The 57,671-nt window shown below is 48.5% G+C and carries 50 protein-coding genes (1 of these 50 running past the window's edge); 11 read left to right on the top strand and 39 right to left on the bottom strand.

What is annotated here, in order from left to right; genetic code table 11:
• From Q4488_RS14045 to Q4488_RS14010, 8 genes are all read right to left on the bottom strand, one after another.
• Nucleotides 1-15, bottom strand: the 5' portion of a protein-coding gene (locus Q4488_RS14045; protein ID WP_303581110.1) for a multidrug efflux SMR transporter. It extends 300 nt beyond the left edge of the window; the window shows 15 of its 315 coding nt (coding positions 1-15); its start codon is at nucleotides 13-15; the stop codon falls past the left edge of the window.
• A gap of 108 nt (nucleotides 16-123) precedes the next feature.
• Nucleotides 124-1,143: a DUF3445 domain-containing protein gene (locus Q4488_RS14040; protein WP_303581109.1), complete on the bottom strand. Its 1,020-nt coding sequence runs from the start codon at nucleotides 1,141-1,143 to the stop codon at nucleotides 124-126.
• A gap of 12 nt (nucleotides 1,144-1,155) precedes the next feature.
• Nucleotides 1,156-2,109 (bottom strand): PDR/VanB family oxidoreductase, encoded by a 954-nt coding sequence (locus tag Q4488_RS14035; protein ID WP_303581108.1) that lies wholly within the window; start codon nucleotides 2,107-2,109, stop codon nucleotides 1,156-1,158.
• Entirely contained in the window at nucleotides 2,109-2,630 is a 522-nt protein-coding gene (locus Q4488_RS14030; RefSeq protein ID WP_303581107.1) for a dimethylamine monooxygenase subunit DmmA family protein, read from the bottom strand. Before Q4488_RS14030 ends, Q4488_RS14035 begins: the two co-directional genes overlap by 1 nt.
• Before the next feature lie 267 nt (nucleotides 2,631-2,897).
• Nucleotides 2,898-4,115 (bottom strand): organoarsenical effux MFS transporter ArsJ, encoded by a 1,218-nt coding sequence (arsJ, locus tag Q4488_RS14025; protein ID WP_303581117.1) that lies wholly within the window; start codon nucleotides 4,113-4,115, stop codon nucleotides 2,898-2,900.
• Between the two features lie 10 nt (nucleotides 4,116-4,125).
• A complete protein-coding gene (locus tag Q4488_RS14020) occupies nucleotides 4,126-5,139 on the bottom strand; it encodes an ArsJ-associated glyceraldehyde-3-phosphate dehydrogenase (RefSeq protein ID WP_303581106.1) in 1,014 nt (337 codons plus the stop codon).
• 64 nt (nucleotides 5,140-5,203) lie between these two features.
• Entirely contained in the window at nucleotides 5,204-5,440 is a 237-nt protein-coding gene (locus tag Q4488_RS14015; RefSeq protein ID WP_303581105.1) for a thioredoxin family protein, read from the bottom strand.
• 15 nt (nucleotides 5,441-5,455) lie between these two features.
• Entirely contained in the window at nucleotides 5,456-6,445 is a 990-nt protein-coding gene (locus Q4488_RS14010; protein ID WP_303581104.1) for a permease, read from the bottom strand.
• A gap of 260 nt (nucleotides 6,446-6,705) precedes the next feature.
• Between Q4488_RS14010 and Q4488_RS14005 the strand changes: the two genes are divergently transcribed.
• Entirely contained in the window at nucleotides 6,706-7,404 is a 699-nt protein-coding gene (locus tag Q4488_RS14005; protein ID WP_303581103.1) for a TatD family nuclease-associated radical SAM protein, read from the top strand.
• 34 nt (nucleotides 7,405-7,438) lie between these two features.
• On the opposite strand, the gene Q4488_RS14000 is transcribed toward Q4488_RS14005, so the two are convergent.
• The 4 genes from Q4488_RS14000 to Q4488_RS13985 form a co-directional block, all read right to left on the bottom strand.
• Nucleotides 7,439-9,067 carry a bifunctional diguanylate cyclase/phosphodiesterase gene (locus Q4488_RS14000; RefSeq protein ID WP_303581102.1) on the bottom strand — a complete coding sequence of 543 codons (1,629 nt, stop codon included), beginning with the start codon at nucleotides 9,065-9,067 and terminating at the stop codon, nucleotides 7,439-7,441.
• Nucleotides 9,068-9,450: 383 nt separating this feature from the next.
• Entirely contained in the window at nucleotides 9,451-13,074 is a 3,624-nt protein-coding gene (gene putA, locus Q4488_RS13995) for a bifunctional proline dehydrogenase/L-glutamate gamma-semialdehyde dehydrogenase PutA (RefSeq protein WP_303581101.1), read from the bottom strand.
• A gap of 321 nt (nucleotides 13,075-13,395) precedes the next feature.
• Complete coding sequence (gene putP / locus Q4488_RS13990) at nucleotides 13,396-14,865, bottom strand: sodium/proline symporter PutP (protein WP_303581100.1); 1,470 nt, start codon at nucleotides 14,863-14,865, stop codon at nucleotides 13,396-13,398.
• Nucleotides 14,866-15,239: 374 nt separating this feature from the next.
• Nucleotides 15,240-20,033 (bottom strand): NAD-glutamate dehydrogenase, encoded by a 4,794-nt coding sequence (locus Q4488_RS13985; protein WP_303581099.1) that lies wholly within the window; start codon nucleotides 20,031-20,033, stop codon nucleotides 15,240-15,242.
• A gap of 283 nt (nucleotides 20,034-20,316) precedes the next feature.
• Between Q4488_RS13985 and Q4488_RS13980 the strand changes: the two genes are divergently transcribed.
• Nucleotides 20,317-20,778: an Lrp/AsnC family transcriptional regulator gene (locus Q4488_RS13980; protein WP_303581098.1), complete on the top strand. Its 462-nt coding sequence runs from the start codon at nucleotides 20,317-20,319 to the stop codon at nucleotides 20,776-20,778.
• Between the two features lie 34 nt (nucleotides 20,779-20,812).
• Complete coding sequence (locus Q4488_RS13975) at nucleotides 20,813-21,697, top strand: DMT family transporter (protein ID WP_303581097.1); 885 nt, start codon at nucleotides 20,813-20,815, stop codon at nucleotides 21,695-21,697.
• Here the strand turns inward: Q4488_RS13975 and Q4488_RS13970 are convergent.
• The 16 genes from Q4488_RS13970 to Q4488_RS13895 form a co-directional block, all read right to left on the bottom strand.
• Nucleotides 21,686-23,848 carry a hypothetical protein gene (locus tag Q4488_RS13970; RefSeq protein ID WP_303581096.1) on the bottom strand — a complete coding sequence of 721 codons (2,163 nt, stop codon included), beginning with the start codon at nucleotides 23,846-23,848 and terminating at the stop codon, nucleotides 21,686-21,688. The genes Q4488_RS13975 and Q4488_RS13970 overlap by 12 nt on opposite strands.
• A 92-nt stretch (nucleotides 23,849-23,940) precedes the next feature.
• Nucleotides 23,941-24,285 (bottom strand): hypothetical protein, encoded by a 345-nt coding sequence (locus tag Q4488_RS13965; protein WP_303581095.1) that lies wholly within the window; start codon nucleotides 24,283-24,285, stop codon nucleotides 23,941-23,943.
• An 18-nt stretch (nucleotides 24,286-24,303) separates the two neighbouring features.
• A complete protein-coding gene (locus Q4488_RS13960; RefSeq protein WP_303581094.1) occupies nucleotides 24,304-24,879 on the bottom strand; it encodes a PASTA domain-containing protein in 576 nt (191 codons plus the stop codon).
• A 17-nt stretch (nucleotides 24,880-24,896) separates the two neighbouring features.
• Nucleotides 24,897-26,177, bottom strand: a complete 1,281-nt coding sequence (locus Q4488_RS13955; RefSeq protein WP_303581093.1) for a PASTA domain-containing protein — start codon at nucleotides 26,175-26,177, stop codon at nucleotides 24,897-24,899.
• 6 nt (nucleotides 26,178-26,183) lie between these two features.
• A complete protein-coding gene (locus tag Q4488_RS13950) occupies nucleotides 26,184-26,846 on the bottom strand; it encodes a hypothetical protein (protein WP_303581092.1) in 663 nt (220 codons plus the stop codon).
• A gap of 21 nt (nucleotides 26,847-26,867) precedes the next feature.
• Nucleotides 26,868-27,785 carry a hypothetical protein gene (locus Q4488_RS13945; RefSeq protein ID WP_303581091.1) on the bottom strand — a complete coding sequence of 306 codons (918 nt, stop codon included), beginning with the start codon at nucleotides 27,783-27,785 and terminating at the stop codon, nucleotides 26,868-26,870.
• Nucleotides 27,786-27,822: 37 nt separating this feature from the next.
• Nucleotides 27,823-28,380, bottom strand: coding sequence for a hypothetical protein (locus tag Q4488_RS13940; RefSeq protein WP_303581090.1), 558 nt, complete (start codon nucleotides 28,378-28,380; stop codon nucleotides 27,823-27,825).
• Between the two features lie 25 nt (nucleotides 28,381-28,405).
• Nucleotides 28,406-28,966, bottom strand: a complete 561-nt coding sequence (locus tag Q4488_RS13935) for a hypothetical protein (protein ID WP_303581089.1) — start codon at nucleotides 28,964-28,966, stop codon at nucleotides 28,406-28,408.
• A 42-nt stretch (nucleotides 28,967-29,008) separates the two neighbouring features.
• Nucleotides 29,009-29,497 carry a hypothetical protein gene (locus tag Q4488_RS13930; RefSeq protein ID WP_303581088.1) on the bottom strand — a complete coding sequence of 163 codons (489 nt, stop codon included), beginning with the start codon at nucleotides 29,495-29,497 and terminating at the stop codon, nucleotides 29,009-29,011.
• Nucleotides 29,498-29,511: 14 nt separating this feature from the next.
• Nucleotides 29,512-30,129, bottom strand: a complete 618-nt coding sequence (locus Q4488_RS13925) for a hypothetical protein (protein ID WP_303581087.1) — start codon at nucleotides 30,127-30,129, stop codon at nucleotides 29,512-29,514.
• 18 nt (nucleotides 30,130-30,147) lie between these two features.
• Nucleotides 30,148-30,678 (bottom strand): hypothetical protein, encoded by a 531-nt coding sequence (locus tag Q4488_RS13920; protein ID WP_303581086.1) that lies wholly within the window; start codon nucleotides 30,676-30,678, stop codon nucleotides 30,148-30,150.
• A complete protein-coding gene (locus Q4488_RS13915; RefSeq protein WP_303581085.1) occupies nucleotides 30,671-31,798 on the bottom strand; it encodes a hypothetical protein in 1,128 nt (375 codons plus the stop codon). Before Q4488_RS13915 ends, Q4488_RS13920 begins: the two co-directional genes overlap by 8 nt.
• 333 nt (nucleotides 31,799-32,131) lie before the next feature.
• Nucleotides 32,132-32,368: a hypothetical protein gene (locus tag Q4488_RS13910; RefSeq protein WP_303581084.1), complete on the bottom strand. Its 237-nt coding sequence runs from the start codon at nucleotides 32,366-32,368 to the stop codon at nucleotides 32,132-32,134.
• A 106-nt stretch (nucleotides 32,369-32,474) separates the two neighbouring features.
• Nucleotides 32,475-32,936 (bottom strand): flavodoxin family protein, encoded by a 462-nt coding sequence (locus tag Q4488_RS13905; RefSeq protein ID WP_303581083.1) that lies wholly within the window; start codon nucleotides 32,934-32,936, stop codon nucleotides 32,475-32,477.
• Nucleotides 32,937-33,032: 96 nt separating this feature from the next.
• On the bottom strand, nucleotides 33,033-34,274 hold the full coding sequence (locus tag Q4488_RS13900; RefSeq protein WP_303581082.1) for an FAD-binding oxidoreductase: 1,242 nt from the start codon (nucleotides 34,272-34,274) through the stop codon (nucleotides 33,033-33,035).
• Between the two features lie 110 nt (nucleotides 34,275-34,384).
• Nucleotides 34,385-35,362 carry an ornithine cyclodeaminase family protein gene (locus tag Q4488_RS13895; protein WP_303581081.1) on the bottom strand — a complete coding sequence of 326 codons (978 nt, stop codon included), beginning with the start codon at nucleotides 35,360-35,362 and terminating at the stop codon, nucleotides 34,385-34,387.
• Between the two features lie 126 nt (nucleotides 35,363-35,488).
• On the opposite strand from Q4488_RS13895, the gene Q4488_RS13890 reads away from it, so the two are divergent.
• Nucleotides 35,489-36,286 (top strand): AraC family transcriptional regulator, encoded by a 798-nt coding sequence (locus Q4488_RS13890; protein ID WP_303581080.1) that lies wholly within the window; start codon nucleotides 35,489-35,491, stop codon nucleotides 36,284-36,286.
• 39 nt (nucleotides 36,287-36,325) lie between these two features.
• On the opposite strand, the gene Q4488_RS13885 is transcribed toward Q4488_RS13890, so the two are convergent.
• Together Q4488_RS13885 and Q4488_RS13880 are read right to left on the bottom strand one after the other, a co-directional pair.
• Complete coding sequence (locus Q4488_RS13885; RefSeq protein ID WP_303581079.1) at nucleotides 36,326-37,171, bottom strand: hypothetical protein; 846 nt, start codon at nucleotides 37,169-37,171, stop codon at nucleotides 36,326-36,328.
• A 6-nt stretch (nucleotides 37,172-37,177) separates the two neighbouring features.
• A complete protein-coding gene (locus Q4488_RS13880; protein WP_303581078.1) occupies nucleotides 37,178-37,819 on the bottom strand; it encodes a cupin domain-containing protein in 642 nt (213 codons plus the stop codon).
• A 277-nt stretch (nucleotides 37,820-38,096) separates the two neighbouring features.
• On the opposite strand from Q4488_RS13880, the gene Q4488_RS13875 reads away from it, so the two are divergent.
• The 3 genes from Q4488_RS13875 (at nucleotide 38,097) to Q4488_RS13865 (ending at nucleotide 41,070) form a co-directional block, all read left to right on the top strand.
• Nucleotides 38,097-39,689 (top strand): HD domain-containing phosphohydrolase, encoded by a 1,593-nt coding sequence (locus tag Q4488_RS13875; protein ID WP_303581077.1) that lies wholly within the window; start codon nucleotides 38,097-38,099, stop codon nucleotides 39,687-39,689.
• Nucleotides 39,690-39,908: 219 nt separating this feature from the next.
• Nucleotides 39,909-40,670, top strand: coding sequence for a 3',5'-cyclic-nucleotide phosphodiesterase (locus Q4488_RS13870; RefSeq protein ID WP_303581076.1), 762 nt, complete (start codon nucleotides 39,909-39,911; stop codon nucleotides 40,668-40,670).
• Nucleotides 40,671-40,866: 196 nt separating this feature from the next.
• Nucleotides 40,867-41,070: a DUF1289 domain-containing protein gene (locus tag Q4488_RS13865; RefSeq protein ID WP_303581075.1), complete on the top strand. Its 204-nt coding sequence runs from the start codon at nucleotides 40,867-40,869 to the stop codon at nucleotides 41,068-41,070.
• Here Q4488_RS13865 and Q4488_RS13860 read toward each other — a convergent pair.
• The 3 genes from Q4488_RS13860 to Q4488_RS13850 all read right to left on the bottom strand — a co-directional run bounded on the left by Q4488_RS13860 (nucleotide 41,059) and on the right by Q4488_RS13850 (nucleotide 46,180).
• Complete coding sequence (locus tag Q4488_RS13860) at nucleotides 41,059-42,999, bottom strand: ATP-dependent DNA helicase RecQ (RefSeq protein WP_303581074.1); 1,941 nt, start codon at nucleotides 42,997-42,999, stop codon at nucleotides 41,059-41,061. The two genes, Q4488_RS13865 and Q4488_RS13860, sit on opposite strands and share 12 nt — an antisense overlap.
• 341 nt (nucleotides 43,000-43,340) lie before the next feature.
• Nucleotides 43,341-44,693 (bottom strand): aminotransferase, encoded by a 1,353-nt coding sequence (locus Q4488_RS13855; RefSeq protein WP_303581073.1) that lies wholly within the window; start codon nucleotides 44,691-44,693, stop codon nucleotides 43,341-43,343.
• 23 nt (nucleotides 44,694-44,716) lie between these two features.
• Nucleotides 44,717-46,180 (bottom strand): NAD-dependent succinate-semialdehyde dehydrogenase, encoded by a 1,464-nt coding sequence (locus Q4488_RS13850; RefSeq protein WP_303581072.1) that lies wholly within the window; start codon nucleotides 46,178-46,180, stop codon nucleotides 44,717-44,719.
• A 148-nt stretch (nucleotides 46,181-46,328) separates the two neighbouring features.
• On the opposite strand from Q4488_RS13850, the gene Q4488_RS13845 reads away from it, so the two are divergent.
• A complete protein-coding gene (locus Q4488_RS13845) occupies nucleotides 46,329-47,252 on the top strand; it encodes a LysR family transcriptional regulator (protein ID WP_303581071.1) in 924 nt (307 codons plus the stop codon).
• Here Q4488_RS13845 and Q4488_RS13840 read toward each other — a convergent pair.
• The 4 genes from Q4488_RS13840 to Q4488_RS13825 are packed head-to-tail and all read right to left on the bottom strand — an operon-like array spanning nucleotide 47,241 to nucleotide 50,619.
• On the bottom strand, nucleotides 47,241-47,681 hold the full coding sequence (locus Q4488_RS13840) for a universal stress protein (RefSeq protein ID WP_303581070.1): 441 nt from the start codon (nucleotides 47,679-47,681) through the stop codon (nucleotides 47,241-47,243). The genes Q4488_RS13845 and Q4488_RS13840 overlap by 12 nt on opposite strands.
• Nucleotides 47,682-47,691: 10 nt before the next feature.
• Entirely contained in the window at nucleotides 47,692-49,014 is a 1,323-nt protein-coding gene (locus tag Q4488_RS13835; RefSeq protein ID WP_303581116.1) for a TRAP transporter large permease subunit, read from the bottom strand.
• The gene (locus tag Q4488_RS13830) at nucleotides 49,004-49,543 is read right to left on the bottom strand and encodes a TRAP transporter small permease subunit (RefSeq protein ID WP_303581069.1); all 540 of its coding nucleotides are present in this window, start codon (nucleotides 49,541-49,543) and stop codon (nucleotides 49,004-49,006) included. The genes Q4488_RS13835 and Q4488_RS13830 overlap by 11 nt, the downstream gene beginning before the upstream one ends.
• A 59-nt stretch (nucleotides 49,544-49,602) precedes the next feature.
• Complete coding sequence (locus Q4488_RS13825) at nucleotides 49,603-50,619, bottom strand: TRAP transporter substrate-binding protein (RefSeq protein WP_303581068.1); 1,017 nt, start codon at nucleotides 50,617-50,619, stop codon at nucleotides 49,603-49,605.
• Nucleotides 50,620-50,836: 217 nt separating this feature from the next.
• Between Q4488_RS13825 and Q4488_RS13820 the strand changes: the two genes are divergently transcribed.
• The 3 genes from Q4488_RS13820 (at nucleotide 50,837) to Q4488_RS13810 (ending at nucleotide 55,027) form a co-directional block, all read left to right on the top strand.
• Complete coding sequence (locus Q4488_RS13820) at nucleotides 50,837-51,775, top strand: LysR family transcriptional regulator (RefSeq protein WP_303581067.1); 939 nt, start codon at nucleotides 50,837-50,839, stop codon at nucleotides 51,773-51,775.
• A gap of 272 nt (nucleotides 51,776-52,047) precedes the next feature.
• Nucleotides 52,048-53,331 carry an FAD-binding oxidoreductase gene (locus Q4488_RS13815; RefSeq protein WP_303581066.1) on the top strand — a complete coding sequence of 428 codons (1,284 nt, stop codon included), beginning with the start codon at nucleotides 52,048-52,050 and terminating at the stop codon, nucleotides 53,329-53,331.
• A 178-nt stretch (nucleotides 53,332-53,509) separates the two neighbouring features.
• Entirely contained in the window at nucleotides 53,510-55,027 is a 1,518-nt protein-coding gene (locus tag Q4488_RS13810) for a Na+/H+ antiporter NhaC family protein (protein WP_303581065.1), read from the top strand.
• A 1,122-nt stretch (nucleotides 55,028-56,149) separates the two neighbouring features.
• Here the strand turns inward: Q4488_RS13810 and Q4488_RS13805 are convergent.
• A complete protein-coding gene (locus Q4488_RS13805) occupies nucleotides 56,150-56,479 on the bottom strand; it encodes a hypothetical protein (RefSeq protein WP_303581064.1) in 330 nt (109 codons plus the stop codon).
• Between the two features lie 34 nt (nucleotides 56,480-56,513).
• On the bottom strand, nucleotides 56,514-57,494 hold the full coding sequence (locus tag Q4488_RS13800) for a DNA ligase (protein WP_303581063.1): 981 nt from the start codon (nucleotides 57,492-57,494) through the stop codon (nucleotides 56,514-56,516).
• Between the last annotated feature and the right edge of the window lie 177 nt (nucleotides 57,495-57,671).

The following is a 57,671-nucleotide window of genomic DNA, read 5'->3' as shown; positions in this document are numbered from 1 at the left end:
ATAGATCCAGCCCATAGATTTTCCCTCTTTATTAACTTTCGACGATAACCGTACTCTTGCACGGTTTCGTCATCAGGCATCGACATACCTAAAGCCATCTATCGCTTCAACGATCGTTGACTATCAATTTGCCGGATCAAACTGTGATAAGTAATCTACCACCATGCCGTGGAAACGGGTCAAGCCTTTGTAGTCAATCAACGCTTGAGGGAGTGTTTTCATGGTCCGATGCATACGCACAGCCCAGGCTTTATTGGTGACTAAATCTTCCAAGCTGAGCAGGTAAGTACGAATACTAATGGTGACCGCATTACTGCGTGGCATTCTATCCAACACCTGTACTTCGACGCGTAGATAGATCTTTTCGCCGACATTCTCCGGCGTGATAGACGCACGCTCATGCCCCCATTCATTATACTTCTCAGATGAGGTATCCATGCGCGCATTAACGGTTAGTGTCCAGTTAAGTCGGCGCACCGGCTGACCCACGGGCAGTGCCATCAGATATTTTCGTGCCCGCTCAATAATGCCCTCACTGTGCACCATTGGCACCGGCCCATGCCATTCGTCAAAACTCATACCCGCATCAAATGCCAGCGACCAGTCCGCTGGACACGTCACCATGCCGGCATCCATAAATAGGTTGCCTTCACGCTGATCCATCAAGGCAAAATCACCCTGCACCTGACGGCCAATATAATCCAGTGGTGGTCGCGGTAGCGTCGTACTATCACCAAAGGTAAAGTGATCATCAATATGCAGTAGCTTGTTTTCCCAGTGCCAGTTATCGCCGTCACGAGTCAGTGCAAAATGCTCAGGATAATCTTCCGCTAACGACACCATGAAGCGTTCAAGCATATCCCAACAGGCCAACTCCATATGCGGCATCGCCAAACAACGACTGGGCATATCATCCAACACCAGCTCTCGTTCGGCCATCTCTGACAGATAATGCTCATCGACATCGATATAATGTTCAAACGCTGAACCTTCCCCACCTTTAGGCTGATGGGCTTCAATATTCACCGAGTAGCGATACTCATCCTCTGGGAATGGAAACGGAAAACGCTCAATCGCTGCAGCGCTATTAGTATAGGTAAAATCGTCACGAAAACTCTGAATCTCTTTCGGTGCTACACGCATTCTTCTGTACTCCTAAATATCTAAAACCAGTCGTTCGCCTGCTGCCCTTGAAACGCACGGCATCATCTGCTTACCCGACTGTTTTTCGGCGTCACTAAGATAACTATCCCGATGCTCAATCTCGCCCTCGGTGACGTCACAGACACATTGACCACACACACCCGCTCGACAAAGGTGCTGGATATCGATATCTGCGGCTTCTAACGCTTCCAATAAACTCGTATCTGCCGCGACCGCCAACTCAACACCGCTACGGCTCAGTTCAACCTTAAAAGGCTGACCCGGTTTAGCGCCAGCAAACTCTTCCCAGTGAATCGCACCGGCAGGTATCCCCAGTTCATCAGCGGTTGCTCGCACCGCCTCGATCAGTGATTCTGGGCCACAAATATAGAAATGCGTTCCCAACGGCTGATCAGCCATCACTGCAGCGATATCACAACGACTCCCCTGATCGGCGTCATAACAGCGACAAGCATCACCCAGTTGTTCAGTCAGTTCTGCACTGTAAGCACCGGTCTGCTGACTACGGTACATATAGTGAAGTTCAAATTCAGCCTCACGCTGCTGCATCACCGGCACATAGGATAGGAAAGGTGTAATACCAACCCCTCCGGCAAATAAAACATGTTTATTTGCCTTCCATGCAGGCGCAAACAAATTGGCGGGAGGCGAGATCTTCAATTCATCACCTACCGCAACCTGTTCATGCATATAGATAGAGCCACCGCGTGACGCTTCTTGCAAACGTACCGCAATCTGATATTGACGGTTATCGTTTGGATTGCTCATCAACGAGTAAGCATTACGGTAACGTTGTTCACCTTCACCCATCTCAACCACGACATGCGCACCGGCTGAGAAAGGCGTCAACTGTCCTTCTAAGGGCTGCAAGGTAAATGCTTTAATCATCGGCGCGACTTGCTCAATCGCGGTCACCTTAACAGACATCTGATCGATACTGCTCATCAGTTCACCTCCCTTTTCTCAGGCATATCAGTACTATCTTCCGCGTTGGCTTGGAAACTAAAATAAGCGCCGTGTAAACGAGAGAAATGATCAGTCACTTCCAGCATTGCACCGCAACCACTGCAGGCATAAGGCGAGTAGGTAACCCCTTCGGTTATCGTATGGCAGTGGCAACAAAACAGATGCCGTTCGCGACTTATCGGCGCTAACAAACGTACCTGATCTGAACACAACCCTGCCTCACGGGCATGACTCGCCACTCGCCAAAGAAACGGCTCAGTTCCCGCTAGGTAAAGTGTACCTGTCAACGGAAATGTCACTAATGATTCAAGTAGTTGAGCGTCACTGGCAGAAGCATATGCCGCTACCGCTTTATCTTCCTGACAACGGTCATACAGTGATTGAAGCTCTACCGGGACATCCTGTTCGGCGATAAAGAGATGAAAGCGTGATTTAGGATTCAATTCCACCGGTGTATATACCGGCTTACTCGCTACCCCATTGACTTGTTCGGTCTGCATCTGAGCCCTCCTGATAAGGTCCGGTTCGCATCATGATATGCATCTATTATTCTTGCTAAGAATATTATGAGAGCGAGCCCGTCTCCTCAATTGTCATGAAGAGGTACTTCAAAAGGGGTAAGCCTTCAAATGCACGTGAGTGTTGAGTATTAACCTACGACACCGCGCTTCGGCATGATGGAAAGTCGTTCTGGCAAGCGGTATCAATGTCTAAAGAGATTATCAGCCCTGAATAAGCTAATAATAGAGAGCAGCACTGACGCCTGTCTACGCGACAGACGGGCGAGGTAAAAGCAGAGAGATCAGGGCGGCAATCATGATAAAGGCGGCTGAGAACCACAAACAGGCACTTAAACCGGCCAACTGAAACAGATAGCCGGATAACACGGTGCCGATGAGACGCCCCAGCGCATTCGCCATATAGTAAAAGCCGACATCCATCGATGCGCCATCTTCACGCGCATAACTGACAATCAGATAACTATGTAACGAAGAGTTAACGGCAAACGCCGCCCCAAACAACAGTAAACCGACCAACAACGTCACTTGAGGAAACAGATTAACGCTCAATGAAGTTGCAATCACTAGGGGCACGAATGATAACCCCAAGGCCCATAAAAATGCTTGACGTCCACCCGGCAGCACACCTGCCCGCTTACCCGTCAAGTACGGCGCTAATGATTGAATAATGCCATAACCGATCACCCAAAGCGCCAAAAAGCCGCCCACCGTCCAGTGATCCCAGCCTAGATGACTGGCCAGATACACAGGTAAAGCCACCACAAACCAGACATCTCGAGCACCGAATAAAAACATCCGTGCAGCCGAGAGGTAATTAATCGCCGCATTTTTAGAGAAAATATGGCTAAACTTAGGCTTGCTATTCGCTTTTCCTAAGTCTTGCTTAAGCAACACTAAGCTCAGCAGCCAGACAAGACTCAACAACAGCGCCATCATCAGCACCGCGCCCTGAAAGCCTAGCCACGTTAACAGCAGGCCTCCGAGAAAAAAGCCAACACCTTTTAACGCGTTTTTCGAGCCGGTCAATACGGCTATCCACTGATACAGAGCGCCTTCCGCATTCGCTGGCACTAACTGTTTAACCGAACTTTTGGCGCTCATTTTATTGAGATCTTTGGCGATACCCGACAACGCTTGAGCTAACATCACCCAGGGCACCGTTAGCATAGCAGCAGGTAATAGCAGCATTGCCAGTGCCACCACCTGCATACCAAGGCCAATATTCATCGTCCGATTGAGACCGATACGGGCGCCAATCCAACCACCAAACAAATTCGTAACAACGCCGAAGAACTCATAAAACAGAAACAACAGCGCAATATCCAGCGGGCTGTAACCGAGCTGATAAAAGTGCAGTACCACCAACATCCGTAACGCACCATCGGTCAACGTAAATGACCAATAGTTACCCGTAACGATAAGATATTGCCGCACCTCCGGTGACAATCGCTGCAGAATAGCCAACACGATATAACTACTCCTGTCCGACCATACGTACCAGTTCAACAGTACGATTAGCATAGCCCCACTCATTGTCATACCATAAGTAGAGCTTTAACTGAGTGTCATTAACCACCATGGTCGACAGCGCATCGACAATACTCGAACGAGGATCGGTTTTATAATCAACTGACACTAAAGGACGCTCTTCATAGCCAAGAATCCCTTTTAACGGGCCTTCTGCAGCCTGCTTCAATAGACGGTTAACCTCATCAACGCTGGTGCCCCGTTGCAACTCGAAAACACAATCCGTAATCGAGGCATTGGCCAATGGTACCCGCACCGCATGGCCGTTTAACTTACCTTTTAACTCAGGAAAGATATGGGTGATGGCGGTGGCCGATCCGGTGGTGGTAGGAATCAAACTACTGCCACAGGCCCGCGCGCGACGCAGATCTTTATGCGGTGCATCGAGAATCGTCTGAGTATTGGTAATATCATGGATGGTGGTCATTGAGCCGTGCTTAATACCCAACTGTTCATGAATCACTTTAACCGCCGGTGCCAGACAGTTCGTGGTACAGGATGCAGCGGTAATAATCGGGTGTGCCTGCGGATCATAAAGGTGATCGTTAACCCCCATCACGATATTTAACACGCCTTCCTCTTTCACCGGCGCGGTGACCACAATGCGCTTAACCCCTTGATCTAAATAGGGCTGCAACTTAGCACTGCTTTTCATCACCCCAGAAGCTTCAATCACCACATCGCAACCGGACCAATCCGTGTCGGCAATCGCCCGATTTTGTGTGCACGGTATCGACTGACCATCGATTAGCATCTGATTCGCTTGAGCGCCCGTGCCTGCAGTGGCCTCGTGCGCCCATGTCCCATGAACAGAATCAAACGTCAACAGGTGCGCCAACGTCGCTGCATCACCAGCCGGATCATTAATCTGTACAAATTCCAACTCGGGCCAATCCCAAGCAGCCCGTAACGCCAAACGCCCCATCCGGCCAAAACCGTTAATACCTACTTTGATCGCCACACGCACCTCCCAAACCTCTTAATTGCGGTTGATAACGTTCCCTTAACAACCGCATTATCGTTCATCAGCCTTGCAACCAGCCACTGACATCGTTATCCGTTGGTATACTGCCGCTATGAACCAATTGCTCATCGATCACCACCGCGGGGGTACGCATGACTCCGTAACCCATAATCACTTGCGGATCCGTCTCTTTTGTCACACTAACCTCTACCCCGAGTTCGGCCGCCTGCGCGGTAATTAACTCAGCCGTTTTAGTACATTTAGCACAACCGCTACCTAATACTTTAATCGTTTTCATCACTCTCTCCTTCTATCACATCACTGGGAACAAGAAATTAAACACCCAGCCTATCAACGTAAATGCACATAACAGCATGGCAAACAGAATCGCCAATAAGCGCCACTGCATCACCTGCTTGAGCAATATAAATTCAGGGAAACTCGCCGCCACAGTACTCATACAGAAAGCTAATGTGGTACCGATAGGCAAACCGTTATTAATCAAGCTTTCCATCACCGGAATCACACCGGTGGCATTCGAATAAAGTGGAATGCCCACCAGCACCGCAGACGGTACTGTCCACCACTGACCATCACCAAGATTTGCTTCAATCCAACCATCAGGGACAAAACCATGTAACGCCGCCCCCAAGCCAACACCGATAATGACCCACTTCCACACCCGACCAAAGATCTCGAGGGTTTCCTCTTTGGCAAACTGATGCCGAGCCGACATCGACATCGATTCGACAGCCACCGAACCCGCGGGGGCATTATTACGGCCTTGTTCCAGTGCCTTTGCTGCGAACGATTGTAGCCAACGCTCAGCCTTAATCGCATCGAGAAAAAAGCCACCAACAATGCCCACCGCCATGCCGACTAAAATATACACCACGGTAAATTTCCAGCCTAACAAACTCAGCAGCAACAGCACGGCAACTTCATTAATTAACGGCGATGTCAGTAGAAAAGCCATGGTGATACCGACCGGAATACCGGCGGAGGTAAAACCGAGAAAAATAGGGATACTGGAACAGGAACAAAATGGCGTTACTGCGCCAAATCCAGCCCCCATTAAATAGCCAGCACCACGATGCTTACCCGCCAAAAAATCTCTAACACGTTCGACATTCAGAGATGCGCGAATTAAAGCAATAAAATAGATCATCACCACCAGTAGAACAAATATCTTGGTGGTATCTTCGACAAAGAAGTGCAACGCTTGACCCACTTTAGTGCTCGATGATAACCCCGCTAGATCATAAATCAGCCAATCAGCTAATTGTGTAAATATTTGAAACATAGCGCTTTCCTTTACTTAGCAGAACTCATTGTAGGCTCTGAGCAAATATCCATCTGCCTGAGTCGACCTGAAACAATACATAATCGTCATAAGCAACATGACGTTCTTAACATATATGGAAAATCATATATCTAAACGATGCATTATAAAAGTGAATCGTGAGTGAATTTGATAATTATTTTATTAAAATTGATCCGCATCATCCCTGCACAACTTATTCACTGTTATGCTGAGCGCCTAATCTCATCATGGATTGACTCATGCACGCCCTAAAACCTAGTGTCGTAGCCGCAAACGCACGCCAAGAAAAAACGAAACCAAACCCTGGCAAGCACGCCCCATTAGCGACGACAACGGCGCATGACGATACCCTGATTTATCAAATTGATAACAACCTTTATATTAATTTAACCGACCGCTGCACGCTCGCTTGTCAGTTCTGTCCAAAGCATAACGGCTGTACTGACGTGAAAGGCTATGACCTCAGCTTGGAAGTACGCCCCTCTGCAGAGCAGATTATCCAATTGATCGGCGATCCCAGTCATTACGACTGCATCGTCTTCTGTGGTTATGGTGAACCCACGCTCAGACTCAATCCCTTACTCGAGATCGCTCACTGGGTAAAAGAGAACGGCGGAACCACGCGCCTCAATACTGATGGCTTGGGAAACCTCGTGAATAAACACAATATTCTGCCACAACTGAGTCAATGTATTGATGCCCTCTCCATTTCACTGAATGCGCAAAATGAAGCCGTTTATATTCGACACTGTCAACCGGCACTGCCGGGCTCATATGATGCCATGCTGTCATTTGTCGCACTCGCCCCCCGCTATATCAACGATGTCAGCGTCAGCGCCATCAATGGACTTGAAGGCGTCGATATCGACTCATGTCGTCAGTTAGCCGAGGCTAACGGGGTGAAATTTAAACAGCGAGAACTGAATGTGGTGGGCTAAAAAATATGCCGACAATAAGCATCAGGCCTAGCGATTAAGATCTACCAAAAGCCCATTGAGTGAACATACTTTCAGGCATGGGTCTGCCTAAATGAAAACCTTGCACAAGATCGCACCCTTCCGTCGTTAGCAGAGCTAAGGTCGCCGCATCTTCGACACCTTCAGCAGTGACTTCCAAACCAAGATTATGGGCTAGATTAATCGTCGCATTAACGATCACTGCATCACTTTCACTCTGTAATATATCCGTAACAAACGAGCGATCTATCTTCAGCTCTTTCAGTGGTAACTGTTTCAAATAAGATAATGATGAATAGCCAGTACCATAATCATCTATCGAAAATTGGAATCCCATCGCATGAATACGATTAATAACCGCCAAAGCCGCCTCAGGATCCGTCATCAGCGAGCTCTCGGTAATTTCTAGCGTAATCCACTGCGGATTAACGCCGGTTGCGCCCTTAATACCTGAAATAAGATCGGGGAGTTCTGGGTTATTCAAATCCTTGGCCGACAGATTGATCGATAATACGATATCTAATCCTTGCTGATGCCATTGCGCGCACTGTGTAAAGCCCTCCTGAATTACCCAACAGGTTAACCCTTGAATTAATCTTGAACGTTCCATTAAAGGGATAAATAGATCGGGAGCGAGCACCCCATGTTTAGGATGGTTCCAGCGCACTAACGCTTCCGCGCCGCTTAAAACCCCATCCTGAGTTCTCACTTTCGGTTGATAAAACAGTTCCAACTCCTGATTTTCGATCGCGTGATGAAGCTCGCTCATCAAGGTCAGCTGTTTCGGACTATGAGCATCAAATGAGGAATCATACACCGCACTGCCTTTATTGGAGTTCTGCGCCATATACAATGCAATACTCGCTCGCTGCACGAGGGTATCAACATCCGTACCATGGTTAGGATAATGAACAATACCGATATTAGCCTGAGTAGATAATTTTACCTTCTCGATAAGAAAAGCATCATGCAATACCCGATGCACACTATCGGCCAGCGACAGTATCTCTTTCTCTGCCAAAGGTTGATTAATTAACATGCTGAAGATATTGCTTTCCAAGCGGGCAATGGTCAATGGTGTCGGAAACGCGCTTTCTAAGCGCACAGCGATTTTCTTAATAAGGCTATCGCTACTATTACGCCCTAACGTATCACTAATCTCCTTATAATTAGCCACCTCAATCAACAATATAGAAAAAGCACTCCTACCTCGCGGCGACACAATTTGTTGCTGTACTCGGTCATAAAACAACTCTTTATTCGGCATATCGGTGAGCAGATCATGAGTAATACTGTGACGAGCCTGTTTTTCGAAGCTATCGGCTTTGTCCCGCAGCTCCTGAGTCTGATCCATGACCATCGCACTGGCTTCATAGGCCAATACCGTACTGGAATACTGTCCCCAGAAGGCAAAAACAAACGGCACGACATTTAAAATCCAAAGCGCAAAGTTGGTTTTTTGCACCTCGATTAAGCTACTAAGATAGATATTACCGTGCTCGAATTGAGATACGGCGAGGGTGGCAATAATCAGCGCAACAACCGCGATGACAATACCCTGCCACGCCGTTTTGGATACACGGGAGCGTAACACTTTGACATTATTGTGCAGAAAGTCACTCGTCGAACCGCTTATCACATTCACAACTCAACTCCTTGTGGTTGTCTCTTTTCCCCTCGGATAGCCGCGCTAATCGAAGAGTCGCAATCGCCATACTTGGTCAATCGACGCACAGATTGAAATCACCAAGCATCCTTGCTCTGTATTAATATCGCCATAATACAGTAAATCTCTGTCTACTTTATCCTAATCTCGCCACGCCTTTAAGTCTTTTTGCGACCTTAATGCATAAAAAAACCCCTCAGATGAGGGGTTAAAAGCTCGCTGATGAATCAGTATCAGCCGATCGAAAGCAAGTCTATAAACAGGGCTACGTCAAGTGATCAACCCTTGTTGCTACAGACTAGTGATCGCCATTAAACTCAGCGGGGTTCATGTTGATCGCTACGCTCGGCTATACAAACCGATTACTCAGATGCCGCGATCAAACTCGCATTACCACCCGCAGCGGTGGTATCGACGCATAAATGACGTTCAAGCGTAAAACGATCTACCGCATGACGCTCAGTAATGATCGGTATAATCGCGCCCTCTCGGGTCGCTAACGCCTGCCGATAGGCTTTCAGGGTGGCAACATCGGCACCACTGGCAACCGCAGCAAAGCCTGTCACACTCGCCAACACATCAGGCACTAATAGCCCATTCAGCCCGATAACCGGTAAGCCGGCCGTCATCGCCGCCTGACACTCCGCTTCCGCTCCCGGCGCGACAACCACCACCGCATTCCCCTGTGATAACGCCAGCACAGCATGCTGCATCGCCGTTAACAAATCGGGCCCTAAACAGAGTACAGTGCCGCGCGCATGAGTGGAAAGTACATTCAACTCTCCGGTAGGCCCAGGCATCGGCTCGGCATCCTGCTGTAATGCTGCGTAATCAATCGCATGATCAGCGAATAGCGATTTTAGCGTTTCGAGTCGACTGTTATCGAGCGCCCATTGACGATTATCGACACTATCGATAGCCTGTTGTAGCGCGCTTGACCCCACCGCTGCCATCAGTTCTGATGCCACCGGGGCAACAGACTCACGCCGCATAAAACGTTTCACATACTCTGGGCCACCCGCTTTTGGCCCGGTACCAGACAAGCCTTCACCACCGAATGGCTGCGAGCCGACGATCGCACCGATCTGATTCCGGTTGACATAAATATTGCCCGCTTGGATACGGCTGCAAATCTGAGCAACACGATTATCAACCCGCGTATGTAAACCAAACGTCAGGCCATACCCCGTCGCATTAATGTTATCGACGACCTTATTGATATCCTCCGCCTCAAAGGTAACCACATGCAAAACAGGACCGAAAATTTCTTCTTCCAACTCAGCAATACTGCCAATTTTAATCACGGTGGGGGCGACAAATAGGCCTTGATCCGGCAAAGGCAGCGATTTCAGCACCTGACCTTTCGCCGCATATTTTGCACAATGCGCTTCAATCTTCGCCTTAGCGGCCTGATCGATGACCGGTCCAACATCCGTGCTCAACAACCATGGATTACCCAAACGCAATTCATCCATTGCGCCAAATAACATTTCCAACAGATTATCGGCAATATCTTTTTGTAAATACAGCACCCGCAAGGCAGAACAACGCTGCCCGGCACTCTGAAAAGACGATGCCAAGACATCGCGTACCACTTGCTCAGGCAACGCCGTGGAATCAACGATCATCGCATTCATGCCGCCAGTCTCAGCCACTAACGGTGCGTCAGGGGCCATATTTTCTGCCATCACACGATTAATCCGCTGCGCCGTCGCCGTTGAGCCGGTAAAACAGACTCCCGCAATGCGACTGTCAGATGTCAACGGTGCGCCGACCTCGACCCCACTGCCCGGCAATAATTGAATAACATCCGCCGGAATACCCGCCTGATGCATTAATTCAACGGTACGTGCAGCAATCAACGGCGTCTGATCAGCCGGCTTCGCTAACACGGCATTACCTGCCGCCAATGAGGCGAGTACTTGACCAGAGAAAATCGCCATCGGAAAATTCCAAGGCGAGATACAGGTGATCACTCCACGCGCCTCACCCTCAGCCTCATTGCGCTCGCCTTCGTTGGCGTAGTAGCGCGCAAAATCGACGGCTTCACGTAATTCACCAACCGCGTCCAACATAGTTTTACCCGCTTCACGGGTGACCAGCGCAAATAACTCAGCCGCGTTCTGCTCCATTAGATCTGCCAATCGACGCAGACAAGCCGCTCGCTCAGCCGCCGGCGTCGCTGACCACTGACGATAACCTTGTTGCGCCGCGACGATGGCCGTTTCAATATCCTTGGCAGTGCTTGTCACTACCTGTCCGACACAATCGTTTGGCAGCGCAGGGTTAAGAATATCAACCGCGGCATGACTCTCAACCGTACCAGCAATCATCGGTCCAGCTTGCCATTGAGTCGCCTCAAACTCGGCCCGCTGGGCGTTCAGTTCAGCAATCTGAACCGGATCGGTAATATCCCAACCGCGAGCATTTTTACGCTGCTCGCCAAACAGTGCCGCTGGACGAATAATGGCGGCACTACTGATGTTATCGCCCATCGCTTCAATTACCGCAAACGGATCTCGCGCAATCTCTTCTGGTTTAATCCGTGTATCGACAATCTGATTAACAAACGAGCTGTTAGCGCCGTTTTCCAAGAGACGACGTACCAGATAAGCCAGCAGATCCCGATGCGCTCCCACCGGTGCATAAATCCGGCAACGCGTCCCCTGCTCCTTCAACACCGAATCGTGTAACGATTCACCCATGCCGTGCAAACGCTGGAATTCAAACTTTGTGTTATCCAAATCACGTGCCAGATGCAGAATACCGGAGACTGAATGAGCGTTATGAGTGGCAAACTGTGGATAGATACGATCCGTCATGCCAAGCAGCTTTTCTGCGCAGCAAAGATAAGACACATCAGAGTTCACTTTACGGGTATACACGGGAAAACCATCCAATCCCATCTCTTGTGCGCGTTTAATCTCCGCATCCCAGTAGGCACCTTTTACTAAACGCACCATAATCTTACGATCCAGTCGGGTCGCCAAGACATACAGCCAATCGAGGACAAACGCAGCCCGCGGACCAAACGCCTGAACCACAATACCGAAACCATCCCAGTCCGCTAGCGCCTCATCGGTTAATACCGCTTCGATCACATCCAGAGACAGATCTAAACGATCTTGCTCTTCAGCATCGATATTGAATCCCATATTGGCCTGTTTGGCTTGTAATGCCAGCGTTTTGGTTCGCTCGACTAACTCGACCATCACGCGCTCTTTCTGTGCAAACTCATAGCGTGCATGCAACGCTGATAGCTTGACAGAAATACCAGGATTCATACGAATATCAGTATGAATACAGGCGGGCGTGAGTTTACCAATCGCGACACTATAGGCCTCATGGTAGCGCAACGCATCGGCATCCGTCCGCGCCGCTTCACCGAGCATATCGTATGAGTAGGAATAGCCTTGCTTTTCTAACTTACGGGCTCGCTTAGTTGCCTCTTCGATCGTGCGACCTAAGACAAACTGACGGCCAAGCTCTTTCATCGCCTGTCCCACCGCTGTCCGCACTAATGGCTCACCCAAACGCTTAACCATACCGCGTACCGTCTGCGTCACACCTTTATCTTCACTCGGCGCAATCAGCTTGCCGGTCAGTAACAAGGCCCAAGTCGATGAGTTGACTAAGGAAGACTTAGACTTACCCAAATGCTCGCCCCAATTACCTGAAGCAACTTTGTCTTCAATCAGCGCATCAATGGTTAACGCATCAGGCACCCGCAACAAGGCTTCGGCCAAACACATCAAGGCCACACCTTCTTTCGTTGTCAGGCCATATTCACCGAGAAATTTTTCCATCATTGAAGGTGAACTCTCCTGACGAACACGAGTTACCAGCTGTGCAGCATTCTTAGAGATCTGATGACGGTCTGCAACCGTCATATGGGCATTACTCATAAGCTCACGAATAACCTGACTCTCATTAGCCAGATAATACTCTCGAATTGTTGTCCGCAGCTGATCAGTTGTATTTGTCATAAGCTCACCTTCAATCGTTATACCGTCTTGTCTAAAACACTCACATAAACGGCTTTTGTTTTATACATTGTAGCCACTCATTGAAAGTCATTTTCACTATTTAATTAGTTTAAATAGACATTTAAACTTTATTTAAAACAAAAAATAAACAACATCTAAAATAAATAGCAAATACGCAAACCAATAAGACTATTGCGATACATTAATCAAGGCATAAAAAAAGCCTCGCATTGCGAGGCTTTACTAGTGACTTATTAAAAGTATAGCGTGATATCTACCGTTCGTTAGGCTGACTTAACGCACTATCAGCATGTGCTTGCGTTAGCTTTTCAATTCAACCAGCACTTTTTCAAAACGTTCTTCAATTGCCCGAATAGGCGGCGCAGTCATCAAAGAGACACCTATCACAGCAATAAAAGCAAATACAACGCCCGGAATGATCTCGTAAACATCAAACCATCCCCCTGACAGTTGCTTCCAAACCACCACGGTAATGCCACCGACAATAATACCCGCGAGCGCACCGGCTTTATTCATCCGCTTCCAGTAAAGAGACATAATCAACGCAGGCCCAAAGGCAGCACCAAAACCTGCCCAAGCATATGACACAAGCCCCAACACTTTAGAATCTTTATCCAGCGCCAAGAATGTGGCGATTAAAGCGATCACAACCACTGCCACTCGACCCACTTGCACCAACTGTTCCTGAGTCGCTTCTTTATTAAACAGCGCCTTATAAAAATCTTCAGCCAAGGCGGAAGAGGACACCAGAAGTTGTGAATCCGCAGTACTCATCACCGCCGCTAAAATAGCCGCCAACAAGATACCCGCTACCGCAGGATGAAACAGCGTATCAACCATCACCATAAAGACGGTTTCGGTATCGCCCAACCCCTCGGGTAAATAACCGATGGCCGCCAGACCAATAAGACAGGCACCCGACATCGAAATACCACTCCAAACAACCGCGATACGGCGTGCAGCAGGCACGGAGTCTTTACTCTTAATACCTTTAAAACGCGCCAAGATATGCGGCTGACCGAAATACCCCAGCCCCCAACCAACGAGCGATAAGGTACCGATTAAGGTGATGGCTTTACCCTCCTTATCGGTAAACATATTGAGTAATTCAGGATTTTTCGCATTAACCGCAGCCAGCGTTTCTGTCACCCCGCCGAGTTCGCTAATCGCCACCAGAGGTACCATCACGAGCGCACCCACCATCAACAGCCCCTGCACCACATCGGTCCAAGATACTGCCAGGAAACCACCGAACATGGTGTAAGAGATAACCGCCACCGCGCCAACAATCACCGCAATGGTATAATCGAAACCAAACACCGTTTCAAACAACTTACCACCAGCAACGAGACCCGAACTGGTATAGAAGAGGAAGAAGACTAATACGAAAAACGCCGACACCACCCGTAGCGTATGGCTGCTGTCATGGAAACGTTTTTCAAAATAAGCCGGTATCGTCAACGCATCGCCGGCCTGTTGAGAATAAACCCGCAGACGCTGTGCCACTAACAGCCAATTTAACCAAGTACCGGCTAGCAACCCCCCCGCTAACCAAAAAGAGCCATACCCTGCGGCCATCGCATAACCCGGCAATCCCATTAACAACCAGCCACTCATATCAGATGCCCCAGCGCTCAAAGCACTGGGTAACGGACCTAGGTTACGTCCACCTAGTACATAATCAGATAGATCCTGAGTTCGACGGTATGCCACAATACCAATGGCCAACATCAGTATTAGATAAATGATAAACGTAATCGTAATAATCATTTAGTAAACCTCATCATTATTATATTTCACCGCGGTTTTCCGCTGTTTTTTTCGCTGACGACTGACAACCATGCAACTTCATCATGCACCCTGCACACGGCACAGCGGATGTAAGAGCTGGTTATATAAACGGCCAGATGAACGCGCAAGCTTACAGCACAACCGTTAGCCTTTTTCTCTTTTTTACAAGATATTAAATTAACTTATGGCTATTTTTTAGAAATTCAACTAACTACAAGTCTTAATATGGCTAATAATTAAGTCATTGTGACTCGACAGTCCTTAAAAAAGGCGATACAGAGAATAACCCTGTATCGCCTTTAAGTACTATTGTTAATCTCAGCTAAGCACGGCCGTCATAGCTCGAATCTACGTTAACTTAATTCCAGCAGCACACTCAGCGCCACCGAGAAAATCGAAGAGTCGATCACCTTGGTATTCTGAATATCCTTCAGGGTATGATGCCAACGCTGTAGCTGTCCGGCTTTAGCTTCCTCCCAACGCGTCAGACGTTGTTCAACACTGCTATCGGCGTCACCGGTTTGTAGCACTTTCAATGTCAGCGCTCGATGTTGATTATCCAGCTCAATTCGATAGCTGTTTTTCGCCAACGCTTGCCAATGATTGACGGCACTAAACTGTCGAATCTGCTTATCTAGCCAAATGAGATTAAGGCTCGTACCGACACCAAAATAGGTCATCGCGACGTGTTCAACAGGCTCATTGGTTTCCAGGGATACATCGATCACATCCAGCAACCAGTAGATATTTTCACTCGCCGCACAAAAAGCTGACAATCGACCGGGAACACCGGCCTCAGTATAACGATCATACTTCTCTTGCAGGCGATCTGCCGGAATGACTTTATGGATCTGCGCATCAGAAATAACCACCTGATCGATAGCAGGCTTATAAACTTCAAGACAGCTATCCATATCCAGACCATCACGATGATGCCGTAACAACCACTGAGTACCTCGGGCTAACAGTTGAATGAGATCTTTCATCATCTGGACCTGCAATTCAGCGGGTACCTGATTATCCAGTGATTCAATCTGTTGCCACTGCGCCTCGACACCAAACACCTCACGGGCCACCATGTAGGCCGCCGCAATATCGGCGTAACTAGCACCGATAGCCGAACTGAGGTTATTAACAAACGTAATCCCCATTCGATTGATCAGATCATTAGCGATTTGTGTCGCCGTAATCTCGCGATGCAGACGATGATTATGTAAAGCCTCGGGAAACTCTTTCAACAGGCGCGCTGGGAAAGCGGTTTCCATCTCTTTGGAAAAGCCTTTGTTTTCCGTTAACCAAGAGTTAATTAAAGCCTGCTTGAGTTCGATGCGCGCATAGCAAATCAACACAGATAGCTCAGGCCGCGTTAATCCCTGACCATTTTCCCGCCGCTGTCTCAATTGCTTTTCAGTGGGCAAAAATTCCAACTCAGGATTCAACTTGCCCTCTCGCTCCAAACTCTTGATCAGACGAATATAATCATCTAACGACTCCTGAGAGACCATTTCGGCAATATTCAACGCCTGTGCCTGACGATAGTTGTTTTTTAGCACCAGCTCAGACACATCATCGGTCATATCCCGCAACAGCTGATTACGCTGTTTCATGGTCATATCACCCTGACTAACCAACTCGTTCAGTAGGATTTTGATATTCACTTCATGGTCCGAACAATCGACACCACCGGCATTATCAATAAAATCGGTATTCGATGAGCCACCATTGAGCGCAAATTCAATCCGTCCCAACTGCGTAAAACCGAGATTACCGCCCTCACCGAGCACCTTACATCTCAGCTCACACCCATTGACACGCAGACTATCATTGGCTTTATCACCGACATCGGCATGGGTTTCTTGCGTGGCTTTAACGTAAGTACCAATACCGCCATTCCAAAGCATATCAACCGGTGCTTTCAATAAGGCATTAATCAGATCATTCGGCGACAACCGCGTTTCGCTAATCGCGAAGCGCTGCTTCATTTGCGGCGAAATCTCGATCCATTTTGCTGCACGGGAAAATAACCCACCGCCTTTACTGATCAGTTTACTGTTGTAATCCGCCCAACTTGAACGTGGTAGAGCAAACATCCGCTGCCGCTCAGTAAAGGCACTCGCCACATCCGGCGTCGGATCGATAAAGATATGCATATGGTTGAAGGCGGCCACTAAGCTAATCGTTTCGGATAACAGCATGCCGTTACCGAACACATCGCCAGCCATATCACCGATACCGATAACGGTAAATTCTTCTTGCTGAGTATTAACGCCCTGCTCACGGAAATGCCGTTTGACCGATTCCCACGCACCTTTGGCCGTAATACCCATGCCTTTATGGTCATAGCCTTGACTACCACCAGAGGCAAACGCATCGCCTAACCAGAAGCCATATTCATCGGAAATAGAGTTAGCAATATCGGAGAAGGTGGCGGTGCCTTTATCGGCCGCTACAACCAGATATGGATCGTCTTCATCATGACGCACCACCGCATCGGGATGAACCACTTCACCGGCAACTAAATTATCCGTGATATCCAATAAACCACGAATATAGGTTTTATAACACTCGATACCTTCGGCCTGAATCACTTCTCGATCATTGGTATCGGGCATACGTTTACAGATAAAGCAGCCCTTCGCACCCATAGGCACAATCACCGAGTTTTTCACCTGTTGCGCCTTCACTAGGCCCAGCACTTCGGTACGATAATCCTCCATTCGATCCGACCACCGCAGCCCGCCGCGAGCCACTTTACCGACCCGAAGGTGTACGCCTTCGATACGCGGCGAATAGATAAACACTTCAAATTTAGGTTTAGGCTGTGGAATATCTGGAATCGATTGCGAATCGATTTTAAACGAGAAGTAGGGCTTATCTAGGCCATCTTGCTGCTGATAGAAGTTAGTCCGTAAGGTGGCTTTAATAACCACCATAAAGCGACGTAAAATTTTATCATCATCGAGGCTGTTAACGCCCTCCAATGCATTGAGGATATTCTGCTCGATCTTTTCAGCCTGAATGGCATCCTGCTTTGCTGGGTGAAAACGACAGCGGAATAGCTCAACCAATTGACGACTAATGTCAACATTGCGCACCAATACATCCGCGAGGAATGGCTGCGAAAAACCAAAACGGAGCTGTTTAATATATCGACCGAAGGCACGCAACATAGCGACTTCACGCCAATTGAGACCGCCAGCAATAACCAGCCGGTTAAACTCATCACTATCTGCCTGACCATCCCAAACTTTAGCGAAGGCTTCCTGCAAAATCGTTTTAACTTTATCCAGTTCGACGACAGTCTGCTGATCATAACTGACGCGAAAATCACTGATCCAAAACTGCTTAGCATCCCGATCGGTCACGACATAGGGATGCTCACTCAGCACTTTTAAACCTAAATTTTCAAGCAATGGAATCACATCTGATAGCACCAGCGGGCGCTCAACACTGAAGAGTTTAAACTTCAAAATACCGTTAGATTCATCAAACGAACGGTAAAAGCTCATCGCGATCGTCTCTGCCGACTGTAAATAGGAGATATGCTGAAGATCATATACTCCATTTCCGGTTGAGAAGTTCTCTTTATACGCAGAACTGAAGCCACCGCTAAAGCGGTTCACAAAGCGACTCCCTTTCTCCTCACCATAGGTTTCTATCAGGCTGACATTCAAATCATCATCCCAAGAGCGGGAGATCTCCAAAATTTTCGCCTCAATAGTATCCAGATCAACTTCCTGTTGCTGATCCGGATCACCATAAATAACAAAATGGGTGCGCGACAATACAGATTCAGAAATCTGGGAATTGGCTTCATAATCCCGGCCGTACAACCCCTTATACAGTAGATTAAGCACTGAATTACGCAGTTTTGTGGTGTATAGGTCACGCGGAATATAATAAAGACAGGAGTAAAAACGTTTACTCGCATCTTGTCGCACAAATAAGCAGGCGCGGCGACGTTCCTGCATATTAAAAATGCCGATACTGGTTTGCTGAAGATCACTGGTTTGCGCCAGAATCAGCTCTTCACGCGGCATATCGGTGAGAATCTGCACCAAGGCTTTGTGACTATGGCCACCGGGTTCGAAACCACACTCCGAGAGAATACTGATCAGTTTTAGCCGCACCACGGGAATTCTTAACGGATTCGTCAGAAACACCGTCGATGTGTACAAGCCGTAAATTCGACACTCACCACAGACGCGTCCCTGCTGATCAAATCGCTTAATAATAATCAGATCGCGGTAAACGGAACGATGCACCGTCGAACGCACCACATCCTTGCTAAACATCACTAGCTTATCGGCGAGTACGAACTGCTGCTCCAGTTGACTGAGTTCCTTGCACTGCTTTGAAAGACGCTGCGTGCCTAGCTGCGAGTCCGCCACCGTATCGACAAAAACCTGTCCCTCGGACTGACGAATAACAACCTCTTCGTAGCCCTGAAAGATAAAGTTACCATCGAGCAACCAATCCAGTAGTTTACGCGTTTCTTTGATCTCAGGACTGTTCGCATCACGCTGACGCAACTCCTCTTTCAAATCTTGCGCTTTCTCTTTAATCGGCTCAAAATCGTCAACAACGGCCTTAACATCCGCCAATACTTTCAACAGTCCATCACGTAATTCATTCAGCGTTTCCGGCGATGAATGTCGCTCGATCTCCAAATAGATCAACGATTCTACCTGCGCACTTTCACTCCGCTCACGCACAGGTTTAACACTTTTAAGCTTATGAGTTTTGCTTCGCTCGCAGGCTAATACACAGTTATTGATGCTCAGAATGCCCAATTCACGACGGTTAAGCTCCATCCGAACCGAATCGACCAAAAAGGGAATATCAACGTTATGAATCTGAATAACGGTATGATTCGAATGCCAGCCATGCTGCTCATAGTCGGGATTAAACACCCTCACATCCGAGGCAGGCGCCTTATAATCCTGCATCAATTGCCAATATGACAGAGCGGTGGCAGACAAATATTCAAGCGAGCGACTCTGTAACTCTTCCGGGGCCGCGACACTAAAAAACTTGTGGGTAAACAGTTGCATCGAAGCTTTCAGACTCTGGCTGACTTGAGCGCAGAGCTTTTCGCTGAGTAGATCAATAATCTGTGACTTGGTGAGACTCACTAAATCATGCATTTCGTATAAACTCCCGATAGCTTTCGCTACGACCGGTACAAACCGGATTATTATTATTCTCTGTCTGGGTGTAAACGACGACCATAAGACAGAGCAATGATGCTAATACTCACGGCACAACAGCCAATAATTACAGAATAGGCGCAAAAACCGATAAGTCTTAGTTAATGTCAAAGTATAGGAAAAGAATAGAAGTCTTTTTCACTGTATTTTTGCTATTTATAGCCGTATCCTTTTAATCTCGATGATTTAAACACACGAACAACCAGAACAATAAAATATTATGGATAAACTGGATAAACTAGATATAGCGATTCTGCGTGAATTACAGAAAAACGCTCGAATCACGGTAACAGAGCTAGCGTCAAGGGTAGGTTTGTCAAAAACACCCTGCCAAATTCGCATGAAGCGCCTGGAAGATCAAGGCTATATCCTCGGCTATATCGCCCTCGTCGATCAAAAGAAACTGGGCACCAAACATGTTGCCTTTGTCCAAGTAAAACTCAGCGACACCAAAACGAAAGCATTACGCGCGTTTAACGATGCCGTCCGAGAAATTCCAGAGATCGAACAGTGTCACATGGTCGCCGCTAATTTCGACTATCTGTTAAAAGTGCGCACTACCGGCATGGAATCCTATCGTGAGGTACTCGGGGAGAAAATATCCTCGCTACCCTACGTCACTCAAACCAGCACCTTCGTCGTCATGGAAGATATCAAAGATATCGAGTCGAAACTGCTCTGATTCTTTATCAGTCACCGATGTAAGCGGGAATCCCTTGAATAAAGCCTCTCTCATTTTAGCGTTATCCGTTGTGCTCATGTGGTCAACCGTGGCGACAGCCTTTAAGCTAACATTGGCTCTTATTAGCCCGTTACAAATGCTGTGGATTGCCGTCGCCACCTCCTTCGTTATCCTGCTGTGCGCAACAATCTGGCAACAAAAACTAGCATTAGCCGGCCAATACCTGCGGCAATCTGCCGGTTACTTCTTGCTATTGTCACTGCTTAACCCAACGCTCTACTACCTCATTCTGTTTGCCGCCTATGATCTACTCCCCGCACAACAGGCACAGGCTCTCAACTACACCTGGGCCGTGGTGCTGAGTATTATGGCCGTGCCCTTTTTAGGACAATCCTTCACTTTTAAGAAATTCATCAGCATTTTATTGGCTTACAGCGGCGTAATCGTTATCGCCACGCAAGGTAATCTGCTATCACTGGATTTCAAAAACCCTCTCGGCGTGATGCTCGGAGTCGGCAGCTCGCTATTCTTTGCCAGCTATTGGATTCTCAATACCCGCGCGCCTCGAGATGCGGTGGTATCACTGCTACTGTGTTTTGGCCTCAGTTTACCGGTACTCAGTATCTTAATGATTATACAGGGGCAAGTGACCACCCTACCTTGGCAAGCCCTTGCAGGAGGGATCTATATCGGCACCTTTGAAATGGGCTTTGCTTTCCTGCTGTGGATGCAGGCCATGAGAATGACCGATAACACCGCTCAATTAAGCAACCTCGTCTATCTGTCGCCGCCTTTGTCATTAATATTGCTATCAACCCTCGCCGATGAGCCGATCATGATCTCAACCGTGGTCGGACTCGTGCTGATTATTAGCGGCGTGTTGTTTCAACAACTCAAGCGCAAACACCTAAGCGATTAATGCGTCTATCAACTCTTCGGTTTGTTCACGTTTGGCCGCATCCGTTAATTGATCAAGACCGAAGAGATAGTTTAAAGCGGTACGTGCACTACTGCGCAAGTCTTTAATCGTGACCGTATGATGATAGCGTCTCACATCCTCAAAATAGGTATTTAAACGACCATCACTGCCTAGCCGATGAGAAAACAGTGCTGCGCCGCCAAGATGCTCAACCAACCCTTCGACTAAAGCCTCGCTATTGCTATCCGAAGTAAAGAAGCCAATAATCGCGCCCACCAGACCTGCAATGAGAGCAGCCACAAACAACACCGCAGCCAACGGTGGAACTTCAATAGTGCCTGCTGACATCCATAACATAAACCCAGCCAGGCTCAGAATACCGCTCGCTAAGCCAAAGCCTGCTACCGTCATGCCTGCATAATCTCGAGTTCTATGTTCCTCTGCCATCATCGCACTACTGGAGGCAATGGCGGCCAATGAGCCGATAACACCTAAAACACGTGCCGTGGCGGCGGCACCCGCAGAACCACTGCCGATGACACTCTGTTGAACATATTTAAAACGCTGCAGCGCCTGAATTAGGGAGTTAGCAAAACCAGAAAACTGAGCAATCGTATCTCCCCATAAGCGGATTCGGGTAATCATACTATCAGTCGTCGTGGTAACCGCGCTAACGAAGGCGTTAAGAAATAGTATGCCGGTGATCATCGACATAAATATGCCCCAGCCAGGGCTGCTCATCACTTCAGAGTTGACGACACCTCTGCTCCACGCTTTCACCTGCAAAAGTTCTTCAGGATCAGATGAGCTGAGACGTCGAATCAATTCACCTTTATTCGATCCCACCATGCCAATTAACTCAGCGGTCACCTCAACCACAAGATCACGTAAAATACGGCCGGCACTGGGCGCTAACGAAGCCATCTGAATCATCTTTGGCATCGATGCTTCCATGACCACCATCAATAGCGAAGGAGGCCCGGGCAGATTACCTGCAATGGTAGGTACAACACTAATCTTAGCGGCCACCGTTGCTAGACATGAAGGGTTAGCAAAGCTACGCCATTCACCGCTAACAATCATCTCCAGAGCGGGTTGTAAGCGATCAGTAATCATCGTTTCTGCATGATTACTGGTAGCAATAACACGATAACAGGCACCCAATTTACGGTAGATATCATGCATGAAACGGCTGCTAATCATAGTGTCGCTATGACATGCCTGAGCCAGTAAATCATTGAGACGACTGCTCTCCTCTAACATCGCATATAAACTGTCGGTATCTCTGCGGATAGCCTGTTGCAGTAAACGGGCTCTCTGAGTCGGTTCTCTGCCTAGCGTGCCTTCTGCGTATGTTTTAAGCGTCGTGAGTTTAGTTTGTAAGGTATCTATTTTGCCCTGTTCGGACGCAGAATAGGCCGACTCAGGATTAACCTCGGCTAGATTAATAAACTCCATGAGTAGCTCCAGTCCACCCAACTCCTGCTTATAGGGCTGAAGAATACGTCCAAGCGCCTGCTGATTTGTCGCTACCCGTTCAGCTTTTGCCATAGCATTGTCCATTTCAGCCGACAATAACGAACTGAGTTGCTGAATGTCTGCCGACACCAGTGCCGTGCGATTCAGCGCCACTTCCTGTTCTAGCGCTTCAGTGCGTGGCATAATCAAACGATAATTGCCTCCCACGGGTAATGGCCAACGGTGGTAACGGGGCGTCCCTGCACTAGCATCACCATTCATCACCGCTCTTAATGCCGCCACTTGATCCTCGACCTCAGTTGCATCTCCGCCGATATAGCGCCGATAAAGATACGCGCGGACAAAACCATTAGGCCCGTTATGCCAATTCAATAGATGATCAAATAAAGAACGACGACTCAGTTTGAGTGTCTCCGCCAAGGCGCCAATAGTCGGTCGACCATGCGCCTCACTGTAGGTACTCAGTTCAATGCGAACCAATGGGTAATTAAAGTTAGCGATCCGATAGAGAAATACACCGGCTATCCGAGTGCGTTCATTTCTGTCAGCATTACGCACATCCTCTATCTGCTGATTATAAATCTCAGAATAATTAACCGCATCACTGACACAGGCAAACTCCTGACTGATATCGGTTCCAGGGCTGTTCACTTCACAGACATCGTTGCACATAAGGTTGCTCCTCAGCCGCGCACAAACGTCATCAACGGCTACTCTTTAAAGCGAAAAAATGCCACACGCTGAATACCGGCTGTCACTAGCTGTTAATCCGGTTCATCATCAACGGGGTCGGGCTGACTATTGAAACGCTCATCAATGGGCGGCATTGGCACCGTATCAGGATCGGGCCAAGCACTCTGTTGTTGCAGGTTCTGTTGTAGCTGCTCTGCATTAAGTCCCGGTATATCGCGCAACATTCTCAAGCTTGCAATCAAGCTGCTAAAGCCCTGTTGATTCTGTCGACTATTATTACTCAAGCTGACAGAGCCCACTCGCCCTAGCCCTCCGGCAATAGGGTTTTGCAGATCGAATGATTCGCCTGCCGGGGCATTCTGCTGCTGCGACATCCGTCTGAGCAATGCTTCAATTTGTTGTCCACCATGACTCATATCAGACTCCTAGGACGTTTATACGCCGACTGTGATCACGCTGCCCGCATCAATAAAGGCACCCGCCACCGGTTGTGTTGATGATACAATCGCTGAATCTTTGGCCTGCGCCGGCGACACTTGAAAGTCGATGCCTATCTTCTCAAGCAGCGCTTTTGCCTCTCCTAAGGGAATACCGGAGAGTAACGGCACTACCTGCATATTATCGATCTCAAGTGGCGCGGGTACGGGTCTGAATGTCAGCTTTAACTTGCTAGCGCCCTCAATCTTAAAATCATACTGATTCTGATACGCCGCATCGACAGTGGTCGCTTTCAGTTCCGTTGTCACCTTGCGATCGCTACCGATAGATTGCTGCACCGTCAACGCCATACTGATTTCGGCTTCCGCTTCAGGAATGACATACCAAGTGGGTCGATAACCTATGCGTCGCATCTCTTTAAGCAAGTCATCATCAAGGCTATAGATCTGCTTTAAGTTTTCGATCGTTTTTGCATCGATGGCATACTGAGCCTGTGCTACTCCGATACCCATCTCAGCAATCATATCGCCCAGTGGCGTTGCCAATATTTTTGTAAACGGATTTTCTGCCATAACCGTCTCCTTAAGACTCAAATACCGACAATCAGAATGATCTGAGTATCAGCTTGTAATGAGGTATTTGCTTTAGGGTGCTGATGCATGATTTGTCCTGCGGAGAACGGATCTTTTTCAGTCAACTGTTGCTCATACCAGAACAACTGATCCTGCAAACCCGCTAGTTTTCGCTCGGCTAGCTGACGGGTATAGCCACTCACATTCGGCATTTTCACATCCCTGTCCGTTGTCTCTGCCGACGCTTCAGCCTCGGTTAAATCAATATCGAAGCGAACATTACCAAAACAGTTTGCGGGTATGCGGGCTAAGTCATCTGCTGTTTCAAATAACATCAAATCAGTATGTTTCCCAGCAGCAACCACTTTCAAATCAACGCTTGCTTTACTAATGCGATAGCCATCTTGCTTAGCCAACTTACTGCTCGCACGGGAGATCGCTTCAGATGCTGAAAAAATCAGATCTTCGCTCTTTACCGTTGTTGCTTTAATGGGTACCGATTGACCGTCATCACGGGCTAACCTTTCGAGTTCCGCAATACGCGTATCTTTGAGTTTCAATTGATTCTGTAGCTCGCTAACACGGCGTTTCTCAAGATCAAAAACCTCGATAGTCGGTCTGCGATTTAACTCGACTTCGAGCTGCTGCCGTTGCCGCTCTTTTAGATCCAACTGTTGTTGAATCTCCGTTAACTGCCCGCTCCCTCGTTTTAATAGCTTGATTTGCTCATCACGCTGCTGCAGTGTTGCTTGTAAGCGAGTCACTTGAGCCTTTTCGGTGTTCAGCATCTGAAGTGTTGGCCGTTGCTGCAACTCAGTTTCTAATGTTTTGCGCGTTTTTTCTTGGCTTTTTAATCGACTGTTCAGCGCCTGCGTTTCTTGACTCAATTTGTCATTTTGACTTTCTAATAACTTGAGCTTTTTAGTATTCGCGGCTGTCAGCGTCGCGGCCTTGCTCGTCAATGAGGGAATACTATAGAGCGTGGTGGAGGCTAGCGTAATAACAGGCTCATGGCTCAGTTTGATGATGCCAAAATCAATCACCCGTTGAGTATAGGATTTAGGTGTATTACTGGCATTTACCCATTGATCATTCAATTTAACTTTGAGTAACAGCCGCGGTAAGAAACTGCTAAATCGGGTATTACAGACGAGCTTTAATAAGCCCGTCGTCGAACTGCTGCCAGAGGCAACCATGGTCTCATCACCATTAACCGTATAGAAAAGCAACTGTACGGCTTTATTGGCCAACGGTTTATTATTACTATCACGTAACGTCGCTTTAATACTGGTAGCCATCACTTATCATCCTTGTTCGAAGCGGTACAATAACGTCTGCGACTGACCCAATAGATCCGCCGTCAATGCAATAACCTGCCCTTCGGACTCCTGATTTGAGATCGTCAAACCCGCCACGGCGCTACCATTTTCAGCTAAAACAAGCGTCGCTTGGTTCAGCCGAGTGGCCGGTTTTAAGGCGGCTTTACTCATTTTCTCGGATAGTTCGCGGTCAATATTTAACTCAACGAGCGCACCTTTTATGGAGGCTTCGGTCGTCAATGCCGATACCGTCACTTCGGCTTTACGCGCACCTATTTTGGTCACACTGAGACTCAACTGAACCGGCGTCACAACTGAATCAATAGGCGCGGCGACCATAACCCCCTTAATAATACTGGTGGCCGAACTACTATTATTCTGTTGCGTCGTTTTAACCGGCAGAAACTGTAATTTAGCTTTTTTCTGAATCGATGTGCCCCGCCCTGAACTCGCGGGAACACTGCTCTCAGCGGCCGTCATCTGTAACTTCAACTCAAATTCCATGCGTGGAATGTGATAAACCATACTCTGCTGACCCATCGCATTGACCACCGGATACTGATTTAACCGACTTTGAGCTTTACTGAGCCCCTCCGCCAGATTAATCAGGAAATCATCTAGGTTCTGCCCTTTAGCAACGTCATCCATTCAACTATCTCCTGATGCTGATCAACTGAAAAATTGCTGTCGTTCCTGCTTCGCCTCCTGCCGGCGCATAGCAGACCTCATCATTTGCCGTTCCCGTGCCCGATCAGCTAAACGTTGCTCACGCTTAAGCGCTTGTTTGAGGGTACGCTCAAGCATCAAATCATCTTGACGTTTTAACGCGGCCTGCGCATCCGCAAGCACTTGCTGCTGTCGATCCCGCTGCGATTGCCAAGACTGTTGCTCTTGTCGCTGAGCCATTGCTAGTGCTTCCAAACGCTGACGCTTTTTCTTTTCAAGCTCATCGGCTTGTCTCAATGCCTGCCGACGCTTTAACGCAGCCGCCATAATAAGCCGTTGACGTTGCTCGGTTTGATCTAACACTCGCTGCTGCTCCTTTAATCGAACTTGAGCATTGAGCAACTGTACTCTGCGCTTATCCTGTTCAAGTTGATTAAGACGTTTTTGCAACTGCAACGCCTGACACTTTTTCTGCTTTAACTTTTCTTGCCTCGCTAAGGCCGCTTGTTTCAACCCGCGATCAAGCTGCAATCGCGATAACGCACTGCGGTTAAGTTGTTGCCGCTCACGCTGACGAAAGGCTTCCTGCTGCTGTGCTTTATGTTTATCTGCCAAGCGCGACGCCGCCGTGTGCTGCGGTAGTGCAAATCGTTGTTCATTCCAATCCGCTGCCTTCGTATGACCCGTCAGTTCATCTAACTGCTGCGCCAATGCGGTCTGACGGTTGACCAACTGCTTCAACTCATCGGGAATATCATCCCTCTCCAATAGCTCGGTTAAAGCTCGAGCGTCACTATCCGCCGTACATGAGTGAGCCTCATCGTTAGGATTAAAAATCGATGCCCGCGCAACGGCTTCGGGCTCAGCATCCGGCACCGTTGTCGATTCCAGCGCCGTCCAGTCAAGATATTCACTTGCCATCTGTCACCCTCGCTTCATGCGCCGCCACATTGCCTCATTAACTATCAGCAGGCTTATTTCTTTCAACGATCGCACGGATGCGCTCTTCCAGTACAGCAGGCGCCGGCGTCGGTAAAATCTTCGTGCGCATCAAGCTTGAGCCCTCAGCACTGTAGTTAAATTTATTCGCATAACGCGCACTCACAGAGGTGGTTCTTGCCCGTGCCATGCCCATCCCCAAAAATCCACCCGCCATCGCACTAATGGTTTTTGTCGATGACTTACGTTCAAATTCAGAGCTTTGAGTGAAGCTAATCGACACTTTTATCTCGATGAGTGATTCCGTAAATTGATAAAAGGTGGGCGTAAAACCCAACTCGATGAGTGACATCTCTTCGCCATCAAATTTAACCAGAGATGTTTTGGTGACCGTGGTCACCTCTCCGGTTATCGGATCGACTTCGGGCACCTCATATTCGCCGCCCATCATTTGCGCGAGTCTTAGGCTGGTTTCATCCATCGCATATTGAGCTTCTGCAATCGCAAGCCCCATACTGGTAATCATCTCCCCAAAGGGGACATCACTCAGTTCACGTCCAATACTTGGTCTGGCCATCGTTATTCTCCTTCAGGTAGCCCACTTACTCTTCTGTATAATCCTCAGTATCAAATAGATCTCTGACACGCTCTTCAAAAATAGCGGGCGGCGGAATAGGCACGAGATTACAGCGCAACAGACTCGCACCCTCTGCGCTATAGCTGTATTTGCTGGAGTACGTCGCATCAACCGTCGTGGTGCGAAGTTTTGAGCTGCCGCCAAAGAAACCGCCAAAAGCGGGTTTACTACGTTTGGTGCCGGTCGTTTTAGTATTTCGCGTATACGATCTTTCGCGGGTTATTTTGATCGCAATTTTGACTTCGATAATATTATTAGTGAACTGATAGAACGTCGGTGAGAAACCCAGTTCTAACATACTCACTTTTTGCGCTTTACCATCATCGTCGGTGCCAAAATAGACCCGAGAATCTTCCGTGCCCGTCACCGTTCCGGCCTCATCGAGGATAGGCACACGTCCCCCCATCATCTGCGCCACACGAATACTGGCTTCATCTAACTCATACTGAGCATCGGCAATGGCAAATGCCATCTCCCTAATCATCTCCCCCATGGGGACATTCAATAGTTCCTGACCAATCGACATCGTTAACTCCTTGCTAATCTTGTAGCTATGGTTAAATAAGCGTTATTCCGTATCGGTAGGCAGACTCGCCTGTTGCCTGCTAGCAATCCAGTTTTGAAATGCGTTAGGCGGTGGAATGGATGAGATCCGCGCCGTAATGGAACTGCTGGCCTCGGATGAAAAACTATACTTATTACTAAACTCGGCACTCACCGTGGCGGCAAACATCACGAAGTAAACCGCACCACCGACCGTTGCTGAAGTACCAAACTTCGTTTCCGTGGTGGTTGATGTCGATAAGGATACGCGTATATCAATCGTCGCTTCATTGAAGTGATAAAACACCGGAGCAAACCCCAGCGAGATAAGCGAGACCTTTTCACCATCACCGACATCGACACCGTGTTCTTCGGCATCGCCCAATTGCATCGCCATTTGAATCGAGTTGTCATCAAGGGCTCGTTGAGCCGAGGCGATCGCGGTACCTAATTGCGTTAATAGCCCCGGCAGAGGTGATTTCTCTAATGAAGCCATCACTTTGCTATGCGACATCGCACTATCCTCTTTTAATCTGGATCGACAGGGTCGACGGGATCGTTAGGATCGGGGTCTACCGGTGCAGGATCAACGGGATCAACTGGGTCCGGGGTCGGCGCAGGACCATCCGCGGCGGCAATAGTACCGCCACCGGAGGCGGCATGATTGCGTATAGCATCCAAAAATGCCTGAGGTGGCGGTACCGATTTCATCGTGGTTTTAATCCTCGAGACGGCCTCCATATCAAACTCATATTTATGGTGCAGATCAAACGAAATCGTGCCAGCAAAAGCCACCGGCAGACCCGCACTCTCAGTACTACCGAGCCCCGCTTCAACCCCAAAATCGATACCCGATTCCACGCGTACCGAGATGGTTACCTTAAATTCCATCTCGGTTTCTTTGAAGTGATAGAACTGCGGAATAAAACCAAGCTCAAGTAAACTACGCTCTCGAGAGGTGCCATCAACATCGTTGAAGCTGACCCGTGTTTCACTCAACATGGTGGCGGCGCGAACCGACGTGGAATCGAGTTCATATTGCGCTGCCGCTATCGCCTTGGCGGTATTTTCAATCAACTTAGGGATCGGTACATCCATCAACGCCTGTCCCGGCGTCATCCCGGCTACCTGATTATCAAAATTCATCTCCCTGACCTCTCTGAGTTAACCTGACACAATAAGCTGTTGTGATAACTGAAACGAACCCATCCGTTTCTGCTCTTTCAACAACTGATTTTTGGTTGCTTTGGAATACTTCAGAATGCGTGTAAATGCTTTGTTATAACGAATTTTATCTTGTAAGGCGCTGCGTTGTTGATACTCGATCACTGCGTCCCTTGCCTGCTGATGCTGATCCAATTTGACTAATAAACAGATTCGACGAAACCTTAATACCGCCAAATCATTTTCCACCGCCTCAGAAACCTGTGCGGTATCGGTTCGGGCTTCATATTCGCCGATCGCACGTTCGCAGTAGTCCAGTGCGGCTTCCTCTTCTCCGGCTTGCTCCAAACACTCGAATACCAGCTCTGATATGTATCGCTGCAACACCAACGGAAACTGTTGCGCCATCGCGGCTTGTAATAGTTTTTGCAGGGTCAGTAACGCGATGTCATATCGCTGCTGACGTAAGTGTGTGCCAACATCTTGCAGCACGACTTCCAACTTTATTTTTGGCATCGATGGCTTACTCATGATCACGTCTCATCAAGCGACAGTTAATACCCAGTTGACCGGCTTCATACTGAATCCATAGCCCCTGATGCAGGTTAGCATCCGCTTTCACAGACCAGCCGTCGGCGGTCTCCGTAAACTGAAGAGCACGCCCCATGATGGCCGTACACAGTTTTTCGAGCCGAGCCCGTAACGCTGTTAGATCCGTCACCGCATCAAAAATAAGGTTAAAGCGAATTCCCCCCGTCCACTCAGCCGTGATAGCGCATCCCTGCGCCACCAGCGCATGCATCACCGATTCTGCCTCCGCTAATGGGATAGAACGCTTTAAGATGATCGGTAGACTCGTTAATAGGCGAGGATGCAGATGAAGAGGAATATTTAATTGTGACGCTAATATATCCGAGACGGCCTGTTGTTGCTCAGTATCAGCGGGCGCCGAACGTAGCAATAGATCGAATCGATAATAATCTTGATTCTGAATCACTAACGGCAGGTGAAGTTCACTGGCCTGTTGCCATAAAGTCTGAGCTTTTTGCAGCGTCAGATCCGTCAGTTGCCAACACTGCCCTTGTGCCGATGGGCCACCGGTTTGCTGCAAACCCAAACTTCGATAATAGCTCATTAAACGCTGTTCACCACCCGGAGCATAAGCCACCACAGTATACTTAGCCTTGTGACTACAGGACTTGATCAGCTCAATACCTGGCCGACTAAACCGAGTGATTAATTCACCCGCCACCGCTTCAGATACGTTGCCTAAAATAATCGCGGGGGTTTTGCTCAAACACGCGAGTAACGCCTCGCTACTCTGACCGGTAAATAAAGCGAGATCGGTAATAAAGGCGGTGATATGCGTAAAATCAGAGAAGTAGACGGCTAACTCGAATCGCTCTGATGGCGATAAACAGCGTTCACTTTGAGGTAGCAGATCACAAGGAAGCTGAGCATCCTGAAGCACGCTGACAATCTCGGTAGCGCTCTGAATATCTAATTCAGATTGCAAGATAGACGGCGCCGTGAGTATACGACGAATACAATCCTGACGACTCAATCCGAAACGCTGATGAAAACGACCAATCGATAACACATCCGCATTACCGACCCCCAACACCCTTACCTGATAACTCTCCCGCTGCATGATATAGCCACTCGTAACAAAGTGATATTTCAGCCATGTTGGACATATTCATAAGGAATACTGCGTAAATTCTTATGCTCCAGAACGACCCTTGCTAACGCGCTTTGCCTGCAATCCTTGTCAGTAATTCTTAGCAACAACTCTTAATTAATGATTTTTAAACGCTCGATTTTAAACGCTCGTTTCGAAACCGGTAGAAAAAGCTTAGGACAAAAATCTTAGGAGTCAAACATAAGTTTGAAAATAAAATAGTCAGCGCAGTGACGGGATACGCAAAAACAAAAAACCGCTCAACAGAGCGGTTTTCAGTTTGCAAATAGAGCTGGGTGCCTATTACAGGTTAACTTTTGCTTCCATATAGCGGGCATAATCGGCCCCCACGCGACAACCATAAACACCGACTTCGCCTTTCCAGCGCATCCAGGTAATAAAGCCACTCACCGCGGTCAATAAAGTGCTCATCAGTGAGCTTTTTTCGCTACCATATTCATCGTAATAACCCATCGCCTGTAATTCATTGGCAATACGTCGATCATCACACGCGACGCCGGTAAACACCGATTGTTTCATAGCTAGGCCTCTTAACAGAAAAATATTCAGACCTAAGTATAATGCATACATTGTGCGATGCACAATAAAAGCGACTATTTATTAACCAGCCAAAACCCTATCCAGATCAATAAATACCCACATCAAGCCCTGCGGCCATTGTCATGCCTAGCGTCTCACACTGCTGTAAAAAAACATGATCCCAATCACCTCGACACACCAGAGGTGGCTGAATCCAGCGCCAACGTAAGCCCGTACAAATGGTTTCAACTGCACGACAGGTGCCGGTTCCATCGTGGCCTGCTCGCACATATAAAGCACAAGGTAATGCCTCTGTTTGTGCTAAGCAGGGATAATAACAACGATCAAAAAAATCTTTCAGGGCTCCGCTCATGTAACCCAGATTTTCAGTTGTGCCCAGAATGATCGCGTCACATCCCAGAAGATCTTCTGGCGTGGCATTCAAGGGGGTTAACCAGCGACATTGCACTGCTTCAATATCAGCATGATTGGCGCCACGCAAGACAGCCTCAGCCATCAGTCGAGTATTCTCCGATGGCGCGTGCGCCACCAACAATAACTGCTTCATTGATATCCCCTTGAAGGTAACCCTTTTCGCTATAGATTAGCCTCTGTCAGCATCGAGTGCTAATGAGTCGAGCCGCATCATCTGCGTTAACGCCATTCAGAAACGTGTCACGCTAAAGGCGCTCATATCCAGCGTTGTCTGTCGCTGTTGCATTAACTGTATCATGAGTTCTGCGGTGATCGCCGCTTGAGTGACACCGAGATGTTGATGACCAAAGGCAAAACATAACCGAGGATAGTCTGGATGCTGATCAATCACGGGCAGAGAATCGGGCAATGTTGGGCGGTATCCCATCCATTCACTCTGCGCTAAGGTTTCCTGATTCAATGTCGGTAACAACTGCCGACTATGATGACGCAATAGCTCAAAGCGGCGCTTAATCGGTGGTAACGTCAGCCCTCCCAACTCACTCATACCGACGATACGCAAACCACAATCGAGAGGCCCCATAACAAACTGACGCTCAGCAGAGCCGACATGATGACGCAACAATGAACCCGCCCTCGGCAGCGTCAAGTGATAACCTCGCTCCGCTTCTAACGGTACATCAATACCCACCTGATTGAGCAGTGCTCGACTCCAAGCACCACTACAAATCAGCGTATGATCATAACAATAAGCATCATCTGCGGTCGTCACGCTGATGTCATTGACGCTCGGTGTTAGCTGCGTCACTCGCTGCTGAATAAACTGCCCACCGCGCTCAATAAAGGCCGTAAATAAGTGCTGACATAATGTCTGTGGATCTCGTACTCGATAAGCCTCGGGGAAAAACAAGGCATGCTGTACCTGCCCCGCCAACGCCGGTTCAAGTTCAAGTAAACGTGCGCCCTGCACCAGCTCGGTGTCAATGCCATGCTGACGCAACCAGGCTTGATGCTGCAGCGCGGCATCGATACCTCGAACAGACTCCCACACCAGCAGATAGCCGGACTTAACCATCTGCTCGCGCGCACCAATATCCTCAAGACTCCGTTGCCACGCCTCAATAGATGCGCGGTTCAAGTGCAATAATGCCCGGCGACTACGCTGTAACGGTTGCGGCATAGCCGCCAGCATAAATTTTATCAACCAAGGTGCTATACGATGAAGATAACGCACAGGTAGTGCTAACGGACTCTTCGGATTGAGCCATAAAGATAGCGCCGCACGAAGGGTTCTCGGGTTAGACAGCGGCTCAATTAACTCGACGGCTAAATAACCGGCATTACCAAATGAAGCCCCTAAACCCGGCGCATCACGATCAAACAGTGTCACCTGTAAACCCTGCCGCTGCGCCTCAAGGGCACAACTTAAACCGACAACGCCAGCGCCGATTATCGCCACAGACTCTGACATATCCTTCCCCCTCGAAACCAATAGATGATCCCCGCAACGGCCTCATGCCATAACGATCACTCACTCAACATCAATACAGTCATCGATCTCATCACTCAGCGATTGACAGCTTAACCATCCACTTCTGATTGAACTCCGCCACATTGTTGATAAGCGAGTACTGCCGCGGCGAGATCTTCCCTCGAATCACCGACAGATTTGAACAGCGTAATAACGTTGAGTGAGTCATTTAGATCGGCTCGGCCCCGATGATGGCCCCGACATAACTCGCTAAAGTCGGCTTGAATAGTCGACTCTGTAATCGCGCCCTCGCGGATAGGAATAATCAGATCGCCGGTTTCACTCAGCGCACCGGCACGCACATCGACAAACACCTGACACCGCTGCAACGCGGTATTATTGGTTTCGCGCATGGTCGGCGTAAAACTACCGACTAAATCAAGATGCGCCCCTGGTTTTAACCACTCCCCGAGCACTAATGGCTCCGTGGACAGGGTGGCACAGCTAATAATATCGGCCTGACGTGCGGCGACTTCTAATTCAGTCACTGGACACAATTGCGCATCGATACCTTGCGATAGCAGTTCATCCACGAGTGCTTTAGCCGCAGACTCATGGCGATTCCAAACACGCACCGTGGTGATAGGGCGCACACTCATATGTGCTGATATCAAGTAACGAGCCATTCGCCCCGCCCCCACCATCAACAACGTTGAGGCATCATCACGAGAGAGAAAAGCGGATGCCATCGCCGAGGCTGCCGCCGTGCGTAGCGCCGTGAGTTCGTTCGCATCTAACTGCGCCAACGGCTGACCGGTCTTACCCGAAGACAGCATATAGTGACTATTAAGCCCCGGTAGACCGCGACTATTATTGCCCGGGAACACATTCACTAACTTCACCCCAAGGTATTCCCCTTCTAACCAAGCGGGCATCAATAACAAGGTGGCCTGCGGCTCGTTGGGTACATTAATACCATGGTGATGACGTACGGGTGCACAGACCTCTTTGGTAAAAATATCCTTCAAGGCGGCAATCAAACGATCCCAAGGCAGTGCTTGACGAATTTCAGTTGCATTCAATTGCATTTCAGCTTCTCTTATCACGGGGTTTTAAGTTATGTTAACCGTTAATCACTCTGAAAACTTGACCCACACTCGTCTTTTTTTGACTCAGACTCTGGAACAGCGCGAATTAACTCGGACAGTTCATCGATGAAACACAGCCTCGCACGTCGTAATCTTATTGCTCGCCAACAAGGTGAACATCGCCACGACTTCGCGCAAATACTGATTGGCTTTAAGGGTAAAATGGAGTGCGCCTTCAGCCATGAAACCGGTCAAATAGCCGCAGGTATATTGGCGGTTGCCCCGGATAGCGAAGCCCATCTATTCAGCGGTTTAAACGATGATAGCGAGTTACTGGTGATTGATTTGGCGGCCGCCGATCCCTTCCTTCAAGCCTTAGAGCAGAGCTGTAATCTGTCATTTAAGGAGACCATTTTAAATCGTCCGGAATTTATCAGTCTCTCGCCAGAGATGCTGCCTATGCTGGACTTTGCCGCACATCAACTGACACAAGGTAAGCAAGCGATTAACGCGCAACGCCAATATCAAATCAATTGTCAGTTGATCTCGCTGTTTATAACCCAGTTATGTCAGCAATATTCACGCTCGACGCCTACGCATGATCAACCCCAGCGACTCAATCGTCAGCAGCTAAATCACTATATTGATCAGCATTTTGCCACGCCACCCAATAATCGTAGGTTGGCACACGCCCTTCACCTAAGTGAAAGTCATTTATACGCGCTGTGTCAGCGAGAGCTGGGCCAAACACCGCAACAGTATATCCTCTCACGACGCCTGTACCGTGCCCGATGGTTATTACAAAACACAGATATTTCACAAACGCTGCTCGCCGATGAGCTGGGTTTCGCTGATGCATCGAGCTTGTCGCGCGCATTTAAACGCTTCTTTCAGATCACCCCAGGGCAAGCCCGTAAACGATAGCGCTAAGTCTTAAACCGCAGGTCACCGCCACCCAATGAATCACCTGTGAGCCAACAGTTCACCAACCCAAGCGATACTCTCAGGGTAGTCATCCGCTAACAGCACAAATTCTTGTCCCCGAGCCACGGCTTTCAATAAACAATGTGATGCATTCAGTTGCCAACGTTCCGGCTTAGTATGATAACTGAGCGGTGATCGCTGATGAGGATAGAACCATCGCGGTAATTGCCATAGACTAGCTTGCTCTGACGCGGCGTGCGTTAGCTGCAAGCGAGCATCAAAGCGCTCAAAAGATCCACTTCCGGCCACCGATTCCATCCCCGGAAGCGACAAATAATCCCTCGCAAGATACAGCGTATTCGCACTATCCGCCGCCCCCTGCCGATGAGGATGATAATTTAACCAGGCATAATCACTGCCCTTCAGGTTATCTACTTTCAATACCCTATCGATCTGCAACCAGCCCCAAATGATATGCCGCGCTTGACTTCCCAGCACAAAGCGCCAGCGTCGCTGATCTATTTCAGCCTCACGGAAGAGACCAAAAAACAGGAACAGATCACCAGCCATCACGCCTTGTTTACGCAGATGCCCTTGCGCCGATCCCGTTTGCCCCAATACCGGCCGCCAACCAGGTAAACGTTGCAGATGTTTTGCCTGTAAATCAGGATCAAGGTGCGCGCCCTGTCCGCCTTTCACTTTAGCCCGACTGAGCTGATGCACCAATCGACCCGCGTTAACGCCGTCTAACTGTAAATCTCGATAACGAATTTTCGAGCCTTTATCAGGGATCGGTAACGATAATAAGCGTCCATCGGGTAAAATTGGGCTAGGGCAACCACCCGAAGAGGAATCAAACCCTTTACGACTGAGAATAATTCGCATAGAGACTCAAAAGTGATTTAACTTAGCCCAGATCAACGTATCTCGACCGAGCTGATACAGGCTGTTCCCCCGCAGACGACGTAACCAAACACCTTCACTGAAACACTGCTCATTCTCCTTGAGTTCGCCCTGAATAATATAGATCTCCAAACCCTGATGAGCATCACTCAAATCAATATTAACGTGCTCTCGACTACGCCACATACACACCTGCTCATCTCGGTGCCGATGAAGCTCGAGTTGATCGAGTGACTCGTTCACCGAAGACCACGGCGCAGTATGCGTCTGAATCAGCCGATGCGCCTTATCATCGGCTTGAAACTGCGCTAACTTCACCAATATCATGCACCCCTCAACACTGAAAGGGGCATGACTGAAGCCTTCAGGATTGCGAAAATAAGTACCTGTCGGATAATCACCTCGCTGATCAGAAAAAACACCCTGTAAAACCAAAATCTCCTCGCCTTTAGGATGCTCATGAGGTGAGAATGCGGCACCAGGCGCATAACGTACAATACTGGTGGCATGCCCCTGTTCAGCCAACTCCCGAGCCAAAGGCTTGCGCCAAACGCCCGCTTTAGGACTAGCAACCCAGCCTTGCTGACGGGTATCTATCGTGACGGATTGAGTGAAATCCATATTCAGCATAAAAAGGCTCCGCAACTTAAATGATTAAACAAGCGACTATGGAAGGTGCGAATAAGTCCGTTATGTTCTCTGCGGACATTGATTTATTCGCACCTTCTCTAACCGTCCATCGCACCGACGATCGCATAAAACGCCACCATTTATCTCATGTGATCATAAAATTTTATCTTTAAAGCATTCTCTGACGCAAATTGATGACATTCTACTGCGTTAATATTGACAGCTGAATCGCGCAACGTCACATTGTCGATTATCCACTAACGACTCGGTTCGACTCATGCACCAACTCGATACTCATGACATTATCAGACAGCTTGCAGATCTGACCAGCGCATTGACTACGGAAAAAGATCATATTCAACTGCTAGATCGCATCATCCTTGGCTGTATGTTTCTGACCAATGCGGATGGCGGCACCCTATATACAGTCGATGACGAAAATGATAATCAACTACTCTTCACCATTGTGCATAATCGTTCACTCGGCATCCATAGCAAGCCTCGGGATATGCCTACCGTCGAAATTTATAATGCACAAAAACAAGCCTCTAAACTGGTCGTCGCTCAAACATTCATTCAACAAGAGACCATCAATATCGCGGATGCCTATCAGTCTGACACCTATGACTTTTCAGGCACGCGTCGATTTGATAAACAGCTTAATTATCGCTCGAAATCATTTCTGTGCGTCCCATTGATGGATCACGAAGGTGAAATCATTGGCGTTCTCCAACTGATTAATGCTCTCGATCATAACCATCAAGTGATAACCTTTCCCGATGATCAGCAACACTTAGTCGAATCGCTCGCCGCACTAGCAGCAACCGTGCTAACCAAACGTCGCCTGATTGATGCTCAGAAACACCTCTTTGAATCCTTTATTCAACTGATAGGCCGAGCTATCGACTATAAGTCACCGGTAACGGGCAAACACTGTGAGCAAGTGCCTGAAATTGCGATGTTGCTAGCCGATGCAGTCAACAACAGTACGTCCAACCGGTATGCACAGGTTCAGTTTAATGAACAAGAAATGTATGAACTTCGCATTGCCGCTTGGCTACATGATTGCGGCAAGATAACCTCGCCCGAATACATCATCGATAAAGCAACCAAGCTACAGACCCTGTTCGATCGTATCGAGTTACTCGAGTCGCGTTTTCGAGAATACCAACTGCAACTGCAACTCGATCATCTGAGAAGCGTGGCGAGCCTATCAGCGACAGACGCTCAGTTAGCCGAACAGCAATTACAGCGAGACTGCGCAAAACTGGATGACGATATTGCCTTTCTACGGCAAAGTAACACCGGTTCCGAGTTTATGGCTGACAGCGATGTTGCGCGCATTCAACAGATCGCAGCCATCTCTTGGATAGACAATCATGGCAACACCCGTTATCTACTGACGGCAGACGAAACCGAGAATCTATGTATTCGAAAAGGCACACTGCTAACGAGTGAAATTCAAGTGATGCGCGATCATATTAAGGTCACTATCGATATGTTGGAATCCCTCAGCTATCCGAAACACTTAGCTCAGGTACCTGAGATCGCCTGCAACCATCATGAACACCTCAATGGCAGCGGCTACCCCAGAGGCCTGACAGAGGAGCACATATCCTTACGCGCTAGAATCATGTGTATTGCGGATGTTTTTGAAGCCCTCACATCGCCAGACCGACCCTATAAAAAAGGTATGTTACTTTCTCAAGCGATGAATATTATTGGCCGAATGGTTACTGATAACCACCTGGATGCCGGTTTATTTAACGTCTTTGTTGAAAGCGGAGCGTATATCGAATATGCCAAGCGTCATATGACGCCTCGACAAATTGATCATGTTGATTTATCAACCCTACCGGGGCTGCTATAGCCTCCATGATAAGCGTTAACATCGACTCATCGTGTCCATGGATAACCGCTGACTGGCAAGCCGAATGTCACTCAATGAAGATGCTTAGATTGGCGCAAAGCCGCAATGTTAATCAATACAATCACCACTTCACGCTGTAAGCGAAGCGCTCCTGTGTGGTATAAACCTGTGATGAACGCTAAAAACCATAGCGATGCTGCAGCTTAAACGGAGATATCAGTGAAAATCGAAATTTTGGGGTGCAGTGGCGGTATCGGTCAAGGTTTGAAAACCACCACGATGTTGATCGAAGAGACGCTACTTTTAGATGCCGGTAGCGGCGTAGAATTATTGACCATGGAACGGTTATTGAATATTCGTGACGTGATCATCACTCATGCTCATCTCGATCATATTATCGGCTTACCGCTGATGCTGGCAACAATCTTTGAGCAGCATCGTAATCCGATCCATGTTTATGCTCTACCCGAGGTCATTAGCGCCCTACAAACGCATATTTTTAATTGGACCATCTGGCCCGATTACACCGTGTTACCCGAAGAAAACCCGATTATCCGACTGCATTCCATTCAGGTGGGTGATACTTTTAACATTCAAAATAAAACGATTACCGTTATCCCTGCAGAACACCCAACACCGACCGCAGGCTATCTAATTCAAGCAGACGCTAATAGCCTGTTATTTACCGGTGATAGTGGCCTCAATGAGAGGCTAGTCCCGCTGCTAAACACACATCAACCAAACTTACTGATTATTGATGTCTCGTTCAGTGATGAATCGATCGCACTCGCGCAATTAAGCGGCCATCTCACCCCATCCATGCTCGTAGAGCAGTTACAATCTCTTAACTACAACCCCTTAATCGCGATCACTCACCTCAAGCCCGGCATCGAAGAGCGAATTATGCAGCAGTGTCTTCAGTTACTACCGCAGCAGCGGGTGCAGCGCTTAGAGCAAGGCGCCGTCATCACCCTACCTTAAGCGGCACAGCTGATCTCCGTCGCTTACCGACACTCGCTCACGCCTAATGGCATCACACATAAGCGGTAGCGTTGTTTGTACCCATATTGCTCTCAAAAGAAACTTGCTTACTCAGCCAATAGGGTCTCTACTTAATTCAAGCTTGATATCATTGACGCTAACTCAAACACCATCAACCGGCTCTCAGGTGAAAAAAATGAAAACACCGGTCAATCCGCCGTTCAGAGCATTAAGCGTCAGCAGTCAAACGCCCTGTATTCGTAATTGCTGCCTAGATAAACAAAATACCTGTCTCGGCTGCTTTAGAACACTCGAGGAGATTTTAGCTTGGCACGGTGCCAATAACGTTGAAAAAGCCGCTATCTTGAAGCGCTGTCAGCAGCGCCGTCTAAGCCAATAACGCGGCTATTTTATCCCGTATATCGGCATATCGCATCGCCTCGCAACAACCAAAACCCTGCAACTGACGCACTTTATGTCGGGTGAATAAGGGGACACTGATACCCGCCAGAAAACGACATTGAGTATCCACGCTAAGCGGCACAGTCAAATGCTGACGTAACGCCGCTAAATCGCGGATAAGCTGCTCATCGGTAGGCCAACAGGGAGATGCTGAGTACTCAAGCGTTACCGATTGTCCTCGGCAAGCGGAACAATGCCCACAGTGCTCGGCACTTTGATGATCATCAAAATAGCGCGCTAAATGATGACTCAGGCAATCTTTCAACTCGAAAAATTTAACCAAGGCGGCAATTCGAGCAATCTCTTTATGCTCTTTATCTAAAAAGTAATCATATAATTGCTGTGCTAGTGTCGCATCGTCCAAGCGCGATTGATTGACCTGATACACATCGGTTAGCTTTTTGGTTTCTAACTCGATCAAGCCCTGCGCTTGCAGATAATCTAACGCCGCCACAATGCGTTGCCGATCACATCGGTAGCGTTGCAGTAGCGTCTCGAACGCTAAGGTGCCCCACACCCGCTTAAACGCTGTATTGGCAAAAACGGCGGCCAAAAAGTCTTGTCGTTCCCCCTCAAAGCGCTCAAGAATCTGCTCCTTGGGCTGTAACAGCTTATATTTAAAATCGGCAAAGTAAGCATAGAGAGGCTGTATTACACCGCGTAGCTCTAGCTGTACCAGCAATGTTTTCAGCGGCAGTTGACGAATATTACTCGCCGTTGATAACGCGTTAAGCTGTAGCTCCCACTGCCCGTTTTGACACTCGCGACGAATATTATTCAATAAAAATTCAATGCCACTCAACTCGGGAGTATCACCATAGACAAAATTTTCGACAGTATTCAGGCCATCTAAATTAGCCAATGTAATACAGTTAGATGGCAGCCCATCGCGACCCGCACGGCCAATTTCTTGACTATAGTTTTCGATCGACTTGGGCAGATCATAATGAATAACGAAGCGTATATTACTTTTATCAATACCCATACCGAAGGCGATTGTCGCCACCACTACTTCGATATGCCCAGCCATAAAATCCGCTTGAATCTGTTGTCGTTTCAGATCATCGAAGCCGGCATGATAAGCCGAGGCGTTAATACCTTGTTGCAGCAAAAACGCAGCCACCTGTTCGGCACGCTGCTGCAGTGTCACATAGACAATACCCGCCCCCTGCTGCGACTTGATCACCTCCAGCAGGCGAGCATTTTTTTCCCTGCTTGGCACCGCCAAAACGCTGAGATCCAAATTAGCGCGATAAAAGCCGGTCTGCACAATATGCTCTTCCGCTATCGCAAACTTGCTGGCCATATCCCGCTTCACCTGTTGCGTCGCGGTGGCGGTTAATAGCAATACCAATGGAATATTTAGAGCTTCACGATAGGCTGGCAGCTTGAGGTAATCGGGACGAAAGTTATGTCCCCATTCAGAAATACAGTGTGCCTCATCGATCACCAGCATCGATACGGGTATCGATTGAATAAACTGACGAAAGCGTTCATTTTTAAATCGCTCAACCGACACCATTAACACCTTGATACTGCCATGACGTATATCATTCATCACCTGACGACTTTGTGCCGCGCTCAGGGTTGAATCGATACTGGCGGCGGGAATCCCTTTTTCTGCCAGAAACGCTAACTGATCTTTCATCAACGCCAAGAGCGGTGACACCACCAGCGTTAAATGCGGCAAACAGAGCGCCGTTAATTGATAACACAGTGATTTACCCGAGCCGGTGGGAAAAATAGCCAGTGATGACGTCCCCTGCAATAACTGCCGAATCGTTTGCTCTTGTCCTGGCCTAAAGCCCTCAAAACCAAAGGATTGGCGTAACTGTTGCGACAACGTATCGGGAAGTGGTGCTGACATAAATCCGTTCCTATTAAACCGATCAAAGTAAGGGGCCAAAGATAAGGGTCAGAGTATACCCTTAATCAGGCGAGCTAAAGCCAACGTCGATAAACGCTTGATTCCACTGCCGCAGAAATATGGATAAGTACGAGGAAAACCCTATAAAAAAGGGAGGTCATACGAATATGACCTCCCAACAAGATGATCCCGAAGGATCTGTGCTCAAAAGAGGCTGGCCTAGAGGAACCTGCCACATAGAACGGTACCGCTAAGCCAAGGCTTCACAACAAACCTCAACACCGAGGTTCAGCGGTAAAAAATCGGACTGACCCGTTCCCAATCAGCCCGATGGATATCAATTAAGCGGCGATTAAACCCTTACGCGTGACGAAGTCCAGTGTTTCACTCAACGCAAGCGAGAGCTTATCGATCATCTCATCGATTTGTGCCACGGTCATAATCAACGGTGGACAGAACGCCAACGAATTACCGGCCACGGCACGAATAATCATACCGTGATTCTGACATGACTGAATTGCAAAAGCGCCGACTTCACCGCCTTCAAAGGCCGCCCCTGTCGCCTTATTCGCCACCAACTCAATGGCACCAATCATGCCAGCGCCACGCACTTCACCCACCAACGGATGATCACGGAACTCATTCAGACGTTGCTGCATGTATTCACCGATCGTCGCCGCATGACCGAAGATGTTATCCCGCTGGTAAATTTCCAGGGTTTTCAGCGCCACAGCCGCAGCGACCGGATGACCGGAATAAGTAAAGCCATGACCAAACACACCCACCTGAGTCGTCGGTTCAATCATCGCTTCATACATATCGCCGCGGATAGCCGATGCACTGATTGGCATATAAGCAGAAGAAAGTTGCTTCGCCAGAGTCATCATCGCAGGCTTTTCAATGCCCATGGTTGTGCAACCAAAGTCATTACCGGTACGGCCAAAGCCAGTGATCACTTCATCGGCCCAGAACAGAATATCGTACTTATTCAGTACCGCCTGAACTTTTTGGTAATAACCTTGTGGCGGCACAATCACCCCACTGGCACCGGTAATCGGTTCGGCGATAAAGGCCGCAATGGTATCCGCACCCTCTTTAAGGATCAGCTGTTCGAGGTTATTAACAATACGATCAACGAACTGTTCTTCCGACTCGCCCGGTAACGCACCGCGATAGTAATGAGGTGCATCGGTGCGTAAAATACCTAACGCTTCAAACGGCAGATCGAAATGCGTATGGTTGGCATGCAGGCCGGTCAAACAAGCCGAGGCAACTGTGACACCGTGATAAGAACGTTCACGCGCGATAATCTTGAATTTTTCGGGCTTACCGATCGCATTAAAGTAATAACGCAGCATCTTCACTTGGCTATCGTTGGCATCACTACCGGAGTTACCGAAGAACACTTTCGCATTTTCAACCGGCAACATGGCGGTCAGTTTATCCGCTAAATCCATCGCCACCTGATGTGTCTTACCGCCAAACATATGTGAGTATGACAGCTTACCCATCTGTTCTGCCGCTGTATCGATCAGCTCACGGTTGTTATAACCAAGCGAAGTACACCACAGCCCCGCTAGGCCTTCGATATACTGTTTACCTTGATTATCATAAACATACACACCATCACCCCGTTCCATCGTCAGGGTTTCAGTTGCCTTAAAGTTAGTTGTTGGATAGATAATATTACTCATAACGCCTCTCCATTATTTACAGCTCAACGCTGTAATGCGCCAAAACAGATGTATTTTGTTTCTAGATAATCATCCAGACCATATTTAGACCCTTCACGGCCCTGACCCGATTCTTTAACCCCACCGAACGGAATTACTTCAGAACTAATCGCCGTTTCATTCACGCCGACCATGCCATAATCGATCGCTTCCGATACGCGCCAGCTGCGTCCCATACTTTCGGTATAGATATAGGCAGCCAAACCAAACTCAGTATCATTAGCCATCCGCACCGCATCGGCTTCCGTACTAAATTTAAATACCGGTGCCACTGGCCCAAAGATCTCTTCACGGAAAACCCGCATAGTATCGGTGACATCGGTCAACACGGTCGGCTGATAGAAGCACGCGCCCTGCTCACCGGGTTGTCCACCGATCACCACGGTCGCCCCTTCTGCAACCGCATTTTCAACCTTCGAATGAATCTCTTTAGCCGCCTTCTCGGTAATGACGGGGCCATGCGTCGTCTCTGCCGCAAAACCATTACCAATACGAAACTCACTAACCGCGGCGCTAAATTTTTCCACGAACGCATCATAGATGCCTTCCTGCACTAACAAACGATTGGCACAGATACAGGTTTGACCAGAATTACGGTATTTAGCCGTTAACGCACCAGCCACGGCGATATCTAGATCGGCGTCATCAAAAATAATGACCGGAGCGTTACCGCCAAGCTCCATGGATGTTCGTTTAACGCTATCCGCACATTGCTTCATCAACAGCTTGCCAACCGGTGTCGAGCCGGTAAATGTCACCTTCTTAACCGTTGGGTTAGCGGTCATCTCACCACCAATGGCCGGTGCATCACTTCCCGGTAACACACTAAACAAGCCCGTAGGTAGCCCTGCACGATTCGCCAGTTCCACCAGCGCTAGCGCCGATAAAGGTGTTTCAGCCGCAGGCTTTAACACGATGGCACAACCCACGGCGAGAGCCGGGCCCGCTTTACGCGTAATCATCGCATTGGGGAAGTTCCACGGCGTAATGGCGGCAACCACGCCCACCGGCTGTTTAACCACCACACCACGACGGTCTGACGGGGTTGGTATAATATCGCCGTAAACCCGCTTGCCCTCTTCGGCAAACCACTTAACGAACGAGGCACCATACGCGACTTCGCCACGGGATTCGCTCAGCGTCTTGCCCTGCTCAGCGGTCATGATGATCGCTAAATCTTCGCTGTTTTCGATAATCAACTGATGCCATTTTTCCAGCACATCACTACGACTCTTCGCCGGTAGTGTTTTCCATTCCGCCATGGCCCGTTCAGCCGCAGCGATAGCGCGACGGGTTTCAGCGGCCCCCACACTGGCGATATCCGCTAAATGTTCACCCGTCGCCGGATCGGTCACCGCAAATGTTTCACCGTTATCGCCATCGACCCATTGGCCATCAATAAAGGCCTGCGTTTTCAATAACGATGAATCTTTAATCTGTATTGTCATTCCATCTCTCCAACGTGCAGTGACTCGTCCAACTGCGTTATAACTGTATTTATAGATCGTTGAAGCTTTTGCTTATATAATTATTTACAATTATTTATATTTGCAAAAACAAAAGTATCATCACTCAACGATCACCAAGGAGCCCCTGATGGGACGTAGAAAAGTAGCCCTCTCCGGTCAGTTGGCTGATATGGATCTTCGCTTACTGAAAGTATTTAAAGTGGTGGTTGAATGTGGTGGCTTCACACCGGCAGAGATTCAACTCAATCTCGCTAACTCAACCATCTCCAATTACATATCCGATCTAGAAAAACGACTCGATATGCGCCTCTGTGAACGCGGCCGAGCAGGTTTCTCATTAACCGAACAGGGGCAAACCGTCTATAGCGCAACACTGGAACTACTCGGCGCTCTTGATCAGTTCAAAAACACCATTAATCAAAGCCATAATCGCATTCTAGGCGACCTTCATTTAGGCTTTGCCGAACATATGCTCGGCGCGCATAACTCATCGATCCTAAAAGTGCTCGATCGGTTCTCAGTGAAAGCCCCAGATGTCAGAATCCGTATTAGCACGATGAGTTCTGATGATGTGATTTCAGCGCTACTCAATCAGCAAGTCGATATCGGTATCACCGTCACCAATCAGCCCTACCCCGAACTCACCAACATGAAACTGTTTGAAGAGGATATGCGCTTGTATTGTGCGCAGGACCATCCGTTATTCAGCCGTACCGACGAGATCAGTGCCGCAGAATTACGTCAATACCGTTTTGTTGAATCGCCTCGCTTAATGCCCGGTCGAGAGGTTCATCCCGATATGAAGCTATGGCATAAGCAAGCCTGCGCTCACCATCAAGAGGCGCGAGCCACTCTCATTTTGAGTGGCCATTACCTCGGATTTCTGCCTCATCATCTGGTGCAGAACTGGCGTCTTGAAAAGGCCCTGCGTCCCTTACTAACCGAACAGTACGGTTACACCAATACCTTCAGAGCGCTTTGGCGTAAGCGTCACAGCAATCAGCTCATTATTCAGCTATTTACAGACTGTCTTACTGAGTCAGTTAGCTGAATCATCAGCGCGAACAATAAACACCGAACAGGGTGCATGACGTACCACCCGTTCGGCATTTGAGCCAATAAAATAGCGACTGATGCCCGGCTTACTGGCCATCATCACAATCACATCACTCTGCATTTGCGTCGCGGTTTCAAGAATCTCATCATGCGCCGTACCATGACGATAAAGGTTCTTCAGCTGAATATTATCCGCTAAATCAGATAGCAGATTTTCCATCTGCAGCAGTGCTTCGCGACGATGTTGCTCATGCAGATCACGATCAAACTGAGGATCACCCGCCCGATGCACAAAACTCTGATCAACATATAACAAATTAAGCTGAGCCGGATGACCCGCCGCTAAGCGGGTGGCGACCTGCGCCAACTCGCTCACGTGCTCTGTATGTGACAAATCCAGTGGGATAAGAATATTACGATACATGACTAACTCCTTAACCCATCACTAAATTCGGCAACCAGAGCACGATCTCTGGAAACAACATGCAGAGAATCAACACCGTCAGGTTGAGTAAAATAAACGGCGTCACCGATTTATAAATTTCCGACATACCGATACCCGCCGGTGCAATCCCCTTCAAATAGAAGAGGGCAAAACCGTAAGGCGGTGTCTGTACCGCAATCAGGATATTCAAAATCATCAGCACGCCAAACCAAATGGGATCGTAACCGAGCGACACCGCAATCGGCGTAAACAGCGGCGCGCACATCAACACGATAATGAACTCATCAATAATAAAGCCCAGCAATAACATAATTAGCTGAAACATAATGATAATCATAATCGGTGGTAGATCGAGCTGTCCGGTAAAGTCAGCCACCATCCCCTGCACGCCCATCAATAGATGGAAATTACTGAAGACCGATGCACCAAAGATAATCCACATAGCGACACTCACTAATGTCGCGGTTTGAAAGCCTGACTGTAAAAACATTTGTACTTTGAAACGTTTAAACAACATCGCCAGTAGCAACGCGCCGACCACACCGATAGCACCGGATTCCGTCGGCGTTGCGATACCGGTAATAATGCTGCCCAAAACCACCACAATCAGTAGCATCGAAAACAGACCATCGCGGGCCACACGAAACTTTTCTTTGCCTTTCAGCTGAACGATATCGTCGTTATCCATATCCCGAGGCGCACGCGCTGGGAACAACCAACAACTGATAGCCACATACAGCACCATCATGACCACGGTCAGTAAAGCGGGCATCATCGCCCCCAAAAACATCCGACCCACGGAGTTTTGCGTCGACGCGGCAAACATAATCATCGGAATACTCGGTGGAATCAGAATACCCAAACCACCACCCGCCATGATGACACCCAGTGCCAGACGTTGATCATAACCACGTTCGAGCATCGGCCGCAGCGCAATACTGCCCGAGGTCATAATACCGGCACCGATGATTCCCACCATCGCACCGATCATCGAGCAAACGCCAATCACACTGATCGCCAGCGAACCCCGCACTCGGCCGATCAACATCTGACTAAAATTGAACATCGCATCACCGATGCCCGATTTAGTTAACAGTTGCCCCATATAGATATACAGCGGAATCGCGAGGAGGATAAAACTGAAATAGGTGGATTCCAAGGTGGTGGGAATAACATTAAAAATGCCATCGCCCCAGGTCATATAACCCACCGCCATAGCGATACCACCCAGTGCTAAGCCAACCTGAGCACCGAGCGCAAAAAACACTAAAATACATACCAGAAGAACTACGGTTAACAGCTCAATTCCCATCATTCTGCGCCTCAATAAGCATTTGACCGGTCGTAAGAAAATACAGCTCTGCCAACATATCTCTTGCCAGCTGGGCAATAAACAAACCGCTGGCTATCATCATCATGATCCAGAAGTGAAACATTGGCGGAGCCCACTCACTTTGACGACGATAATCAAACTCAATCGCCTCTTCATATTTCCCAAAACTGACTTTCACAATAATGATCAGAAAGAAGATCGCTAATGAGAACGAGATGAGATTAAAGACGCTGCGGGTATGACGAGAAACTTTTAGATAGAGAATATCCACATTGATATGTGCTCGCTGCTGTTGCGCATAAGCACCACCCAATGCAGCCAAATAACCAAACATAAACAACGAGAGATCAAACGCCCAGATGGTTGGTTGCCCCAAGACATAGCGTGAGAACACTTCAAAGGCAACGACCAGCGCCAATACCGGCATGATAAAAGCCGCGGCTCGGCCAGCCTGTCGCACCAGCCAATCAATACAAAGACAAATATTTGTCAGTACTATTTTAAGCATAGAGGTACCTACAACAAAAAGGGGCACCGCCGCACCCCTTTTAGTATTATTGAAACGACTTACTTACTATTGGCTCGCAGGATCTCGATCAACTGCTTGCTGTACTTATCCTGGGCGGCATATTCATCCCATAAGCCGGCACCCGCTTCAGTCCATGCTTGCTGATCGGCTTCGCTAGGCTCGGGGCTCCATTTCAGGCCTTTAGCTTCCATTTCGGTAACCGCTTCCGTTTCCCACTGTTTCGACAAACGCAATTGATCAGCCGCATGTTGCTCGGTTGCTTTACGAACCACCGCTTGCAGATCTTCCGGCAGTTTTTTCCACGCCGAACGGTTCACAACGATCGGCAATACCTGAGCACCCGCCAACGGCAGTTTGTACATGTATTTAGCCACTTCAACGTGGTTACCATCGCGGTGATCGATCATGTTGCTACCGATAGAGCCATCGATAACACCGGTCGCCAGTGATGTATAAATTTCACTCCAAGCCAGCGACACAGGTGAAGCCCCTAAGTTACGCAGGAATTTACCGTAAGCACCCGGCGCACGAATTTTCAGACCTTGGAAATCAGCAACTGAGTTGATAGGCTTTTTAGTGATGACATAAACCGGTGGCTGAATATAAGGTTCCAGCCACACGAGCCCTTGCGAACCGTAAGCTTTGGTCAGCACTTTATCCCAGCCCTTGTCGTGGAACAGTGATTGCAATTCAGCCGGATCATCGGTGCCACCAGGCAGACCGATCTCTACCACACCCGCGGGAAGTTCACCCGCATGCATAGATTGAAACGGAGCGCCCATGGTAATCAAGCCGGATTTAACCGCACTCAGCAAACCACTGGTGCCAACACCTTCACCGGAATAAAGCACCTGAACCTTAATACGTCCTTCAGATTCAGTTTCGATATTTTTCGCTAAGCTTTCGTAAACATCACCAAAAGCCGTACCACGACCATAAAGGTTACTGAAACGCCAGTTATACTCAGCAGCAGACACATCAGCAGCCAAAGTACTCAGGCCTAATGTCACCGCCAGAGCAGAAGTGGATAGTTTTTTCTTAAGGTTTTTTAACATGCTTCATCCAGTGTTTTGTAATAGTGTTCTGAAATAATAATGCAGCGAATTAAACTCTCTGTAGCGCTATGGTTTCACATCATAAGCGTTCGATAAATCATAAATAATCCACTCTTACGTTTGATTTACTTTACGTAAAATGGGGCATTAGGCGTAAAATACCCAACGAATAATGTGCGACCACTCAATCCTGAGTGGAACCAACAAGGTATCAGCAATGACGAAGTATGCACTTGGCCAACTAGGCGATATAGAAATTAAACAACTTAAGATTTTCAAATCGGTAGTCGAATGTGGCGGATTTTCGGCCGCCGAAGCCGAACTGAATATCAGTCGCCCCACCATCAGCAATCATATTGCCGCACTGGAAAAACGCTTAAACATCATCCTATGCAAACGTGGCCGAGCAGGGTTCAGTCTAACATTGGAAGGTAAAGTCGTGTTCGATCAGACCGCTAACCTGTTGCATGACCTTGAGCAATTTCGCAGCACCATCAATAACCTGGGTGAACATCCTGCGGGGAAACTCAGAATCGCCTTAAGCGACACCTTCAGTACCGATCCTCGTTTTAAGCTGCCGGAAATCATCCGTCACTTTTATCATCAAGCCCCCGATGTCGAGCTTCAAATCGAAGTTGAGCATATGAAGGCTATGGAAAAAATGGTGCTCAATAATCAGCTCGATATAGCCATGATCCCCTATCATCGTAAGTTTGAAGGGCTTAACTATATCCACTTATTCACCGATGAAAACTATGTTTACTGCGGTAAAGAACACCCCCTATTTAACCTACCTGAAGCAGATATCACCGAAGCGCTGATCAACCGTTATAAACTCGTCCATGCCGGGCTTAAGCCGCATGAAGAGATCTACCATCAACTATCACAAATGAACCTAGCCGTTGCCTCTTATCACTATGAGTCTCGCATAGCCATGCTGCTATCGGGTTGTTATATCAGCTTCTTACCACAACAGATCGCTCAACCTTATGTCGACCAAGGGCAACTTAAACCGGTGGCTCAGAAGATCAAGCATTTCCGCTTAGGGGTGGCCGTCATTACCAAAAAGTCTTCACATTCCAACCGCGCCAGAGATATGTTTATTAATTCCATTAAGAGCATCCACGCCGGAGCCGAGAAAGTGGCCCCCTACTAATCCTATTAAGAAGATGCGGCTCAAAGCCCATAAAACCCGCCACCAAACAGTGCAACGAATTCATCTAACTAAGGAAGGTGCGAATAAGTCCGTTATGTTCTCTGCGTAATTGACTTATTCGCACCTTCCCTAAGCATCTATCCCCTGATAGGTATAGCCCTGCGGCCCAACAAAAGCTTATCTTAGGCCCACAATGAAAGCCGAGGGCGACACACTCACCTCTCGGCTACTATCATCAATACCCTATTGGGTCCGTAATACAGGGTTTCTCTATGACTGCTCCATCTCATACCACGTCATACTATGCCGCGTCTGCTAACCATAAAGCATTGCGGGCACCTTTAGATAAACACATAAGCGCTGATATCTGCGTCATCGGTGCCGGCTTCACCGGCATGTCATCGGCATTACATCTCGCCGAACAGGGCTTCAAGGTGGTCGTTTTAGAAGCCAGCCGCATCGGTTTTGGTGCTTCAGGCCGAAACGGCGGACAGATCGTTCATAGCTATAGCCGTGATATCGACTTTATTGAAAAGCATTACGGCCATGAAACAGGCCGCGAAATGGGTAAGATGGCCTTCGAAGGCGGACAAATCATCCGTCGGCTTGTCGATCAATATCACATCGACTGTGACTTGAAGGATGGCGGCATCTTTGCCGCGTGTAACAGCAAACAGTTGCGTGAGATGGAAGAAAAGAAAGCCCTTTGGGAAGCCCATGGACACAAACAGTTAGAAATGCTGTCTGCCGAGAGTATCCGTGACCATATCGGTTCAAGCCGATATACCGGTGGTCTCTTGGATAACAGCGGCGGCCACTTCCACCCGCTCAACTTGGTGTTAGGCGAAGCGGCGGCTTTCGAGAGTCTCGGCGGTGTTATTTACGAAGACTCTGCAGTAACCCGAGTACAAGAGGGCGACAAAGCCATTTTAGAAACAGCAAAAGGCTCAGTCACCGCCAATTTTGTCATTGTTGCCGGTAACGCTTATCTGGGTGATTTAATACCTAAGTTAGAACAAAAAGCGATGCCTTGCGGCACTCAAGTCATCACCACTGCACCCCTGAGTGAAGCGCAGCAAAAAGAGCTGCTGCCACAAGATAACTGCGTGGAAGACTGCAACTATCTGCTGGATTATTACCGCCTTTCCGGCGATGGTCGACTCATTTATGGCGGTGGCGTCACCTACGGCGCGCGCGAGCCCGACAAAATCGAATCCTTGATTGTGCCGAATATGCTGAAAACCTTCCCTCAGTTGAAAGGCGTCAAGGTTGATTATGCATGGACCGGTAATTTTCTGCTTACACTGATGCGCTTACCTCAGTTTGGCCGTATTGGTAAAAACATCTACTACGCTCAAGGCTACAGTGGCCATGGCATCACCAGCTCTCACTTGGCAGGCAAAGTATTGTGTGATGCCATTAAGGGTCAAGCAGAACGTTTCGACATTTTCGCCAGTTTACCGCAATATCCCTTCCCCGGTGGCCGAGCACTACGCATTCCCTATACTGCCATGGGTGCTTGGTATTACAACCTGCGTGACAAACTAGGTATCTGATACACGCGCTCGGCACGAGGCTCCCCTCTGCCGAGCCTCATGCCCTAGGCTGACATCACGGCATCAAGCTTTAGCCGTGCAGCCTCAGATATCACTTTTTCTGACCCTTACTGGCTCACAGGATAATCAAGGGTCAGGCTTTAGCACACCAACTGATAACGATAAGAAAAGGTACCCTATGAGTACTGAGATCGCCCCGCGCGAAAGCCTTGATATGAACAGTATCAACACGACCAATGCCTCCAACATCAAGAGCAGTCCACAAAAATGGCTACTCTTTTTTGCCGCCATTATGGCTTTTTTTGTCTACCTGTCGAATCAACATGTTGACGGGGAGGCCTATGGTTTCTACAGCCTACTGCCTGCCATCCTGATTCTCATCGTCGCCATCATCACCAAAAAGCCGCTGGAATCAATTTTTGCCGGTATCATCGCTGGCCTCCTACTACTAGACCCAAGCAACATCATCAGCGGCCTCGGCGACCTTTCAATGGCCGTTGTCATGGATGAAACCATCGCTTGGATTGTGCTGGTGTGTGGCATGATGGGTGGCCTAATTAATATGCTCGAACGAGGCGGTAGCGTACTCAGCTTCGGCGAGATACTGGCAAAACGCATCACCACCAAACGCGCGACCATGCTGACGACTTGCACCCTAGGCATCATGGTATTCATCGATGATTATCTCAATTCGCTGGCGGTGTCCGCCTCCATGAAAAACCTAACCGATCGCTATAAAATCTCCCGTGAAAAACTCGCTTTTCTAGTCGACTCAACGGCAGCACCGGTCTGCATTCTGGTCCCGGTTTCAACCTGGGCGGTTTACTTTGCCGCTCTGCTGGAAGAAAACGGTGCCGTGGCGGACGGCAAAGGGATGTCCTTGTACATCGAATCGATTCCCTATATGGCCTATGGCTGGATCGCGTTGTTAATCGTTTTTCTGGTGGCGATGGGTATTCTCGGGGATTTTGGCGAGATGAAAAAAGCCGAACGGCGCGCTCAGTCGGGTCAGCCCATTCCCGATGGCATACAACAAGATGGCTTCGATACCTCAGCACTGAAGAAAACCCCACCCTGGATCGGCTTACTCAACTTCCTATTACCGATGGCCGTCTTAGTCGCTGCCAGCGTTTATTATGAAATTGATTTGTTACTCGGTGCACTGGTCGCCTCAATGTTCACGATGGTGCTGTATTTCTGGCAACGCCTGTTATCCTTTGCGCAACTAGTTGATGCGATGCTCGATGGCTTTAAGGTGATGCTCCACCCGATTGCCGTCGTGTGTGCCGGCTTCATGGTTAAAGAGATCAATGATCAACTGGGCATGACCCCTTATATCATCGACTCGTTAACCCCCTATTTGTCAAAAGAGATGCTACCAGCATTAGTCTTTGCTTCGATGGCCATGGTCGTCTTTGCTACGGGGTCTAGCTGGGGTGTGTTTGTGGTCTCCCTGCCTATCGTGATCCCCATGGCGATCAGCATGGATATGTCGATGCCGTTAACCGTCGGCGCGCTACTCTCTGCATCCGCTTTTGGTAGTCATGCCTGCTTTTTCAGTGACTCCACGGTACTCTCATCACAGGGCTCGGGTTGTACCCCGATGCAACACGCGCTGACGCAGATTCCCTACGCCCTCATTAGTGCGGCCATTGCCTTTATAGCGTTGATCGCACTGGGATTTCTGTTGGCCTAACCTAGCACATATAGCGTCATATAATGGAGGCTTCGGCCTCCAAGTTAAGTCAGCAGAATCAGGCTACTCAGCGACGTTATTGAGCACTTTCTGCAGACGATCGAAAAAAGCCTCTAACTGTTTTAACGGTTCATGCCCACCACACCCAGCGCAAATGCTAAGGAATAATCTGTAGGCGCCGTGCTGGCATGCCCTTTGGGTGCCTCAGGGCGATGAAGGCGGGTATCCATAACCACAGCTAAGGAATAATCTGTAGGAGCCGTGCCCTCACGGCGATGTATTTGTTTTGCGGTTCAATCGCGACGGGGCGTCGCTCGCTACAAGGCCGAGTGGGTATTCTATCCACACCACCGGTGCGGTGCTAAGGAATAATCTGTAGGCGCCGTGCTGGTATGCCCTTTGGGTACCTCACGGCGATAGATTTGTTTTGCGGTTCAATCGCGACGGGGCGTCGCTCGCTACATAAACAATGCATTTCTAGGCGCCGTGCTGGTATGCCCCTTTGGGTACCTCACGGCGATGTATTTGTTTTGCGGTTCAATCGCGACGGGGCGTCGCTCGCTACAAGGCCGAGTGGGTATCCTATCCACACCACCGGTGCGGTGCTAAAGAATAATCTGTAGGCGCCGTGCTGGCATGCCCTTTGGGTACCTCACGGCGATGTATTTGTTTTGCGGTTCAATCGCGACGGGGCGTCGCTCGCTACAAGGCCGAGTGGGTATTCTATCCACACCATCGGTGCGGTGCTAAGGAATAATCTGTAGGAGCCGTGCTGGCATGCCCTTTGGGTGCCTCACGGCGATAGATTTGTTTTGCGGTTCAATCGCGACGAGGGCGTCGCTCGCTACATAAACAGTGCGTTTGGAGCGCCACTTGGAAAAAGGCGGTTATCCGCTTTTATCGGCAACTAGTTGATCAAGATGGCTAATCTCACGACTCATCTCGCGGGTGATATTGATCAGGAAAATCATAAACATTTCAGGGTATTGTTCACACAGGCGGTGAAAGAGTGCGGTATTTAAACGAAACAATCCAAACCAAACCAAACACTGACAACTCAGCCGAAACCGCTCAGCTTAAGGCGATCTAACACGCCCATAGCGTCAAGCAGATGCTTTTTGCTTAAACCAATTTCAACAGTTGTAACATGCTAACAATGGTGGACTGACCAATCTCTCCCATCAACGAAGGGTTTGCCAAGGCATATACATAGTCTTCTATCGGTTCACACTGAATATCATCACGGCACTCGATAAATAACGCCCACTCTTCAAGATCATCGGCACTGATATCTCCACACAAATACTTCTCCAACACCGTCATCAGGTGCTGTTTGGTTGCCGTGATCGACTGACAGTCTAACGCCCTTCCCTCAGTAGCTAAACAAACAAAAGCCTGCTCTCTGTACGTCCCAAAACTCAGAATCTGATGTAATGATTCAATACTATTCATCGCTCATTCGCATCTCTGTCTTCTAGGCCATTACTTAAGGCTGACGAAGCCGCATAAAACTGGCAAAACGTGGCACACCCTTAGCACTGACACCGGTATATTTGTAGGTCACTATACTACCAATTTTAGGCGGATGCTGCCGTTGTAAATCGCTAAAGCCACTGCCGAGTTTAAAGCGAACCCCCGTTGGTGTTTCAACCAATAAGGCACCGAGCATACCGACATACTTACCCTTCCCCGGTTGATGCCCAATCACCTTAGCTTCGGCATCCTGCCATAATTTCAGTTTCAACAGCTGATGACTGCGCCCCTGATGATAAAGAGCATCCTCGTGATGCAGCATTAGCCCTTCACCACCCTCAGCCACCAGCGTGTCTAACCACGTCATTAACGCGCTATCACTGACGACTCGCCGTTGCTCGATCACCTGAATCCATTGTCGATCCACCTTACCGACGAGATCATGTAATTGCGCTAAACGCTGACTAAAAGTGCCGGGAAACTGTGGCAGATCAAACAGCATAAACTTCACCCGACGCCAGTCATCTAGCGCATCCGGCTGCCCCTCGATGTGGCTACGTCTAACCAATCCAGACAACGCATCAAACTGCCCTCGTGCCATCCACAACTCACCATCCAGTGGTTGCTCGGGCAGCGCCTCGGTAAACCAATCCGGTGCATCAATAGGATAACCTTGCCGCGTCAAAAGTTGCCGACCATCCCAATACCCCCGTACACCATCGAGCTTCTCACTCACCCAATAATGATGGATATCGAGGCCCGCATGATAAACCGTCGCCAACTGTAGTTTAGGTTTGTTGGCCACGCTTTTTTCAGCAACGCTTTTATCCGCCAACCCAAGAGCAGCCAACAATAGACTAATGAGCAGCACCAAGCGCGGAAAAGACCGATAGCTATTGCGATTTAAGCTGATGCCCGAAGACCGTTCGATGCGTGTACGATGGTAATGAAAACTAATAGCTTGGCAGCGCTGGCCAATGAAAGGAAAGTTCATATTGTACGTCCTTGTACTGTGTTTATGGAAAGCTTTTCATAAACTATCAAACGATGCAAATATTGAGTGAGAGATTAGGGAAGGTGCGAATAAGTCAATGACGCCTCTGGCGTACAGAGAAGCTGGAGATCAAGGCAACCGTTACAGGCATACTGGTTGTACGTCGAAAAATGTTAA

Source organism: Amphritea sp. 1_MG-2023 (assembly GCF_030547545.1).
Lineage (GTDB): Bacteria > Pseudomonadota > Gammaproteobacteria > Pseudomonadales > Balneatricaceae > Amphritea.
The sequence above is the reverse complement of the archived record's forward strand: the minus strand, read 5'-3'. Positions and strand labels throughout refer to the sequence as shown.

Coding starts and splice junctions, on each gene's coding strand:
- Q4488_RS14040 (WP_303581109.1), bottom strand. CDS start 1,143: ATGCGTGTAGCACCGAAAGAGATTCAGAGTTTTCGTGACGATTTTACC.
- Q4488_RS14035 (WP_303581108.1), bottom strand. CDS start 2,109: ATGAGCAGTATCGATCAGATGTCTGTTAAGGTGACCGCGATTGAGCAA.
- Q4488_RS14030 (WP_303581107.1), bottom strand. CDS start 2,630: ATGCAGACCGAACAAGTCAATGGGGTAGCGAGTAAGCCGGTATATACA.
- Q4488_RS14015 (WP_303581105.1), bottom strand. CDS start 5,440: ATGAAAACGATTAAAGTATTAGGTAGCGGTTGTGCTAAATGTACTAAA.
- Q4488_RS14010 (WP_303581104.1), bottom strand. CDS start 6,445: ATGTTTCAAATATTTACACAATTAGCTGATTGGCTGATTTATGATCTA.
- Q4488_RS14005 (WP_303581103.1), top strand. CDS start 6,706: ATGCACGCCCTAAAACCTAGTGTCGTAGCCGCAAACGCACGCCAAGAA.
- putA (WP_303581101.1), bottom strand. CDS start 13,074: ATGACAAATACAACTGATCAGCTGCGGACAACAATTCGAGAGTATTAT.
- putP (WP_303581100.1), bottom strand. CDS start 14,865: ATGATTATTACGATTACGTTTATCATTTATCTAATACTGATGTTGGCC.
- Q4488_RS13985 (WP_303581099.1), bottom strand. CDS start 20,033: ATGCATGATTTAGTGAGTCTCACCAAGTCACAGATTATTGATCTACTC.
- Q4488_RS13980 (WP_303581098.1), top strand. CDS start 20,317: ATGGATAAACTGGATAAACTAGATATAGCGATTCTGCGTGAATTACAG.
- Q4488_RS13970 (WP_303581096.1), bottom strand. CDS start 23,848: ATGTGCAACGATGTCTGTGAAGTGAACAGCCCTGGAACCGATATCAGT.
- Q4488_RS13965 (WP_303581095.1), bottom strand. CDS start 24,285: ATGAGTCATGGTGGACAACAAATTGAAGCATTGCTCAGACGGATGTCG.
- Q4488_RS13960 (WP_303581094.1), bottom strand. CDS start 24,879: ATGGCAGAAAATCCGTTTACAAAAATATTGGCAACGCCACTGGGCGAT.
- Q4488_RS13955 (WP_303581093.1), bottom strand. CDS start 26,177: ATGGCTACCAGTATTAAAGCGACGTTACGTGATAGTAATAATAAACCG.
- Q4488_RS13950 (WP_303581092.1), bottom strand. CDS start 26,846: ATGGATGACGTTGCTAAAGGGCAGAACCTAGATGATTTCCTGATTAAT.
- Q4488_RS13945 (WP_303581091.1), bottom strand. CDS start 27,785: ATGGCAAGTGAATATCTTGACTGGACGGCGCTGGAATCGACAACGGTG.
- Q4488_RS13940 (WP_303581090.1), bottom strand. CDS start 28,380: ATGGCCAGACCAAGTATTGGACGTGAACTGAGTGATGTCCCCTTTGGG.
- Q4488_RS13935 (WP_303581089.1), bottom strand. CDS start 28,966: ATGTCGATTGGTCAGGAACTATTGAATGTCCCCATGGGGGAGATGATT.
- Q4488_RS13930 (WP_303581088.1), bottom strand. CDS start 29,497: ATGTCGCATAGCAAAGTGATGGCTTCATTAGAGAAATCACCTCTGCCG.
- Q4488_RS13925 (WP_303581087.1), bottom strand. CDS start 30,129: ATGAATTTTGATAATCAGGTAGCCGGGATGACGCCGGGACAGGCGTTG.
- Q4488_RS13920 (WP_303581086.1), bottom strand. CDS start 30,678: ATGAGTAAGCCATCGATGCCAAAAATAAAGTTGGAAGTCGTGCTGCAA.
- Q4488_RS13915 (WP_303581085.1), bottom strand. CDS start 31,798: ATGCAGCGGGAGAGTTATCAGGTAAGGGTGTTGGGGGTCGGTAATGCG.
- Q4488_RS13910 (WP_303581084.1), bottom strand. CDS start 32,368: ATGAAACAATCGGTGTTTACCGGCGTCGCGTGTGATGATCGACGTATT.
- Q4488_RS13905 (WP_303581083.1), bottom strand. CDS start 32,936: ATGAAGCAGTTATTGTTGGTGGCGCACGCGCCATCGGAGAATACTCGA.
- Q4488_RS13900 (WP_303581082.1), bottom strand. CDS start 34,274: ATGTCAGAGTCTGTGGCGATAATCGGCGCTGGCGTTGTCGGTTTAAGT.
- Q4488_RS13895 (WP_303581081.1), bottom strand. CDS start 35,362: ATGCAATTGAATGCAACTGAAATTCGTCAAGCACTGCCTTGGGATCGT.
- Q4488_RS13890 (WP_303581080.1), top strand. CDS start 35,489: ATGAAACACAGCCTCGCACGTCGTAATCTTATTGCTCGCCAACAAGGT.
- Q4488_RS13885 (WP_303581079.1), bottom strand. CDS start 37,171: ATGCGAATTATTCTCAGTCGTAAAGGGTTTGATTCCTCTTCGGGTGGT.
- Q4488_RS13880 (WP_303581078.1), bottom strand. CDS start 37,819: ATGCTGAATATGGATTTCACTCAATCCGTCACGATAGATACCCGTCAG.
- Q4488_RS13875 (WP_303581077.1), top strand. CDS start 38,097: ATGCACCAACTCGATACTCATGACATTATCAGACAGCTTGCAGATCTG.
- Q4488_RS13865 (WP_303581075.1), top strand. CDS start 40,867: ATGAAAACACCGGTCAATCCGCCGTTCAGAGCATTAAGCGTCAGCAGT.
- Q4488_RS13860 (WP_303581074.1), bottom strand. CDS start 42,999: ATGTCAGCACCACTTCCCGATACGTTGTCGCAACAGTTACGCCAATCC.
- Q4488_RS13855 (WP_303581073.1), bottom strand. CDS start 44,693: ATGAGTAATATTATCTATCCAACAACTAACTTTAAGGCAACTGAAACC.
- Q4488_RS13850 (WP_303581072.1), bottom strand. CDS start 46,180: ATGACAATACAGATTAAAGATTCATCGTTATTGAAAACGCAGGCCTTT.
- Q4488_RS13845 (WP_303581071.1), top strand. CDS start 46,329: ATGGGACGTAGAAAAGTAGCCCTCTCCGGTCAGTTGGCTGATATGGAT.
- Q4488_RS13840 (WP_303581070.1), bottom strand. CDS start 47,681: ATGTATCGTAATATTCTTATCCCACTGGATTTGTCACATACAGAGCAC.
- Q4488_RS13835 (WP_303581116.1), bottom strand. CDS start 49,014: ATGGGAATTGAGCTGTTAACCGTAGTTCTTCTGGTATGTATTTTAGTG.
- Q4488_RS13830 (WP_303581069.1), bottom strand. CDS start 49,543: ATGCTTAAAATAGTACTGACAAATATTTGTCTTTGTATTGATTGGCTG.
- Q4488_RS13825 (WP_303581068.1), bottom strand. CDS start 50,619: ATGTTAAAAAACCTTAAGAAAAAACTATCCACTTCTGCTCTGGCGGTG.
- Q4488_RS13820 (WP_303581067.1), top strand. CDS start 50,837: ATGACGAAGTATGCACTTGGCCAACTAGGCGATATAGAAATTAAACAA.
- Q4488_RS13815 (WP_303581066.1), top strand. CDS start 52,048: ATGACTGCTCCATCTCATACCACGTCATACTATGCCGCGTCTGCTAAC.
- Q4488_RS13810 (WP_303581065.1), top strand. CDS start 53,510: ATGAGTACTGAGATCGCCCCGCGCGAAAGCCTTGATATGAACAGTATC.
- Q4488_RS13805 (WP_303581064.1), bottom strand. CDS start 56,479: ATGAATAGTATTGAATCATTACATCAGATTCTGAGTTTTGGGACGTAC.
- Q4488_RS13800 (WP_303581063.1), bottom strand. CDS start 57,494: ATGAACTTTCCTTTCATTGGCCAGCGCTGCCAAGCTATTAGTTTTCAT.